Below are 57,671 nucleotides of genomic sequence, written 5' to 3'. Positions count from 1 at the left end.
CGCCGGTGCGCTGCCCATGAAGAAATATACCAGATTCATGCTGATCGGCACCGTCTAGCGTGCTGCCAGAAGACCATGCAGGATCTCTGCGGTGCGATGCGCGCCGTCGAGATCAAGATTGTGAGCTGGCAAACGAGGTGCGGCAAGTGCCTTGCCTATAGCATCGGTCATGCTATTCGCTGATAGCTCATCTTCCGTGAGAATCGACGCAAGACCGAGCTTCTCCAGATGTCGTGCGCGTGCCGTCTGCTCGGTTTCGCCACCCGCCGTAAAAGGAATGAGCAACGATCCGCAACCTGCACGCAGGATATCGCAAACCGTATTGTATCCGGCCTGAGAGACTGACAAGCGAGCCTTGAGCAGCAGGCTTGGAAAACCCTGCAGGAATCGGAAGATGCGGACATTGTTCGGTGCTTCCGCCGCGATATCGTCAAAATCCGATTGCTGCAGATTGGGCCCGGTCACGATGCACCAGGAAAGGTCAGGCGACAGGCGCTTTGCAGCCTCAAGTGCAGCGCGGATCAGGAGGGCGCCGACAGCACCGCCACCAGCCGAAACGACGATATCGAAGGTCTCCGCAGGCGGCGAGGGCGGTGGCGCGGCGACAAGGCCCGTATAGATAACCTTGTCGGCAATCTCTGCATGCAGCGGAAAACTATCCTCCAGACGGGCAAACTGCGGATCGCCATGAACCAGCACGTGATCGAAATAACGTTGCACCAGGGCTACACTTTCCTCGTCTCTACCGGGTTTGGCGCGTTCCTGCAGAATATCGCGCAGCGAGGCCAACACCAATGGTCTCGGCGTCATTGCGTTGATCTCATCAAGCAGCGGGATCAGCTCGAAGCGGACCTGCCGCCGTCCAAAAGGAAATGCCTCGATGATGACGATATCGGGCTGGACATCCCGAAATGTGACAAGCAGCTTGTCACGGCGCTCGGCTTTGAATTCATCGGTCAGCGGGTTGCCAAAGGCGTCGGCAAGACCGGAAAACCCTGCATCGCCCGAAGCAATCGCTGGTAATGCGACATGGCTTACTTCCGGCCCCGGAAATCCCGGGACAGGCATGCCGCCGGTGACCATGGTGACGTCGAAACCGTCTTGTGTCAGTGCACGGGCAATGCGACTGGCGCGCGCAAGATGACCGATGCCGAGCAGATGCTGGACATAGAACAACACGCGCGGTCTTGCCGTCGATTGTCTCATTTGCTCGGCTTCCATTCTGTTTCGAACAAGGATTTCAATTGACGGATGCTGTTGTGGAAGTTGAATTCTGTTCGCACCCGCTTTTCGGCGGCACGCCCCAGACGATGGCGGAAGTTCGCATCGCGGATCGCTGTTTCCATCGCTTTAGCCAAGGCTTGGGGATTCTCAGGCGCAACAAGCAGGCCATTCTCCCCGTCTATCAGTAATTCCGGTACGCCGGAAATGTTGGTGGAGACCGAGATCAGTCCCTGGCTTGACGCTTCTACCAGCACGTTCGGCAGGCCGTCCCTGTCTCCATCCGCGGTAACCCGGCAAGCGAGTACGAAAATATCGGCGGCTTGATAGCCAGCGAGGACTTCCTTCTGGTCAAGTGCGCCTTTCCATTGAATTTTTTCAGCGATCCCCAGCTCGCCTGCAAGTGCTTTCAAGCTGGCGATCCTGTCGCCATCACCGATGTGCTCGAACCGCCAGTGGAGATCATTAGGCAGCAGGCTGAGTGCTTTCAGCACAATGTCGTAGCCCTTTTTTTCGACAGCCCGACCGACACTCAGGATTCTGACAGGATCATCGGCCTCACTACCATTGCGGAGTGAGCGGCTTTCCTCGAATGGTCCAAACCGGGCAAGATCGAGGCCATGGTAGCTCAGATGCACATTGGACTTGGGGCCTCCAAGCTGGCGCAGATGGTTGAAGCCCGAATGCGTGCACGTTACCGTCCAGCGCGTGCTGGTGAGTTTGCCCTGCAATTCCCAATCCGGCGAAGTCCAGATGTCCTTGGCATGAGCGGAGCATGTCCATCCAATGCCGGTAATTTGGCTGGCATAGGCGGCAACGGATGCGGGTGTATGGATAAAATGTGCGTGAATCCATTCTGCTCCCTCGGGCCACTCCGCCGCAAGAACGGCGGCTTGTCCGAAGCGCCGGATACGATTGCGTGTCGGATCCTTTCGAAAATCCTTGAGAACAGCCGTCAAACCACGCCAGAAACCGGGTCTTGGCATACAGGCGATCAGTGCGGACAGAACACGGCGCGGTTCATCGCGTAGATATTCAGGCAGATAGTGTACTGGCGCACGAATTTCATCATGCACCGGATGGGTCTTTTTATCTGTTGGTCGCCGTAAAGCCACGAGAACCAGATCGAAACCCGACTGTTCCAACCCAAGCAATTCCTGGGCGATGAATGTTTCAGACAGGCGCGGATATCCCTTTAACACCACGACTGTTTTTCGGCGATATGACACGCGATTATCCCTTGACGAGTGACAGGTGGTTCGGCTGACGTCGATCCATCAGGTCCCCGACAATTTGAGAAATATGCGGCAAGCCCTCAAGCCTGAAACCCTTGAGTGCACTCTTGGAAGGTGCAGGTCTGCTGGGCAGGGCTTTGAGCGCGCCTGCCATGCGAACCGGGTCTTCGGATTCGCTTGGGAGCAGCATATCGATCAGTCCAAGCTCTGCGGCGCGCCGGGCGCGGATCAATTGTTCTTCACGTGGAAGGACGCGCGGAACGATCAGCGCTGGCTTGTCGAAGGACAGAATCTCGCAATAGGTATTGTAACCGCCCATGGCGACGACCGCCTTGGCGCCAGCCACCAGTTCTTCCATCCTGTTATCGAACTCGATAACCTCGATATGGGGGATCGCCCGGCTCTTGCTTATCATCTTGCGACGCTTTTTCGCGGGCATGTAAGGTCCCAGCACGATGAGTGACTTGTGCTGGAGCGTATGATCGTGCTGGTAGGCCCGTATGACATCGTTGACGAGATCGGCGCCGTCCCCACCCCCACCCGTGGTGACGAGAATGTAGTCACCCTTTGGACGATGGTCCGGGAGTTCATGGGTGGAGACGCTACGCTGCAGGAAGCCGACGAAGCTCATTTTATCGCGGACGCTCTTGGGTACGTCGAGCCCAACCAGCGGATCATAGAAATCCGGCGGACCATAGACCCATACCGCATCATAGAGCTTGTCGATCTTGTCCATCACATTCTTGCGCTTCCACTCGGCATCGAGCAGATGCGGCGCGTCCATGACTTCACGCAAGCCAAGGATCAGCATTGCTCCCCGTGTCTTGAGATAGGTGAGTGTTTCCTCGACTTCGCCCTTCATGCCCATCGGTTCTTTATCGACGATAAAAATGTCGGGCTGGAACGTTTCGGCCGTGTGACGGATGATCGATTGGCGCATCTTTAGTGTGTCATGAAGATCGGTGTGCCGCTCCATTGACTCGTATTCGCCATTGCGCAGCTTGATCACGCTTGGAATTTTGACGAAATCGACACGCGCGCGATAGTCAAACGCACCGGCGATGGTGGCGCCGGATATGATCATAATATTCAGACCGCGATAGTCCTCGACCAGCGAATGGGCGATCGTCCGGCAGCGCCGCAAATGGCCCAGTCCAAACGTGTCGTGGCTATACATCAGAATGCGGACATCCTCCAGGCGGCGCGTCATGATGCGAGCCTCGCGGTCATTTGGTGACGCAACCCGTGATATGGGAAATTTTTCAGCATATGAATATCCACCTCAACTATACGGATCAGCGACGTCGCGGAGACCGTCACCCAGAAAATTGAAGGCCAGAACCACCAGGATGACCGGAATGATCGGAAACAGCAGCCAGGGGTAGAAGACGATGACACTTACACTTCGGGCTTCGGTCAGAAGGATACCCCAGCTTGTGATTGGCGGCCGCAGACCCAGTCCGAGAAAGCTCAGCGCAGTTTCACCGAGGATCATGCCCGGAATAGACATGGTTGCAGTCGCGATCAAGTGCGACATGAAGCCGGGAATGAGATGCCGCCCTATGATGCGGCGACTATTTGCACCCATCAATTGAGCCGCAAGCACATAGTCTTCTTCACGCAGTGAAAGCAGTTTGGAACGCACGGCACGCGCCAACCCCGTCCAGTCGAGCAGTCCGAGGATGGCGGTGATACCGAGGTAAATCAGCATTGGGCTCCATGTAATAGGCATGATGGCGGCGAGGGCCATCCACAAAGGTATGCTTGGAATAGACTGAAGTACTTCGATGATTCGCTGAACGATGAGGTCGAAAACGCCACCATGGTAACCAGCTAGGCCGCCGATAACAATTCCCAGCGTAAAGCTGATGACGATGCCGATTACGCCGATTGTAAGCGAAATGCGAGCGCCATAGAGAATGCGCGACAGCACGTCGCGCCCGAGGCGGTCATTGCCGAGAAGAAACATCTGCCCACCTTTCGCGGGGCAGACAAGGTGGAAATCCGTCGCGACCACGCCCCAGAATTTATAGCGATCACCCGAACAGAAAAACCGCAGCGGCTCGACCTGGTCTTTCTGGTCCACGTAGACGCGTCGAAGCGTGTCCATATCGAGCGTCATCTTGCGCCCATAGACGAATGGTCCGATGAAATCACCGTTGTGAAAAAGGCGAACGGCCTGCGGGGGGCTATAGATGAAGTCAACGTTGCGTGTATGGAGATTGTAAGGTGCCAGAAACTCGACAAAAGCGATCATTACATAGAGCGCACCAAGAAAAATCGCAGAGGCGAGGGCCAGTTTGTGCTTTTTGAATTTCCACCACATTAATTGCAGCTGTGATGCCCGATAGAGCCGGTTTTGCTCCTCGGTCATGACGTCGACTGAATGTGGATCGAAAGGCTTCGTTGAGACAAAGTGAGGTAGCGGCGCGCCGGGTTCTGGAAGCGGTGATGTCATTTTGTGCTTCCGCCTTGCAGTCTGATGCGCGGATCGAGAAAGGCGAGCGCGATATCGGAGATCAACACGCCAATCACCGTCAATGTCGCAAGGAACATCAGGAACGAACCCGCAAGATACATGTCCTGACTTTGCAAGGCCTTGATGAGCATCGGCCCCGTCGTCTCCAGCGAAAGAACAATTGCGGTGATTTCTGCACCGGAAATGATCGCCGGCAAGATCGAGCCGATATCCGAGATGAAAAAGTTGAGCGCCATGCGCAGGGGATATTTCACCAATGCGCGGAAAGGGTGCAAACCCTTGGCACGCGCCGTCACCACATATTGTTTCTGCAGTTCGTCTAGAAGATTGGCGCGCAGACGCCGGATCATGCCTGCAGTGCCGGCGGTGCCGACGATCAATACCGGAATCCATAGATGGGAGAGGATGGAGGATGCCTTGGCCCAACTCATCGGTTCGGCCAGATATTTCTGATCCATGAGATGCCCAATGGAGGTGCCGAACCAGATATTGGCGAAATACATCAGGATCAGCGCGAACATGAAATTCGGGATCGCAATGCCAAGCAGGCCGATGAGTGTCAGCCCGTAATCCGCCCAGCTATATTGATGCGTCGCCGAATAGATGCCGATGGGGAAAGCGATCAGCCAGGTGAAGATGATCGTGAAAAACGACACCATCACCGTGAGCCACAGCCTGTCCCCGACCACCTCGCTGACGGGAAGCTGGTACTCGAACGAATAGCCGAAATCGCCTTGCAACATGCCGGCGACCCAGTGGAAGTAGCGCAGCACTGGCGGCTTATCAAAGCCATACTGGACGCGAAGCTCTTCGATTTCCTGCATGTCGACGGCTTCGCCCTGGGCACGAAGTTCCGACACATAGCTTTCAAAGTAGTCGCCGGGCGGCAATTCGATGATGGTGAAAACCAGAGCTGAAATGATCACCAGTGTGGGGATCATCGCTGCGATGCGCCAAAGGATGTATCGCAGCATGCTCAGGCATCCTTACCATACCAGAACGCATCCGGCATAAAAACTCCGAGAAAGCTAGTCGGGTCGAAGCCGTAAAGTCCTTTGTCTGGCACATTTCGGAGACTGTCTGCGCGCAAGATCGGTTGCGGCGTGCTGTTGACGATGCCGATGGAAAACACCTGCTGTGAATAGATATCCAGCATCTGCGTCCAGATGCCGGTTCGTTCTGTCATGTCACTGGTATTCCGCCATTGGGCAAGAAGCGCGATAAGCTGCTTCACCTCGGGAATTTCCGGAGGCTGACCCTTCATTCCGTTCGACATGTAATACATGCCCCAGACCGGCCATTGCAGTTGGTCGTCCGAGGTTGGGGCGAGTTCGCCCGGGTTCATGTCGGCAGTCGGGATACCGTTATCGAGCCCAGACCACATTGCCATCATGATTTCGCCCCCCATCGCCCGGCTGCGGAACACGTCACGCTGAGATGTCCGAATGAACAGCGCTATGCCCACATCCAGCCAGTGATCGGTGATCAGCTCAAGGATATCTGTCTCCAGCGTGCTTTCGCCAGCGGTTTCGACCACGATTTTTGCCGGCCGACCGTCGGGCAGCAGACGTATCCCGTTCTCGTCACGCATTTGCAGGCCTGCGGCGTCCAGCAAGGCGTTTGCTTGGGCCAGGTCGTGCCCACTCCACGCAGTCTTGTATCCAGGTTTGAACAGCGGACTTTCGGGCAGGATGGCGTTTGCGCTGTCAACGGCAAGCCCGTAGAACACCGCCTTGTTGATTTCGGTCCGGTCGATTGCGAGCGACAGTGCGCGACGTACCCGCACATCCCAGAACAGCTCCCGCCAGGTGGCATCACCGCAGTTGAGGTTGGGCAGCAGGCTCACCCGCGAGCCTTCCGAGCGTTTCCATAAATTGACCTTGACCGGAAATCGCTTCTCGGAATCCTTCAGGAAGGCGTAGTCGGCAAAATCGAGACCATGTGCTTGCAGGTCGCTTTCGCCAGCACCTGTCTTGGCGGCAATGATCGCCGGAGAGCTGATATTCAGAACCACTTTATCAACATAGGGCAGTTGCAGACCGTTTTCATCGACACGGTGGAAATACGGGTTGCGCTCAAAAACGAACTGCTCTGCTGGCGATGCAGTGGTGTTGCGCCACGGATCGAGCGTCGGCAGCTCCGGGTTCTCGGGACGATAGCTGCGCGCCATATTGAAGTGAAGATCAACCCATTTTTTGACGCGGTATTGCTTCATCAATGCCGAAAGCCGGAAATTGTCCTGATACTTCTTGTGAAACTGCTTCATGTATTTTGACGGCAGGACGATCATCAGCGCCTGTGGCGCGGCCAGTTGCGGCAGAAAGTCCGGATTGGGCGCGTCCCAGCTATATCGGACAGTCAATTCATCGATGACTTCAAAACGTGGTGGTCTTCCATTGACAAGCAGGACCCGCGGCGGGCCGCCGCGCTTCAGCTCCGTGTTGAGCATCACGTCTTCCCAACAATAGCGAAAATCCTCCGATGTCAGATAGGACCCGTCCGACCAGCGATGTCCGGGGCGGATTTTGAAGGTGAAGACCCTGTCCTCGATCACTTCGAAGCTTTCGAGAATATCCGCATGCATGTTGAGCTTTTCGTCGTAGCCGACCAGACGGGAATAGCCATAAAGCGTCATCAACCGGATATCTTTCTGGTTGCCGATCAAGGTCCGGATGACGCCGCCATTGACACCGGGCTTGCGACCAAGGGCGGCCATGTTGATGACTCTTGGTGTCTTGGGGAGGCGGTCGGCCGTGTCGAGCCGATCCCAAGCACCCGGCTGCGGAAATGAATAGTTCCAGTCAAACGATCTCGCCCGCGACACATCAGGCAGAACGCAGGAAGCAAGCATGCCCAGAGCAGTGCGGCGGTTGATCACGGTTTCAACTCCCGCACATCGGCTGTCTTGCGTGCAAGCACAAGGTGCCCATTGCCCAGATCGGTCGGTGTCAACATATCTTCCGGTCCGTCGTTGCGGAACTGGATGCCCCAGTTGCGCTTGTCGGACGCGCCGCTGGCCCTCAGCTTGCCGAAATCGAGTGGACGGTCGAGATCGGGAAATGGAATCGCCGCAAGCAACGACTTCGTATAGGGATGGACAGGCGATCGCATCAAAGTACTGCGGGGAGCGATTTCGACGATCCGTCCGGCACACATCACGGCGATCCGGTCTGCCATATAATCCACCACCGCCAGATTGTGCGAAATGAAGATGTAAGTGAGCCCAAGCTCCTTTTGCAAATCCTTGAGAAGGTTGAGAATCTGCGCTTGTACAGACACATCAAGCGCCGATACCGGTTCATCGCACAGGACGAGCTCCGGGCCGAGAGCCAGGGATCGCGCGATGCCGACGCGCTGGCGCTGACCGCCGGAGAGACCGTGTGGATAGCGTTTGAGATAGCGCCGGTTGAGGCCGACGACGTCCATCAGGTCGGACACCTTGTCCATCCGCGATTTGGCGTTTCCCCGCCCGTGGATTTCCAGCGGTTCGCTGAGAATATTCTGGATCGTCATGCGCGGCGATAGCGACGATACCGGATCCTGAAACACCATCTGGATCTTGGTACGCAACGCTTGCAGCTCGTTGCCGCTGGCGTCAAGGACATCAATCGGGCCTGTGTTACCGTTGAATGTCACTGAGCCGGAATCTGGTGTAATGGCGCGCATCAGAATCTTGCTCAGTGTGGTCTTGCCGCAACCACTCTCGCCGACCAGACCGAAGCATTCGCCGCGCAAGACATCGAAACTGACGTCATTGACTGCGCGTGTCGGCGGCCCGTCGTCTTTTGAAAAGAGGGTTTTTCGAGCGGCGAAGGTCTTGGAGACGTCGCGTACGGAAAGCAGCACATTGTTGTGCTCTGCATCGACGGTCTTGCTCTTCCCCATCAATTTGGTGACATCTACAGGCACATCGCGCAAAGATTTAAGTCTCTCGCCCGGCTTCATGTCAAAATGGGGCACGGCGGCCATCAGGCCTTTTAGATAGGGGTGAGACGGCTTGCGGAAAATCGTTTCGACGGGGCCGGATTCCATGATCTCACCGTGATAGATCACGACGACCTCGTCGGCGACATTGGCAACGACGCCCAGATCGTGCGTGATGAGCAACATCGCCATATTGAGCTTGGCGCGTAGTTCGCCCAGCAGCTCAAGAATCTGTGCCTGTATGGTTACATCCAGCGCAGTGGTTGGCTCATCGGCGATCAACAGGGATGGCTTGCATATGAGCGCCATGGCAATCATGGCGCGCTGGCGCATACCGCCGGATAGCTCAAACGGATATTTGTCATAGGCGCGAGCCGGGTTTTGAAAGCCAACAAGGCCAAGCATCTGTTCGGTCTGCTCGCGCCGCTCGGCCTTTGTATCTTTAGTATGGATCGACAGCACTTCGGAAATCTGGTTGCCGATCGTATGGAGCGGCGACAACGAGGTCAGCGGCTCCTGGAAAATCTTGCCAATTCGACTGCCGCGCAAAGCGCGTATCTCTGGACCATCAACCGGCAGGCTGAGAATGTCGACTGGCGGCTGGCCGGGCATAGCAGGATCCTGGAAAAGTATCTTGCCGCTTGCAGAGGCAGTGCGCGGCAGAATTCCCATAACCGACTGACTAATAACAGATTTTCCGGATCCGGATTCACCGACGAGGGCCGTGACTTTGCCCGGCAGGACACGGAGGTCCGCCTTTTTTACGGCCATGATTTCCCCGCCCATCAGGCTGAAGGAAATGCTCAGATTTTCGATCCTCAAGAGATCCGTACCAGAGATCATGCTTGCGGGCCTTCACGTTTTCATGTTTCCGGTGCGGGTACCCCGACATGAACGCTAGCGCACGAATGCCAACGTGTCCATGACTAGATTCCGCTGGTCCAGTAGTCGCCATACCTATTGGAAAGATAAGCGCCGGAAATGCTGCCTGCCGGGAAGGGGTTACTTGATGAGGCTACAGGCGTTGCTGTCGCGCAGGACGTCCTTGCAGTTGGCCGATCTGCGGAAATCATCATAGAACAGCGACCATTCGCCGGTTCCAGCCGCGCGATAAGGACCAAATTTGAAATACTGGTTTTTGCCCAATCCGGCATCGTTGTGGCCGATATAGCCTGTGACTGTTGCGATCCAGAGGTCGTTGGCGAAAATCTCGATATGGCCGGTTCCATCCGGTCCGGGTCTCGTCATGATCGCAAAGTCGATCCATCCGGAGTTTGGAGAGGGAAGGCTGTTGCCGCGCGGCTTGACAGTGATTTTGTCGGTGCACGCCGTGAAGAGGTTACCATCTTCGGCAACCCAGTTGTTGTCGGTCGCGACGAGCGCCCGCATCTGGTTGGTTTCCGGGCGCAACCAGACTGGGGTCGAGCCTTTTTCGCATGTTGCGGCTGTGCCCTTCGTTCCCGTGGAAATGGGCGCGTGATAATTCGTTTCCACCGTCATGAAAAGTTTGCCCTTATTGAGCCGCACCGCCAGAAAAGGGCTGAAGTCGCCTTTCGCTTCAGGGCCAATCTCACGCTTCCATTGGGCGATAACGTAGCGATGATCGTCCTGGGGGATGGGGTCAGCAAACTTGACGGCGAAGCCGTACCAGACAGCTTTGTCATAAGGGACGCGAAGTTCGGTTTTTTCCCAGATTTCCGCCCGTTCGCTGCAATTTTCTGTTGTCGCCTTGCAACCGGACCGTACGCTCAGTTTCAGCGCGCCAGTTCCTGTACGGGTGACCGCACTCTGGAACTCGACAGATCCGGCTTTCTGTTCACGATTGTCGCGATAATAAAGCCCGCCTGTGGGCGAGAAATCCTGACCATCGAAAGTGTCGAAAAGGGTCTGACTCAATGGATCGGCAACCGCTGGGATTCTGACAAAGAATGTGAATACAAATAACGCTATAGCACATGTCTTCATCATTGCACGAAGTTCCCCTCGAGTTTCCGGGGCTTCTTCTTATCGCGGGAATTGCGGTAAAGCAGCATCACCTGCTCAGCCTCTGAGCCTGCGTCGGACTTGCTTTTGCCGGTTGCCTCCACGCTACCCAACTTCATGTCTTCTGCGCTCGGCGCCAGTATTGTCACCTTTTCCTGAACACCGCGCAGTTTCTTCGCGCCGAGCATCACCCAGTTGCCACCAGAATAGGTGGTGAACGCCTCGCTGGCGATGATTGGATGGTCGGGATAAAGTCTGGTCAATCCCTGTAGCCGGGCCACTTCATTGACCGCGCTGCCAAAGGTGGAAAATGTCAGCCGGTCCTTGAGGCCCACATTTCCGAACATGACGTTGCCGACATGCAGCCCCATTCCGTAGCGAATTTCGTCGAGGCCGTTCCTCTTTCGCTCATTGTTCATGTCCGCCACGGCGGCGGCGGCTTTCCGCACGGCTTCCATTGCTGCGCGGGCTGCGATCTCGGACGGCTCCCGGTGACGTCCGCAGGGGTAGGCGGCGAGGAACCCGTCTCCGATAAAACTCAGAATTTCGCCGCCATTCTTGTTGAATGGCGCAGCGATTGCGTCGAAAAATTCGTTAAGAGTGTCGATATAGACCTGCCGGCCAGCCTGGTCGGCAAGGTTGGTCGATTGACGCATATCGCCCATCACGAGCACTGCGCGAATGGTCTCCCCATCTCCTCGCCGTATCTGGCCAGACAATACGCGCTTGCCAGCATTGCTACCGAGATAAGTGGTGACCACGTTGTCCGCGAGCTTGCCCAGCACTGCCATCTTCGCCGCGATAGCAAGGCTGTCCTGAATTTTCAGCAGCGTTTCAACCACGTCGTCGCCGAAGCCGCCCGGGATATCCGTGGTCCAGGAGCCGACCATGCCTTGACTGTCGCCCTCGCCGAAGGAGTGTACAAAGGCGAGATAGTCGGTGGCGCCAATTTCCTTCAATTCATCGAAAACCTCGAACTCCGATGGTATAGAAGGATCGATTTCACGACGCAGATGCGGCAGGTTGTTGCTGAGAAGATAGAAATAGGGGCTGTTGAGAAAGCGCTCTGTATCCTTTTCGCTGGCCGAAGCGCGAAACCCTTCGATTTCCATGCCCTTGCCGCGGATCCAGGTGAAACCGAGCGCGTCATAAAGCGGGTGCAACATCGAAAAACTTAAGTGAACGCGCATCAGTGGCACACCGGCCGCTGCGAGCTGGTCGCAAAACCCTTCGGCCAGAGTTTCAAGGCTTGCGCCGTTCAGCGCGGACTGTTGTAGCCAGTATAAAACTGGACTGAGCAATGTTTCGGAAACCGTAATCCGGGGGACATCCATCGCTTTTTGTTCTTTCCAGCCATCAGCCGTTTCATGGCGTGTCGTCAGCAAATCACGCCGACTAATATAGCGTGTAATAGCCGCAAAGCCAGTTTCACCAAAGTAAATTAGGAAGGATTTTCGCTGAACGTGCAGCTGCCGTCAGGCAGCATGCTTGACATGGAGCCCGCAAATCCGCCACTGAAAGACATTAGAGCGTGTTTCGATCTGATTGAATCAGACCGGCGCTCTAAAGCTTTGTTTTAACGCGCATCTTGTCTGAAAACCGTTTCACACTTTTCAGGATGCGCTTTAGTTGCCGGAGAGCCACGATCTTGACCGATTCTGCCCCGCTTCACGGAAACCTGTTTACCGCTATTGCTGACCGCTCGGCGTGCGTGGGCATCATCGGCCTCGGCTATGTCGGCCTGCCTCTGGCGATGACTGTTGCCAATAGCGGTTTTCGTGTCATTGGCTTCGATATAGACCCCGGCAAGATCGTCATGATTGACGATACTAAATCCTATATAGAATCCGTATCCGATGCGCTGCTGGGGCGCCATGTTGGCGAGGGCCGTTTCCGCGCAACGACTGATTTTGCGAGCCTTGGCGATTGCGATATCATCATCATCTGCGTTCCGACGCCGCTGACCAAACAGCGAGACCCTGACCTGTCCTTCGTCGTCAAGACCTGCGATGCGATTGCCCGAACGTTGAAGCCCGGCCAACTGATCGTGCTGGAATCCACGACCTATCCTGGCACCACGAATGATGTGGTGCGACCGATCCTGGAAAAGACGGGGCTGCGTTCGGGCCTGGATTTCTTCCTTGGCTTCTCGCCAGAACGCGAAGACCCTGGCAACCGTGATTTCGAAACTTCGGGCATTCCGAAGATCGTGGCTGGTGATGGCCCGGAGGCGTCGCAGCTCATGACGGCCTTTTACGGCGCAGCGGTCAAGACAGTCGTTCCGGTCTCGTCAAACGCAACCGCTGAGGCTGTGAAGCTGACGGAAAACATCTTCAGAGCCGTCAATATCGCTCTCGTCAATGAATTGAAGGTCGTTTACGAGGCCATGGGCATCGATATCTGGGAAGTGATCGAGGCTGCCAAGACCAAACCGTTCGGCTATATGCCGTTCTATCCGGGACCGGGACTTGGCGGTCACTGCATTCCTATCGATCCGTTTTACCTGACCTGGAAGTCGCGCGAATACGAACTGCCGACGCGCTTTATCGAGCTTGCCGGAGAGATTAATTCTGCCATGCCGCGCCATGTTGTCGACCGACTGGCGGAGGCGCTCGACCGCCGCCACGGCAAGGCTGTCAGTCGCTCGCGTGTCCTGATCATCGGACTTGCCTATAAGAAGAATGTGCCTGACATTCGCGAAAGCCCATCGCTGAAACTTATCGAGCTGATTGAGGCTCGCGGAGGGTCGACGGCCTATCATGATCCGTTCGTCGCGACGATTCCGCCAACACGCGAATATATCGAGCTGCGCGGCCGTAGCTCGGTCGAACTGATCGAAAAAGCTGTCAGAGAGTTCGACGCTGTGTTGATTGCGACTGATCACGATCAGATCGATTATCAGGCCCTGGTCACTTGGGCGCCCTTGATCATCGACACACGCAATGCGTTCGGACGCCGTGGCATCAGCGGCGACAATATCGTCAAGGCATAGCACGGCGAATTGTTGAAGAACGCGGTCGCCGTTATTATGCAGGAAGAATAAATCATGAGTCGTCTTGACAGTTTCATCCGCCGTCTTTGTGCCCAGCGTGATATTCTGAACAGCATTGCGGACGATGTGCGCGCGATCCCGGGCAACATCATGGAACTTGGTCTCGGCAATGGTCGCACATACGACCATATCAGGGAGCTGTTTCCTGATCGCCGTATCATCGCTTTTGATCGCGTGATGCAATCTTACGAAAGCTCGACGCCTGACAGCAATAATCTTGTGGTGGGTGAAATCAAGGACACGGTCCGTGATTATTTCGGCATCGAGGCAGCACTTGTGCATGCCGATATCGGCACGGGCCATAACGACCTTGACGCCATGACGCTGACATGGTTACCCGATGCCGTGGCACACTTGTTGAAACAAGGTGGAATAGCGGCCAGCGGGCTGCCGCTTGATCATCCGGAATTAACGCCAATGCCGGTGCCGCACAGTGTCCCGGTAAAGCGCTATTTTCTATATCGCCGTCGTTAACGTCACTGGCGTCGGGCAGCCTGCAACGTGTAGCTGCGTGAAATCTTTTTATCCCGCCTTTATGTGAGGCGAGATACTTCCATTTTGCTGCAAACGCACTAGAAATATACTGGCAAGAGCGGAGGAGGCTTCGCAAAATGCACAGGTATATATAGAGCGATTGACGGCGTTGGCACCATAGCAGTACGGCCCGGCGGGCCATCGATTTCAAAACGGGACTTCATGGAAAAAAACCTAGCCCGCTATATCTGGTCCACGACGCGCGCCCAGCAAGCCTGGATTCTTTTTGTCGTCGCCGTCTCGATGATCCCTTATTTCCTGTCATTCGATCTGCCCAAGCAGATCATCAACGGCCCCATTCAGGGAATAGGTTTCGAGAAGCCGGGCGCGACGCAGACTTTCATGCGGATCACCTATGATTTCCCGATTGTGGGCGAGGTGGTCTTCTTCGGTGGCTTGCAGCTCACCCGTGTCCAGATGCTGATCGGCCTCAGTATGGTGTTCCTGCTGCTGGTTGTGATCAACGGGCTCTTCAAGCTCTACATCAATACCTATAAGGGCAGGCTCGGTGAGCGAATGCTGCGCCGCATCCGCTTCGATCTGGTGGACCGGGTGCTGCGGTTTCCGCCACTCCATTTCAAGCGGGTGCGTTCTGCAGAAATCGCCACCATGATCAAGGATGAGGTGGAGCCGCTCGGAGGCTTTACCGGCGATGCCTTTGTACAGCCGGCCCTTCTTGGGGGGCAGGCTGTTACGGCGCTCGTTTTCATCCTGATGCAGAATTTCTGGCTTGGCATGATCGCCGCGATCATTGTTGCCGCGCAGGGCATCATCATTCCCCGGATGCGCAAGCGACTTCTCGAGCTGGGGCGTCAGCGCCAGCTGTCCGCGCGCGAGCTTTCGGGCCGCGTGGGCGAGATCGTCGACGGCATCAATGCCATCCACAGCAACGACACGTCGAATTTCGAGCGCGCCGATATTGCCCACCGACTGGGCCACATCTTCACAATCCGTTATGATCTCTACCAGTGGAAATTTCTGGTCAAGTTCATCAATAATTTCCTGGCGCAGGTCACGCCGTTTCTGTTCTACATGATCGGCGGCCTGTTGGCGCTTCAGGGTCGGCTCGACATTGGCCAGCTCGTTGCCGTCATCAACGCTTATAAGGACCTGCCTGGTCCGCTCAAGGAACTCATCGACTGGGACCAGAACCGGCAAGATGTGCAGGTCAAGTATGCGCAGGTCGTTGAGCAGTTCAGCGTCGATAACCTCATTGATCCGAAGGTACAGTCCGTCCATTACGATACAGTTTCCCCGCTCGACCAGCCGCTCGTCGTCACCAATGTCACGGTGCCAGACGACAGCGGCGCGACGCTTTTGGAACATATCAGCATCGAGTTGAAACCGACCGAGACCGTGGCGTTGATCGGGCCTGCGGGCAGTGGCAGCGATGTGTTTGCCGAACTGCTCGGTCGGCTCGTCTGGCCTTCGGCCGGGCGGGTCTCAATCGACAGTCGCGATCTTCTTGAATTACCCGAATCCGTCACCGGGCGGCGCATTGCCTATGCATCGGGTGACGGCTATTTCTTCAGTGGTTCCCTGCGCGACAATCTGCTCTACGGGCTGAAACACGCCCCGCTGACCAAGGTCGCCTATGAGGGCGACGAAGCGGTAAAACGGCGCTGGGAAATCGCGGAGGCGCGCCGTGCAAGAAACCCCGATTTCGATCTCAATAGCGACTGGGTCGATTACGCTGCGATGGGCATCAAGGGGCGGGACGAGCTTTATGCCATTGTGCGACCCGTTCTTGATGCGGTGATGGTGACCCATGACATTTTCGATATAGCGCTTTTGTCGAAGGTCGATACGGTTGCTCATCCTGAATTCATCGGGCGTATCGTGGAACTCAGGCAGGCGCTGCGCCAGCGGCTTGACGGCAGCGATATGGCCGAACTCGTCATTCCTTTCGAGCCAGATGTCTATAATACGCAGGCGACAGTGGGTGAAAATCTGTTGTTCGGCGTACTCGACCGCTCCTCCATGACCATCCGGCAACTGGCGGCACATCCTTTTTTCCGTGAGGTTATCGGCGAGAACGATCTACTTGCGGATCTATACGCTATGAGCCTCGAAATCGCGCAAAATGCTATCGAGCTTTTCCGCGATCTGCCTCCGGATCACCCTTTCTTCCAGCAACTGACCTTCATGCGGCCGGAAGACATTCCCGATTACGAGACGCTTTTGCAGCGGGTGAAGGGGCTCAGCGTTGATGCGGTATCGGACGATGATCGCGTCAACATCGTGCGTCTTAGCTTCTCTTATATCGAGCCGCGGCATCGTTTCGGCCTTTTGAGCGAAACGCTGAAAGCCAAAATTGTCAAAGCCCGGACCCGCTTCCTGCGAGATACGCCGAAAGATCTGCGCGCGGTAATCGAGCCTTATGAGCCGGATCGCTTCATCAAGCACGCGACGCTTCTCGACAACCTGCTGTTCGGCAAGATCAGCTATGGGCAGATGAATGCGTCAGATAAAATCCGGACGATTCTCATCGATCTATTTGAGGATTCGGGCCAGCAGCGCACCATCTTGATTATCGGCCTCGATTTTGATGTCGGCTCGGGCGGCAAGCGACTGACCAGCGTGCAGCGTCAGAAAATCAATATGGCGCGGGCTTTGCTCAAGCATTCGGATTACGTGGTGTTCAATCGGCCGTTGCCGTCGCTGGACCAGCGCATCCAGATTCAGATCGCGGGAAATATTATGCACTCTCTGCATAAAGAAGGTCATAAACCCGCGATAATATGGGCGTTGAGTAATTTTTCTCTCGCCAGAGACTTTGACCGCGTTATTGTGTTTGATCACGGGCGGGTGGTTCAGGATGGTACCTACGAGGTGCTGATGGAGGAAGATGGACCGCTCAAGGAATTGCTGTCGTAAAGCGTGGTGAAGGGGAAGATCGATGCTGTTGAAGGATGAGGTTGAAATGCTGCGGCGCATGCCGTTCTTTGCCGGTATAGAGCCGGCGAAGCTGAAGCTGCTCGCCTTTACCTCTGACCGCATGACCTTCAAGCCTGGAGAGACACTGTTCCATCAGGGCGACATCTCCGACGCAGCTTACGTGATCCTTTTGGGTGGCGCGGATATTCTTGTCGATTCACCTGGTGGTCCGATCAAGGTTGCCGAAGCCCAGCCCAACTCAATCGTCGGTGAAATTGGCATTCTGTGCGATATGGGGCGCACCGCCACGGTGAGGGCGGCGACGCCGCTGGAAACCTTGCGCATCAGCAAGGAGCACTTCACGAAAATCCTTAGCGATTACCCGGAAATGGCGGTCACGATCATGCGGGAATTGGCGAAACGGCTTGGCCAGACCACTGCTGAACTGACGCTCGAGCGCAGCCACAATCAGAATGTGCATTCTGTTTGAACGATAAGTCCAACGTGGTCCGGGCCTGACCGTGCTATTTTTTGAGACCTTTCTGCCGTAATTTGTAAAATCCACAGCCGAAATCCCACTCTGGCTCAAATTTCTTGTTCTGAGCGTTGTGGTGAATCTGATTTTCTCATTAGCCCATGTTGGGGCATCATTCCGATGGGATTGGGCGCAACGCCTTTTAGCCATCACTTTTATCGCAAACACCTTGCTGATACCGCAAAGGAAGTCACGAGCGTTTATCGAACTCGGATTGGCGCTGCTGGATTGTATCCATGTGCTCTACTGTCCAGTGATAAAGGCTCGCGAAGGGTGCCTGCAGCGAGCGCCCCAAAGGGGTCAGGGCATACTCAACACCCAATGGCGGTCCAGGTAATATCCGTCGCGTGAGCATCCCATTGCGTTCAAGTTTGCGCAAAGTCTGGGTCAAAACGCGCTGAGTGATGCCCTCCAGCCGTCGCTTGATCGCGTTGAAACGCCGGGGTTCGTTGTTGAGCACCTGCAACACCAGCATCGACCATTTGTCGGCAATCTGGTCGAGAATTTCCCGGCTCGGACAGTCGGCGCGGTAAGTCGGGTCGCTCTCATTCGTCATCGGTATCCTCTTGGATATCTGGGATGCTTTTAGTGCGTAATTGACACTAGATATCCGTTGGATACCTTCTCGGCAACTGATTTCCATGAAAGGAACCATTATGAACGGCGATTTTTCTGTGATCCGAATTGTTGTTGCCGATGGCGTCGCGCATGTGACGCTCGACAATCCTCCGGTTAATATACTCAATGTGCAGCTTATGACCGAGTTGCGGCGCTTTCTCACGGCAATGCGGGCCGAGGAAACGGTCAAAGTCATCGTATTTGATAGCGCTAATCCGGATTTTTTCATTGCCCATGTGGACATGACTTTGATTGACGAACCAAAGGCCTTCGATGAACTTGCGAAAGATGCACCGGAGGGCCTGAATGTCTTTCAGGCCTTTTCTGAGATGTTACGCCATCAGCCGCAAGTGACAATCATCAAGCTAAAGGGGCTGGCGCGGGGCGGCGGGGCGGAGTTTGTTGCGGCGGCGGATATGTGCTTTGCCGAAATTGGCAGGGCGGGACTCGCGCAATGCGAGGCGCTGATGGGCATCATCCCCGGGGGCGCGGCGACCCAGCATCTCGCGCATCGGTTAGGCCGCAATCGTGCGCTTGAAGCCGTTCTGGGGGCTGATCTTTTCGATGCTGAAACAGCCGAACGTTATGGCTGGATCAACCGCGCCCTGCCTGCGGACCAGATCGACACATTCGTGGAAACGCTTGCAAAGAATATCGCAACGTTGCCCGAAGGGGTTATCGAAGCCGCGAAGAAGGTGCTGCCTCCGGCAGATTTGCGTCCCGGCTTGGCAATCGAAAATCGCGCATGGGCCGATTTGTTCATCCGCCCTGCGGCGGAGCAGTTGATCCGTGGCGGTCTGCGCGACGGTGCGCAAACGCGAGAAGGTGAAAAGCGCCTCGAAGCATTGCTGCGTGAGACTAATGCCAATCGTTTGCGGTAGCGGCGTTGCGATGAACTATCTGCCACGGAAGCGTCCGCTGGAGGACATTCTCCCTGCACTTCTAGAGCTTCTGCACGGAGTCGATACTAATATGGTAGGCTTTGAGAGACTGCCATGTTAGTGCGTTTAAATCCGGACCAGAACTTTACCGACGGTCGTGTCCGTCTCCTATGCTTCATGTGCAGCAGCGATTTGTTCCACTGGTACCTGCACGGCGATTTTGGGGTTGCATATCCCGGATGCGAGACAGGCATTTATTGTTTCCTAAAGAGGCATTCCAAACAAGGCCTTTGCATCTTGCGGCTTTTAGCTCTCCGATGGACGAGATCGGCTGCGTAACAGCGCAATAGGAAATGCCGAGTGCTGCCCGCGGTGTTGCCGACCGTGTCGTGTTCATGCGTGACCGCGTGATCGTCGAGCCGGGGCCAGCGCGTGACGTGATCGACAATCGAAACAGCCCGCGACGCAGGCATTCCTGTCGCATTTTCACAATCGCGGTTGAGCGGGTCCTGCATTTCTAGGTCGCACAATTGGGCAGAAGCCGGTCCCAACGAGAGGCTGTTCAACACTACTCCTGCAAAAGAGCCGCAATTCTTTCGAGAATAAGCTCGCTGGCATCCAGAATATCTTTGGCAAGCGCCGCTTCCGCAGCCTCTGGATCACGCGCTTCGATTGCTTTCACGACAATATAGTGGTCTTCAATCATGTGACGGCCGCCATACTCATATATGCCTGCAATCAACGGACCCATCTGAAGCCAAAGGGTTCCAAGGATTGTAATCAGCGATGGCATCCGCGCAATTTCTGCAAAAGCCGAGTGGAAAATCTGGTTGCACTCGAGAGCATCTTCCCAGCGCTGCTCCTTAATCGCGGTCTCATTGTCATTAATAATGGACCAGAGCCGGGCAATATCTTCCGGTGTCGCTGCAACGGCGGCGCGGCTGACCGCCAGCCCTTCCAGCCGCACCCGAATATCGCGTATCTCGCAATAGCGTTCCGGCGTCAGGATGGGCACGCGCACGTCGCGCGGTGTTTTCTGGATGAGGGCGTTGTCCTGAATGAGCCGAAGCAGTGCATCGCGAACCGGCGTGACCGATGTGCCCAGCGAAGCCGCCAGCTCGCGAATGGTCAACCGCGTGCCGGGGGCAAACTTGCCACGCATCAAGGCTTCCGAGAGTTTGCGATAAACGACATCGCCTAGGTTCTCGTGCACCAGAGTCTGCAATTCAGCAATTTTGTGCATGCGTGCGCTCTCCACTAACATCCAATAAGGCCTTTTATCATATTTGTAGTTTGATGCATCAAATATGTTGCACGAAGGTAAAGTTATCTATAGCTTCTTTTAAAAGAACGATCAGCCTCCACGATTTCGTGTGTCGACAGCATAAGCTTTGCTGTCTCGGGCTGCATCTGGAAATAAGAGGCCGTAATAGCCGGTCCACCGGCTTTGAAAGGGGAATTACATGACGAGACAGCCCAATTCCGTTGAAGCTCGCGACATCGCCTATCATTTCCATTCCAACACCAATGCGCGCCGTCACGAGGAAATCGGCCCGGTGGTGATCGAAAAGGGTGATGGTATCTACGTCGAAGACAATAACGGCAAGCGTTATATTGAAGCGATGGCGGGCCTTTGGAGCGTCGGCGTCGGCTTTTCTGAAAAGCGTCTTGCCGATGCTGCGCACAAGCAGATGTTGAAGCTGCCTTATTCGCACACTTTCACGCACCGGTCGCATCCCCCTGTCATCGAATTGGCCGAAAAGCTGATCAGCATCGCGCCGGTTCCGATGAGCAAGGTCTATTTCACCAATTCCGGCTCGGAAGCCAATGACACCATCATCAAGATGTTGTGGTTCCGCGCCAATGCCATGGGTCAGCCGCAGCGCACCAAGATCATCGGTCGCAAGCGCGGCTATCATGGCGTGACGATTGCATCGGCAAGCGCCACCGGCCTGCCGGTCAATCACAACTCGTTTAATCTGCCGCTGCCGGGCTTCCTGCATACGACCTGCCCGCATTACTACCGTGATGCACTGCCGGGCGAAACGGTCGATGAATTCACCACACGTCTTGCCAAGGATCTGGAGGACATGATCCTCGCCGAGGGTCCGGAAACGGTTGCAGCCTTCATTGGCGAACCGGTGATGGGGGCAGGCGGCGTCGTTGTTCCGCCGGAAGGTTACTGGGAAAAGATCCAGGCCGTGCTGCTTAAATACGATATTCTGCTGATCGCCGACGAAGTGATCTGCGGCTTTGGTCGTACCGGCAATATGTTCGGCTCGCAGACCTTCAATATGAAGCCCGATATCATGACGCTGTCGAAGCAGATTTCGTCGTCCTATCTGCCGATCTCGGCTTTCATGTTCAATGACCGCGTCTATCAGCCGGTGGCGGATGAAAGTGCACGCCTTGGTGTATTCGGTCACGGCTATACGGGCTCGGGTCATCCGGTTGCGGCTGCGGTTGCGGTCGAAAACCTCAAGATCATCGAAGAGCGCGATCTGGTGACCAATGCGCGTGAAACCGGCGCCTATATGCAAAAGCGCCTGCGTGAACTGGCCGACCATCCGCTGGTTGGTGAAGTGCGCGGCGTTGGCCTGATTGCCGCGCTTGAACTGGTTGGTGACAAGGCAACCAAGGCGCCACACGAGAAAGTCGGCACACTGGGTGGTCTCGCCAATGCGGCGATGTTCGGCAATGGCGTCATCACGCGCAACATGGCCGATGCGATTGCGTTTTGCCCGCCCATGATCATCACGCCTTCGCAGGTCGATGATGTTGTCGCGGCAACGAAGAAGTCGCTGGATGAAACGCTGGCCGCAATCGGTCGGGCTTAAAGGCAAAAATCTAAACGAGTGCACCGGGCTTTAATAGCCCGGTGGCAACATGCATCAAAATGTGATTGGATACATTTGAGGCTTATAAGTAGATTATGCAGCGTCAAATGAGAAAAAATAAAACATAATGTATCCAATTTCATTGACAGGGTGGTCATTCTATATAAGCGTTAACGAATAAAAGAAGGCAAAATCGCCTCACAAAATCAACCGCAGAGGGCAAAATGGGAGCTCGTCTCGATATGAATCTGAAATATGCTATTGGCTCGTCCATACTGGCGCTGGCTGTCTCGTTTTCGGCAACCGCACTTGCTGCAGATGGATCCGGAAAATGGTGGCCCTTCAAGATCCAGTCCGCGAAGGACGGTGATCTGAAGTCGGTCTCTGAAATTGAATACACGCCGCTGGAGAAGGCAGAAAAGCCCTGGAACCTCTGCGTTCTCTATCCTCATATTCAGGATGGCTACTGGGTGTCGGTCAACTACGGCATGGTAGAGGAAGCCAAGCGTCTGGGTGTCAATCTGACGATCTATCAGGCTGGCGGCTACACATCACTTCCCAAGCAGATCTCGCAATATGACGATTGCGTCGCGGCCGGCGCGGATGCCATACTGATTTCGCCAATCTCGGAAGCGGGTGTCGCTGCGAAGATCACTGAAGGCATGAACAAGGGCATCGTCAATATCGCTGTGGCGAACCCCATTCTCGAAACGCCGATCACTGCCCGCGTCACACCGGACTTCTATCAGAAGGGCTATCAGACCGGCGAGTATGCCAAGAAACTTCTTGGCGACAAGGAAGGGAAAGCAGTTGGTTTCCCCGGACCTCAGGGTTCCGGATGGGCGGAAACCTATATGAGTGGCTTCCGCGACTCCGTCAAAGAAGGCAATATCAAATTGTTGGCCGAGCAATTTGGTGAAGCCAGCGTTCCAGCACAGTTGCGTCTGGTAGAAGATGCACTGCAGACCTATCCCGATATGAATGTGATCTGGGGTGGGGCCCCAACTGCCGAAGCTGCGATTGGCGCGGTGGAAGATGCCGGGCGTGACGATGTGATGATCGTTTCGTCCTATGAAAACCAGACGATGCTGGATGCGGTCAAAAGCGGAAAAGTTGTTGCTTTTGCAACTGAATATCCGGTCATGATGGGTCGTATTGGCGTTGATCTTGCTGTTCGTGCCCTTGAAAAGAAACCGCACGAGAAGGTGCTGCTCGTTTCTCCTGGTATTGTCACGAAGGACAATATCGACAGTTTTGATACGACGCAGATCTTCGCCCCAGCCAATACGCGTCCGGTATTTTCGGTCAACGCCAAGTAGGCTGCGTTTTCAGGCAGTTTCGCCTTTCAACAATGCAACGTCGTCTGGCCTCGAAAGAGGCCGGGCGGGGATCATTGATCGGGAATGAACATGCTTCACATCAAAGGGCTGACAAAGAATTTCCGCAACATTGCCGCGTTGAGCAACGTTGAGCTACACCTGAAGCCTGGCGAGGTCCATGCGCTTCTCGGTGAGAATGGTGCGGGGAAGTCGACGCTCATCAATTTGATCGTTGGAACTTTCGAGCCGTCGGCGGGAGAGCTGACGGTGAATGGAAAGACCTATAACAAAATGAACCCGGCACTTGCACGTGAGCTTGGCATCGCGTCGGTGTTTCAGGAGTTCAGTCTTGTTCCGGATTTAACGGTACTGGAAAATCTGTTTTTGGCGCGCGAAAAGAGTGGCAGGCTTTTCCTCAAGAAAGCGGCTATGCGCGCCGAAGCCCAGCAGTTGCTGGATGAGCTGGAGTTTCATGTCCCACTGGATGCGATGGTTGGGCATCTGTCGCGTGCTCAGCGGCAAATGATCGAGATTGCCAAAGCGCTTCGGCTTGACCCAAAAATTCTCATCCTTGATGAGCCGACGGCATCGTTGACTGATGGCGAGGCGGAAAAGCTGTTCCGCACTATCCGGCGATTGAAGGAAAAGGGCGTCGGCATCATTTACGTATCCCACCGCATGGCGGAACTACGCAATCTCTCTGATCGCGTGACAGTTCTGCGTGGCGGTAAATATATCGGAACGGTGAATACCGGTGAGATCAGTGACGAAGGTCTGATCGAGATGATGATCGGACGCCCGGTCTCGGAACTGTTTCCAAAGATCACAACCAGTCCGACCGAAGTTGCTCTGAAGATCGACAGGCTTTCGGTTGAAAACGGTACTGTCGTCGATGCCAGCATTTATGCGCGAGCGGGTGAGGTTGTTGGTCTTGCCGGTTTAGTTGGTTGTGGGCGCTCGGAATTGTGCCGCGCCATCTTTGGTCTCGAAACGATATCGTCCGGACGCGTTGAGCTCCATGGCAAAGTGGTAGAGCGTCCGACGCCTCCGGTCATGCTGGACAACCATCTTTGCTATTTTCCTGCAGACCGTGGCGAGGAAGGATTGGCCTTGATCCGCCCCGCCCGCGAGAATGTAACCATGGCTGGCTTAAACCTGCCAAGTCTTTCCATTGGTCCATTCTTCAAGCACAGGAAAGAAGCGTCAGTGGTCGCTAGTCCGCTGAAGGAACTGGCGCTTAGCCCCTTCGATCCCGAAAGGCGTGCGCGAGCATTTTCGGGTGGAAACCAGCAGAAAATCATGCTGGCGCGCGGTTTGATGAAGGATTTCGACGTCTATATTTTTGATGAGCCCACAGTGGGGATCGATGTGGGCGCCAAGGCCGATGTCTACCGATACATCAAGCGTCTCGTAGAGGGCGGAGCCTGTGTCATTGTCTCCACTTCGGAATTGCCCGAGCTGATCAATCTGTCGACACGCATTTACGTCATGCATGAAGGTCGGATCATGGCGGAAATCCAGGAAAATGAAAAATCCGAAGCGAGCGTATTGTCTCACTATTTTGGGGAAAGCGCCGGGAAGGAACTGATAGCATGACGGACACCGTCGCCCGACAAGCTGCCCCTCATAGCGGGCCGCATTTTCTCCAGCGGTTTATCGCCAGTGGCGGTATCGTGTTTACGTTCCTGGCATTGTCCCTGATCATTACCTCGCTGATAGCGCCGAGCTTTTTGAACCGGCTCAATCTGATCAATGTGATGAGAAATTTCTCATTTCTGGCACTGCCTGCTCTCGCGCAGATGCTGGTTATGACAATCGGCGGCTTCGATCTCTCGGTTGGTGCTGTCGTTGCCGGAGGAACATTGGTTACAGCCACGATCATGCTTGTCGTGGGACCCATGTTTCCGGGAATGGAACTCTATGTAACATTGCTCGCATTATTGGCTGTCCTCGCACTTGGTGGACTGGTGGGGCTTATTAATGGTGCGTTAGTTGCGACCTTTAACATTTCGCCCTTCATGGTGACGCTGGCGGTAACTTCCATCATCATGGGTGTTGCTCTCTATTTCACACAAGGTATTCCTGTTTACGGTGTGTTTGACGGCTTTATCAAAGGCGTCGGTCGAAATCAGATCATGAACATACCAGTGATCATGATCATCGTTCTTGCCGTCGCGGTACTGTGTGTCGTGATGCAGCGTCACACTGCTTTCGGACGTCATATCTATGCGGTGGGCAGCGATCCTCGTTCAGCACTTCTTTCCGGCATCAAGGTCAAGCGTGTGATTGTATCCACTTATGTGCTCGCAAGTGTTCTCGCGGCTCTGACCGGTTTTCTGATGACGGCTCGGCTTGGGTCCGGGCAGGCTACCATCGGCAGCACGCTGGCTATGGAAACAATCGCCGCTGCTGTTATTGGGGGCGTGTCACTGCGTGGCGGGGTAGGGCGAGCGGAACTTGTTGTTCTAGCAGCATTGTTCCTGACGGTGATCGGCAATGCGATGAACCTGCTTCAGATAGACAGTAAATTTCAGACGTTGATGCTTGGCGCGGTGTTGATCGGCGCGTTGGGGATAGAACGTTTGCTTCAGGTGAGGAAATGACCATGTCCGACACCACAACTTCCCGGCCTGTCATCAAAAGATCCATGTCGATTTCACATCGCCTCACCAGCTTGGTTTTGCCGCTTGCAATCCTTGCCACTCTCCTGTTGTTCGGCTTGGTGGAACCGCGCGTCTGGTCGCTCGGCAATATCCAGAACATCGTCGTACAGGCGAGTTTTCTTGCAATCTTTGCGATGGCGCAAACCTTCGTCATTCTGACACGCGGTTTCGACCTTTCGCTTGGCTTCAATATTTCCTTGATCAGCGTGGTTTCGGCCATGGTGATGGTCAATGGCGGTGACGGCACGTCCGTATTGCTTGGAATGGGCGCAGCGCTTGTTATCGGAGCGGCAATCGGCATGACGAATGGCGTGCTCATCGCCGGGTTCCAGCTCAACGCTTTGGTGGTGACGCTGGGTATGGCCAATATCATCCTTGCTCTGGCTTCGACTGTAAGCGGTGGCTTCCCGATTACTGGCTTGCCTCCAGTCTTCAACGCTATGCTCTCGCAAGGAAAATTCCTTGGTCTGTCCGCGCCCATATGGGTGCTTGCATTGGTCTTCATTGTGCTCGGTTTTATCCTGACCGCCACCAAATTCGGTCGTAGTCTCTATATCATCGGCGCGAACCCCAAGGCTGCGCGGGCGGCCGGTATTCGGGCGGCGCCTGCTGTTATTTTGGCCTACACCATTTGTGGGCTGCTGACGGCCATTGGAGCGATCATGCTGACAGCACGCACAGGCTCTGGCGAACCCAATCTTGGTGGAAATCTCACACTGGAATCCATCGCGGCTGCAGTTGTTGGTGGTGTGCGCCTTACCGGTGGTGAGGGCGGCGTGACCGCAGCCCTGATTGGAGCACTTTTCATCACGGTTCTTTCCAACGGTATGAACCTCATTCAGGTTGATGGCTATCTTCAGCAGATATTCCTTGGCCTCATCATCATCGTTTCTCTGGTCGTCGTACAGCTGCAGACGCAGCGTTAGTCCAGGGTTTTGTATTCGCATTGCGAGCGGCTTCGCCGTTCATTTATCGACCCCAAAAGAGATATCTTGAGGATCAAATGACATATCAGGTTTGCATCGATATTGGTGGTACTTTCACGGACTGCCTTGTTTCGAACGAAAAAGGTGAAATCTCGATCTTTAAATCGCCGACGACACCGGGCGAGTTTGAGAAGGGATTTATCAATGTCCTCCATGTCGCCGCCGAAGGCTATGATCTAACCCCTGATGCCTTCTTCCAGCAGGTCGACCTTATTGTGCATGGTTCCACCGTTTCGACCAACGCATTGGTTGAGCGTAAAACCGTCAAGGTTGGACTGATTGTTACCGAAGGCCACCAGGATGTGCTTGTTCTGCGCGAAGGTCCACGCAAGGGCGCGTTTCAGTGGCGGCTGGATTATCCCGAAGCTTATGTGCCGCGTCACCTGACACGCACCGTCAGTGAACGCATTGATGCGCGTGGACGCGTAGTCACGGCGCTCAATCGCGATGACGTTGTGAAAGCAGCGGAAGACTTCAAGAAGCTCGGAGTCGAAGCCATTGCCGTAGGTCTGCTGTGGTCCGTGGTTAATCCGGAACATGAGTTGGAAATACGCCAGATATTGGAAGAGAAGCTGCCGGGCGTCGCCATCACGCTCAGCCATGAAATCAATCCGATGCCGCGCGAATACAAGCGTATCATCGCTGCTGCAATTGATGCCTCGATCAACCCCATCGTCAAGCGCTATATCGAAAAGCTGCGCCTTGCACTCGACGAGACCAATTTCGGCGGTGAGTTGCTGCTGGCTAATTGTGTTGGCGGCATGATGCCGGTTGCAGAAATGATCCGGAAGCCGATTTACTCGGTCATGTCGGGTCCAACCCTTGCTCCAATGGCCGCGCTTGCCCTTTCCGACGAGCCAGACATTATTGTTGGTGACATGGGTGGAACGACATTTGATGTTTCCGCTTTGCGCAACCATCAGATCATTGTGACGCCTGACAGCATGATCCATCATGACAGTCTCGGCATTCCCAAGGTTGACGTGCGCTCGGTGGGTGCCGGTGGGGGGTCAATCGCGTCGGTAGATGCTGGCGGTCTCTTGCATGTTGGGCCCCATAGTGCAGGCGCGCGTCCGGGGCCTGCCTGCTACAACAAGGGTGGCGAGTTGCCGACAGTCACTGACGCCAATGTCGTTCTGGGGATTGTCGATCCAGACTATTTTCTGGGCGGCAAAATGCAGTTGCGGAAGGATTTGGCCGAACAGGCCTTGTCGAAGGTTGCAGGCGAGCTTGGGGTTTCCAATGAGGAAGCTGCCTATGCCATCTACACGACCTCGAACCACAACATGGTGGCCGCAATTGAAGAAATCACCGTGCGCGAGGGAATTAACCCGCGTGACAGCTTCTTCGTTTGCGGTGGCGGTGCAACCGCTATCCATATAGCGGAGATGGCCGATATTCTCGGTCTGAAACGTTATATGATCCCCCGCTTCATGGCCGGTCTTTCGGCTTTTGGCGGTCTGATCTCGGATATCCGTCGCGAGGATACCGGCGTGCTTTTGACCTCGAGCGAACGCTTCGATCCGGAAGGTGTCAACGCAATCCTGTCACGGCTGATGGAGTCCGGCGACGGGTTCCTTGATGAGGCCGGTGTTACGCGTGAGAACCGGCGCTTCGAATTCAGTTTCATGGGACGGTACGAGTATCAATCCTTCGAGATTGAAGTTCCGTTCACGCCTGAAAATGGCCAAGTCACGCAGGCCCAATTGGCAGAATTCGTTGAAGCATTCCACAAGATGCATGAACGCATCTATTCCATTCGTGCGGATGGTGACGTGGTCGAGTTCACAGCCTGGAAATTGCGTGCGATTGGCAAACGTACCGGACAGGACGTTTGGCTCAGCCATACGCTGCATAGTCAGGACGGTGCGGTCCAGCCCAAGGGTTTCCGCAATGTGTACAGCCACGAAATCAAGGCGAAAGAGGAATTGCCGGTCTACGAACTGGCGGGACTTGGCGCTGGCGCGCAACTTGCAGGGCCGTGCATCGTCGATGCCGAAACCTTTACCGCCTACCTGAAGAAGGGGCACGACGCCACCGTGGATACATATGGCAACCTCGTTGTCCAGGTAGCCTGATCAGAAAGGTTCAGTGATGAATATGAGCACAAAAATATCTGATACGGGTGCAGCCCGTCGCGTAGATCCTTTTCTTATGTCCGTTCTCAAAAGCCGCTTCGAGGCTGTGGTGCGCGAGATGACGCTTGTTGTCATGCGTGCCAGCCGGTCGGCTGTTATCAAGAACGCGCGCGACTTTTCCTGCGCGATCCTGACCTATGATCATCGTCTGGTATCGGTCGAAGATGCCCTGCCTATCCACGTCATGTCGATGGATCTGGCGACCCGCCCGATCACTAAACTCTTCGACGATATCAAGCCGGGTGACATCTTCTTCAACAATTGTCCTTTTACGGGCGGCACGCACCATGCCGACTTGATCGTGGCGATGCCGGTTTTCTATCAGGGCAAACCGCTATTCTGGATGATGGCGCTGTCGCACCATGCTGATACCGGTGCGCCGACGCCATCGACTTATCTCCCATTCGCGAAGAACATCTTTGAAGAAGGGATGCACTGGCCCTGCGTGCGCATTGCAGAAAACTACAAGGAAAAGGCGGATATTCTGCGCATTGGCTCCATGCGCAATCGCGTGCCGGAAATGTGGCTTGGCGATGTGCGTGCACAGATTGGAGCCTGCCGCACTGGTGAGCGTCGAATTCACGAATTGCTGGAACGCTATTCACCGGAAACGGTACTGGACTTCGTGGAAGACTGGTTCGATTATGGTGCGCGATGCGCAAAGGCCGCCATTGCGAAGCTTCCTGCTGGTCAGTACAGCTACGAAATTCGTCACGACCCGGTGCCCGGCGTTGCCGACGAAGGAATTCCCGTCAAATTGACCATCAATGTCGATCCTGATAAAGGCGAGATTGTCGTTGATGCGCGGGACAATATCGATTGCGTTCCAGGCGGCCTGAATCTGTCAGAGAACACAGCGACAGGGTCATGCCGCATTGGTGTGTTCAACAATCTTGATGAAAGTGTCCCGCATAATGAGGGCGCGAAATCCCAGATCAAGGTATTGTTGCGAGATGGTTCCGCAATCGGCAAGCCCAAATACCCTGTTGGAACTTCCGTTGCCACGACCAACGTCAATGACCGGTTGATGATTGCTGGCAACGCGGTGTTCTCCCAGATGGGCGCGCCATATGGTCAAGCTGAAAGCGGCTCGCATCTGCCGGCGGGTGTTGGGGTCATTTCAGGCCAAGACCCGTACAAGGATGGCAAGGGCTATGTGAACCAGGTCTTTGTCGGATATGCCGGTGGAGGCGCTTTGCACGGCCATGATGGCTGGCTAACCTATTGCGGCCCGGCAAATGCTGGTTTGATCCAGCTGGACTCTGTCGAGGTCGATGAATCGATGTATCCCATCATCATCGAGCGGCGTGGCGTTGTTCAGGATTCGCAGGGTTATGGTGAGTTTGAAGGGTCGCCGACAGTTGGCGGCGTTTTCTATCCGCTCGACCATGATATGACGATTGTCTACGCTGCTGATGGCACAACCTTCCCGCCACGCGGCGTTTTGGGCGGCGGTACGGGCAAGGCTTCGGAAACGGTCAAGATTGTGGGCGAAGGCAAGGAAGAAACTCTGCCCGCCTTTGCGGAAGTCGTCATTGAAGACGGAGCGAAGATTGCTTTTACAGCCTCGGGCGGCGGCGGTTACGGCGACCCGCTGAAACGCGATCCAAAGCGCGTGCTTGCAACCGCAAACCGTGGCTGGTTGTCCCCGGAAGCTGCCGAAAAGGTCTATCGCGTTGCTTTGGTTTCGAATGATGAGGAACCGGGCACCTTCAAGATCGATCTCGAAAGAACGGCGAGCCTCCGCGCTTAGAGCATCAGCATACCATAGCGAAGATAGCCCCCCGCATTGCTGACTGCGATGCGGGGGTTATTGTTTGAGCTGATGACCGCGCAAAAAAGAAACGGCACTCCAACGGAGTGCCGTTTTATAATGTCTGTTTGATCAGTGCAGATTACACCGCGTGTCGTTCCGTGACGAATTTGGTTGTGAGATAAGGTTCGATGGCTTCGCTACCGCCTTCGGAACCATAGCCACTGTCCTTGACGCCACCGAACGGCACTTCCGGGAGAGCCAGACCAAGATGGTTGATGGTCAGCATGCCTACCTCGACACGGCGTTCGAGTTCGGCAATCCGTGCTGCCGATTGCGTGAACGCATAAGAAGCAAGGCCGAATGGCAGACGATTGGCTTCGCTGAATGCTTCTTCCGCATCGGAGAACGGAATGATCAGTGCCACTGGGCCAAACGGCTCATCATTCATGATGTTCATATCGCGCGTGATATTCGTCAGAACCGTCGGTTCATAGAAATTGCCGGAATTGCCGATGCGCTTGCCACCGGCAGCAACATTGGCACCCTTGTCTCGGGCATCGGCCACGAGCGCTTCAATTGCTTCCACGCGACGTTGCGAAACGAGCGGCCCCATGGTGCTGTCGGCTTCGAGACCGGAGCCAACCTTGACACGACCGATTTCCTGAAGAAACACATCGACAAACTGATCGACGGCCTTGTCCTCAATCAGGAAGCGGGTCGGAGAGACGCAGACCTGACCGGCATTGCGGAATTTCGAGCGACCCATCGTGGTTGCTGCTGCCACGATGTCGGCGTCGCCAAAGACCAGAACCGGTGCATGGCCGCCTAGTTCCATCGTGGCGGGCTTCATGTGCGCACCTGCCAGCGAGGCAAGGTGCTTGCCGACCGGCACCGATCCGGTAAACGAGACTTTGCGGATGGCCGGATGCGCGATCAAATAGCTCGATATGTCGGCTGGTACGCCATAGACGAAGTTGACGACGCCCGCCGGAAGACCAGCGTCATGCAGCACTTCGGCCAGAACAGTGGGCGAAGCGGGGGTGTCTTCCGAAGGCTTGACGACGAGCGAGCAACCGGCGGCAAGTGCCGCACCCAGTTTACGGGCCGTCTGCGAAACCGGGAAGTTCCACGGCGTGAAGGCAGCCACTGGGCCGATCGGCGTCTTGAACACTGTCTGACGAACGAAACGGTCGCGCGCAGGAATGATGCGACCGTAAGCGCGCCGGGCTTCCTCGGCGAACCAGTCGAAAATATCGGCGGAGACGTTGATTTCCGCGAGTGCTTCGGCAAGCGGCTTGCCTTGTTCGAGCGTCAGTAGACGCGCGGCGGCTTCAGCGCGCTCGCGCAGCAGCGTGGCGGCCTTGCGCAGAATATTCGAGCGTTCGAAGACGCTCATATCGCGCCAGATGTGGAAGCCGCGTTCGGCAGCTAGTGCTGCCGCTTCAAGCTGGGCTTTCGAGGCAACGCCAACCGTTCCGATGGTTTCATTATTGACCGGATTGAGCACGGCGATGGGCGTGCCGCCTTCGCCTTCTACCCATTTGCCATCGATGAACAGTTTGGTGTCGCGGTAGTGAGGATTGGTCATGACGTACTCAATTGCCTGTTTGCAAGCGTTGAAAGATCAGATTTCCGATAGGTATGGCTGACGTGGCTGCGGGGGACGGCGCATTGCACACATGCAGCACACGTTTTGTCTGGTGGAACTTGAAGTCGTGAATAAGCTTGCCGTCTCTCGAAACGGCTTGGGCCCTTATGCCCGCCCGATAGGGCCGAAGGTCGCTTTCCTGCAGGGATGGGCAATATTTCCGACACTTTTCCAGATAGCTCTTCTTGAACAGACTATCCTTCATTTCTTCCAGGCCGGACGACAGATGGGCGGTGATTACCTTCCAGAAACCGGGAAAGGCCGCATAGGTCGCAATATCGCGCAAGTTGGCCGAGAATTTTGGATAGCCCTCGCGCGAAAGGCCCAGAACGGCATTGGGGCCGACAGTCAGGCTGCCGTCAATCATCGGTGTCAGATGAATGCCGAGAAACGGCATTGAAGGATCCGGCACCGGATAAATCATGCGTTCGACGAGTTTGTTCAGTTCAGGCCGCAAGGCGTAATATTCGCCACGAAATGGCACTATCTGGAAGTCCACATCAACACCGGAGCGTCGGGCAAGGCGGTCAGCCTGCAGACCGGCGCAGGCGATGACCTGCCTGCTTTCCCAGACTTTGCTGCTCGCATGGACCCGCACACTGTCACTGCGTTCTTCAATGCGGTCGACACTGACATTGAACTCGATATCACCACCAGCAGCGCGAATGAGATCGGCCATGGCGCGGCAGACCGCACGATAATCAACAATACCGCTCTGTTCGACCAGCAATGCGCCGAGTCCCGTCACGGCGGGTTCGAATTCGTGTAGTTCACCGCCGCTGAGGCGGCGGCAGGTAATGCCGTTCGCCGCCGCATTTGTTTCGAGCGCGGCGAGGCGTTGCACTTCGACATCGTTGGTCGCAACGACAAGCTTGCCGGGAACACGATAAGGAATGTTGTTCTCGTCGCAGAATTGCTTCGTCATGCGCTCGCCAGCGCGGCAAAGCTCTGCCTTAAAGCTTCCGGGCTGGTAATAGATGCCAGCGTGAATCACACCGCTATTATGGCCGGTCTGATGCATCGCGACAGCTTCTTCCTTCTCCAGCACAAGAATGCGGGCTGAAGGCTCCTGCCGGACAATGGTGAGGGCCGTGGCAAGGCCGACTATGCCGCCGCCAACCAGACAATAATCATACATGAGAAGAACCGATGTTTGTTGTATGATGCATCATGAATTAATTGCACGAAGCGTCATTGGCGTCAATTGGTTTACTGAGAGGACGCTCGTTATGTCTCAGCTACCAATGGGATGGCTCTGTGAAGCCGGTTCGTGGCAGGGATATCTAGAAAGCAATGTCAGTAAAGGCCGTGCGGTTCCGTTCCAGTTCCATGCGGGTGCGGCGAATGTGGCTGTAAAGGGCTCTTTCTGAGTCCTCGACATCTCTTCGCTTGATGGCTTCCATCAGAAGCCCGTGCTCGCATTGTATGATCCAGAACCGTTCACGGCCCAGCAGCATTGTGTAAGCGCGCCGATAATGCTGTGTCGTATTCCAGATGCGCTCGATCATTGGAATGAGCGTAGGCATGGCCGTCGCACGATAGCTCGCGAGGTGAAATTGACGATCAAGCCGCAGGAATTCCTCCACATCCGTCGTGGCGTCTATGGCGCGACAGATCTCTTCTAGGCCGAAAATATCCTCATCGGTCAAGTGCGGGAGGCTTTCGCCAAGCGCAAGCGGTTCAATCCGCTCGCGGATTTTCCACATCTCCACACACTCATTGATGTCGACACGCGCAATCCAGACACCACTATTGGGAACGATGACGACGAGGCCTTCGCTTTCGAGCTGCTTGAGAGCTTCCCGAACGGGCACGCGGCTCGTGCCGAATTGTGCGGCAAGTTCCTCTTGCCGGATGCGCAGTCCGGGCGCGAACTCGCCGCTCAGAATCTTCTGGCGAATTTCACTCGTTACTCGAAGACCCAACGTGGTTTCATTCATAAAATGGCCCCTTCTATGCTCTGACAGTGCATCAGAGACGCCAGATATAGCAGACAATGTTCGGCGCTCGTCTACTACTTTTACCGTCGGACGAAGAGGCGATCACGACGTTGTTCCAACCGGACTCCAAAGGCGACGCGTCAGACCTTTTTCATAGGCCTTGCCATTCGGGAAGGATACGAGCTCGAGCTGCATTCCCCAGGGTGTCAGGAAATAGACCCAGGTTTGCCCTGCACTCGGACCATCTTTCCGCACGACAGGCTCACCGAGAATGCGGACTTCATGCATGCGCAAATACTGCACAGCCGAATCAATATCGTCGACATAGAAGGCAAGGTGATGTCCCCCGACGTCGCTATTGCGTGGCTGGACCGGGTTTTGGTCCGGTGACGAATACTCAAATATCTCGAAGTTGGAGCCATTGCCGCAGCGCAAGAACTGTAGCTTCTTCATGATCGCGCGCGGATGCACATTGAGAGCTGTCTGCATCCATTCCCCGTCAGACGAGAAAGGGCCAAGCTCATAAAATGGCTCGCAGCCAATGACGTTTACGAAGAAATCCACCGCCTCCGCCAGATTAGGGACGGTGAAACCGATATGCTCGGTGCCTCGCAGGCCGGGTAAGCCAATGTCATGCGCAGACGCTTTGTCCTGATGGCTGTAGTTACTCTTCGACATTCGCTCACCTTCATACCAATGTATCCAATCAAATCATAGTTCATTGTGAAAATGCCTTTGTCGAGGCAAATTTTGCGGAAAATCCTTTATTTCAAGATTCAATGGATACAATTGATTGACACTGGGCAAAGAAAGTGAAAGCCTAGCACTAATAAAACGAGAATAAATGTGGGAACCGCTCTGGCTTGTTCAGAGCATCAAAACCGCCGGTATCGCGCGTAATGTCCGACCACTGTCTGCCGCTTGCGAGTCTCTCGCAGGTGATGGCCGAGCTTTGTCTGTAGAGGAAGAAATGCCGCAAACGAAGACCGTATCGAGTTCCACCCGCTGGCTAGAGTTTGGCACGACCAAGAAGGATTGGGATGCGGAAGGCGCTGCCGGGTTGGAAACGATGCTCTCATCGCTCCATCTCATCCGCGCATTCGAAGAAGCCGTCCTTGAACTTGCAAATGAGGGGCTGGTTCACGGCCCGGCACATTCATCTATTGGTCAGGAGGGCGGCGCGGTTGGCTCGATCCTGCCGCTCCGGGCAGATGATCAGATCAACGGCTCTCACCGTGGGCATCATCAATTTCTCGCGAAGGCTTTGAACTTTGTCGCGCCTGATGGTCTGCCGTTCGGCATGGCATTTGACGGTTCAATCCGTTCTCTTCTTCGCCGCTCTCTGGCCGAAATCATGGGGCTTGCCGAAGGGTTCTGTGGCGGTCGCGGTGGGTCTATGCACCTGCGATGGCAGGCTGCGGGTGCACTGGGCACCAATGCCATTGTCGGCGGTGGCGTGCCGCTGGCGGCAGGTGCAGCATTCGCACACAAGCAGTCGGGTTCGGACGCGGTTGCGGTAAGTTACTTTGGCGACGGCGCGGTGAATATCGGCTCGGTATTGGAGACGATGAACCTCGCTGCAGCTTGGCGTCTGCCTCTATGCTTCTTCATCGAGAACAACCGCTATGCGGTCGCGACCAGTCTGGAAGAATCAACGGCAGAAACACGTTTGGCTGCGCGCGGACAGGCCTTCGCTATTCCATCCTGGCACGTAGACGGGATGGATCCGCTTGCGGTCAATCTCGCAATGAAAGAGGCGCTTGCACATATGCGCGCCGGAAACGGTCCGACCATCATTGAGGCCGAGGTTTACCGCTACTTCCACCAGAACGGTTCGTTCCCGGGCTCTGCCTTTGGCTATCGCACGAAAGAGGAAGAGGAAAGCTGGCGGGCGAAAGATCCGCTGGATCGGGTAGCACGAGAAATGATGGCACGTGGCCTTGTCGACCAGACCGGTATCGATGCGTTGAGAGCGCGTTGCAAACAGATCATGCAAGATGTGGCGGAAGAGTTGACGGATCGCGTGGATAATCGCCGTGTTATCAAGGCAGGGCTGTGGCCGAAGCCGGACTTCTGCGATGTCGGTATTCGTAGCGATGGATCCGAATTATCGGGCCTGCAATATGTCGAGAAATCGAACTTCACCGGCGGCATCGAACAACGCAAATTTGTCGACGTCATTGCTGATGTGCTGGACCGGCGTATGGAGAAGGACGACGGTATCGTCATCCTTGGCGAGGATATCCATCGTTTGAAAGGTGGAACCAACGGCGCCACGCGTGGCCTCAAGGCGAAGTATCCTGATCGCATTCTTGGAACGCCGATCAGCGAGAATGCGTTCTTGGGCTTGGGCGGTGGACTTGCGATGGATGGGCGGTATCGTCCGATTGTCGAGTTCATGTATCCGGACTTCATGTGGGTCGCAGCCGATCAGGTGTTCAATCAGGTCGGCAAGGCGCGTCATATGTTTGGTGGTGACATGGCCGTCCCTCTTGTCCTGCGCACGAAGATTGCGATTGGCACAGGCTATGGTTCCCAGCATTCCATGGACCCTGCTGGCATTTTCGCCACCTCGCCGGGCTGGAGAATTATCGCGCCATCCACGCCATTCGACTATGTCGGGCTGATGAACACAGCGCTGGCGTCGAATGATCCAGTTCTGATGATAGAGCATGTTGATCTTTATCAGACGATGGGGCCAGCTCCGGTCGGAGATCTTGATTACTTCATTCCATTTGGCAAAGCGTCGGTACGCCGAAGCGGGTCTGCCGCGACGATACTGACCTACTCCGCTATGGTGCAGGCAACGCTTGATGCCGTAGAGGAGGCAGGTCTGGATGCCGAGGTTATCGATCTGCGATGCCTCGACCGTGCCAGCATCGATTGGGAAACCATCACTGAAAGCGTGAAGAAAACCAACATGGTCATGATCGTCGAGCAGGGGCCGCGCGGTTCTTCTTACGGCGCATGGCTTTCCGATGAAATCCAGCGTCGGTTGTTCGACTGGCTTGATCATCCCGTCGAGCGGGTCAGCGGACGCGAAGCTTCTCCGTCGATCTCCAAAGTTCTCGAACGCGCTGCCTATGCAGGGCGAGAAGAGATTGCGGCTGCATTGGCAACCCTGCCGGAGCGACACCATGCCTGAGTTTTTGGTCATGCCATCCGTCGTGGCCAATGCGCGTGACGGCACCATTGCCCGGTGGTTGAAAGTCGAGGGAGATGCTGTTGTCTCAGGCGAGGCCTTTGCCGAGATCGAGACGGACAAGGCCGTCATCGAAATTCCTAGCCCCAAGTCAGGACGTGTGGCCCGCATATTGCATGGCGATGGAGCGACAGTAACAGTTGAGACACCGATCGGCATTCTCGCGGATGAAGGGGAGACTGAAGCCGATGTGGCACAGTTGCTTTCAGCCTCTATTCCTACGGTACTTGTTCAACGGGAAGCAGTAGGCTCTGATGCAATAGCAGTATCGACGGCTGAAATGCCGGGCAGGGATTTGAACCGGCGCATATTCGCCAGCCCGCTTGCACGCAGGCTTGCAGGCGAAAAGGGTATCTCGCTCTCTGACATCAATGGGACAGGACCGCGCGGGCGTATTCTTCGCGGCGATGTTGAGGCTTTCGGTACAACGATACGCTCGGCCTCTTCTACTCCCAATCCCGTTGCCCAGCAGACGGGGATCGTTAATGACGATGTATCTGTTCTCCGATCGCACGATGTGGAGATCCCGTATGTTGCCATCCCGCATTCCGCCATGCGGCGGACGATTGCACAGCGTTTGAGCGCGTCCAAACAAACGATTCCACATTTTTACCTGAATGCCGAAATCGTTGTCGATGCGCTGCTTGAACTTCGAAAGCAGATCAATGCTGCGCGTCCGGCAGAAGCGCGACTTTCGGTTACGGATTTTCTGGTCAAGGCAGCCGCCGCTGCATTCGCCCGCGTTCCTGCCTGCAATGTTATCTGGACGGAGGACGCTCTCCTCAGCCTGCAACGAACGGATATTTGCGTTGCGGTGGCGACAGATGGCGGATTGATCACGCCGGTGGTCAAGGATGCAGGCAAGAAATCGCTGTCCATAATCTCGGATGAGATTTCCGATCTGGCACTCAGAGCCCGCAATGGCGGTCTGAAGCCGGATGAGTATCGTGGCGGTTCGTTCACCATCAGCAATCTCGGCATGTACGGCGTGAGCGACTTCACCGCCATTATCAATCCACCGCAAGCCGCAATTCTTGCAGTCGGCGCGATTGAAGAACGGATTGTGTCTCGGGAGCGCATAGCCGTTGACGCCCGCGTCATGCGCGTGACGCTTTCGCTCGATCATCGGGCAATAGATGGCGCTTTGGGAGCGCAATGGTTGTCCAGTTTCAAGGAGCTGCTTCAGAACCCGATGCAAATTCTCGTCTGAAGCCTAATACCTCGTCACAAGAAAAACAGAGGGCGAGCAATGATCATAAAAGAGAGAGGAACAGGAACATGCATAAATATGGGAAGATGCTTCTGGCAACCGGTATCGCGACTGCGGCATGCCTTTCTAGCGCCTATGCTCGCGATCTGACTGTTGTTGGCTTTGGTGGGGCAATTCAAGACGCGTTTCGGGAAGCCTATTTCACGCCTTATGCCAAGGAAAAGGGCATCAAGGTGCTCGAAGACACGACCAATGGCGGTCTAGCCAAGCAGAAGGCAATGGTCGACGCGGGAAATGTCACCTGGGATGTCATGCAGATGGAGGACGACGAAGTCACCATGGCGTGCGAGCAGGGGCTTCTCGAAAATATCGATTGGTCGAAAAAGCCACATGCGGATGAGATTGATCCCAGCCAGTTCAAGGAATGCGCTGTTGGTGCTCTGAGCTGGGCCAACATTTTGACCTATGACAAGGCCAAGCTGACAGATGGGCCGAAGAACTGGGCCGATTTCTGGAACGTGGAAAAGTGGCCGGGCAAGCGCGGTTTGCGTAAGACTGCGAAGCTGACCATGGAAGTAGCCTTGATGGCAGACGGCGTGCCGCCATCGGAAGTCTATAGCGTGATTGCCACGAAGGAAGGTCAGGACAGAGCCTTCGCCAAGCTCGATCAACTGAAGCCACATATCCAGTGGTGGGAGAGTGGAGCCCAGCCGCAGGAATGGCTCTCTTCAGGCGATGTCGTCATGACAACAGCCTATAACGGTCGCGTCGACAATGCTCAGAAGGAAGGGAAAGATTTTGCTATCGTCTGGGACGGTCAGATCAACTCAACCGAATTCTGGGCCATCATGAAGGGAACTCCAAACCTGGATGAAGCAACGGCTTTCGTCGAATTCATGATGTCAAAAGAACCGCAGACAACCTTTGCCAACAATATCGCTTACGGTGTTAGCAACGTCAAAGCCATGGAAGCCCTTCCTGCGGACCGGTTGGCAAAACTCCCATCTGCTCCGGACAATCTTAAAAACGCGGTGCGTTTCAACTCGGAATTCTGGATTGATCACGGTGAGGAACTGGCAGAACGCTTTGCCAGCTGGGTTGCTCAGTAAGCCGACTGGATAGTGTTAAAGGCCATGCCGGCAGATTTCCCGCCGGCATGGTTTAAGGAGGCATGGTTCCGATGACCTTGATCGATGAAGACACAGCCGCGACCAAGGCAACGCGCCGGGAATGGGGGCGAGCTGGCAGACGTCGGCGTGTTGTGTCCTTAATGCTTGTGGCACCGCTTCTATTCTATGTGCTGCTGACATTCATGCTACCGATCGGCATGATGCTCTACAAGGCAATTGATAATGCCGAACTGACGCAGGCTCTACCAGAAACGGTGGCTGAATTGTCCCGCTGGACGACGAACGATTCAGCGGAGTTGCCGCCGGATGTTGTTTTCACGACTTTCGTACAGGAAATTGCCAGCGCTCCACGCAACCTTGTTGCTGAGGCTGCCCGGCGCTTGAACTATGAGGAGAGTGGCTATCGCACGCTTCTCACCAGCACCGTTCGCAAGTTGCGTACACTACCAGACGATATCACTGCGGATGGTGCGGCACGCCGTTTTCTGGCTGGAATCGACAAGAGGTGGGAAGAGCCAGCCTACTGGCACGCGATGAAACGTGCCTCGCCGGCCTACACGCCTTACTACATGCTTGCCGCAGTCGATCTTGCCATTGATGACGGTGGTAAGGTGGTACAGGCACCTGAAGAGCAACGAACCTATGTCGATATCCTCTTTCGTACGCTCAAGACCGCAGCTATCGTCACTCTTGTTTGCGCTCTGCTTGGCTATCCGCTTGCCAATCTGATGGTGAGCGCACCGCGATTTCTGTCGATCGCGCTTATCATCGCTGTGATGCTGCCGTTCTGGACATCGTTATTGGCGCGTACCTCTGCCTGGATCGTTCTTCTTCAACGCGAGGGGCTTGTTAATTCGCTGTTTGGTTGGCTTGGTCTGATCCGACAGCCGCTGGAGCTGATCTTCAACACCACAGGGCTTTATATCGTCATGATCCATATGATGCTGCCCTTCATGGTCCTGCCTCTCTATTCCACGATGAAGGGTATTCCTCCCCATTTCATGCGGGCGTCGGCCTCGCTTGGCGCTCATCCGGTCCGCGGCTTCCTCAATGTCTACTTGCCGATGACGCTGCCGGGTGTCGGAGCGGGTGTGTTGCTCACCTTCATCGTGACGGCTGGATATTATATCACGCCATCGCTGGTCGCCAGCGCGCGCGACCAGATGCTCGGCTATTTCATAGCCTTCTTCGCCAATACCACCATCAATTGGGGCATGGCCTCTGCGCTTGGGATCGTGCTGCTGCTTTGCACCGTTGCAGTCTATGCGCTCGCCGCGCGCACAGTGGGTGTGCGTCAGCTTGCGGGGCTAAAGTGAGGTCGCCAATGCCATATCATCGTCAAGCAATGATTATACGGACGCTCTACTACGGCTTTGGCGTGGCTATGATACTCTTTCTGGTCGTTCCACTCATCGCTATCGTCCCCCTGTCCTTCAGTTCGGGCAGCTTTCTTTCCTATCCGCTACCGGGCTTTTCCTTGCAGTGGTATGAGCGTGTGTTTGCGAATGGTCCATGGCTTTCATCACTCAAGAACAGTCTGATCATCGGTTCGGTGTCGACGATTGCCGCAACCATTCTCGGCACACTTGCAGCTTATGCGTTTGCCCGTCGCGACTTGCCTATGCCAACCGCGATCCTCGGTTTCCTCATCGCGCCGATGATTGTTCCGCCTGTCATCAGCGGCCTGGGAATGTACTTTCTGATGGCGAAGTTCGGTCTGACCGCCAGCATGCCTGGAGTTATCATCGCCCATACAGTCCTGTCCGCGCCTTTCGTGCTGATCACCGTAACGGCCACGCTGCAAGGCTTCGACATGGGGCTGCTCCGCGCTGCGGCAAGTCTTGGCGCGTCTCCTTTCAAAGGCTTCATGACTGTTCTTGTTCCGGTCATTGCGCCGGGTATCATCTCTGGAGCGCTCTTCGCTTTTATGACTTCGTTCGATGAAGTCGTCGTAACCCTTTTCCTTGCCGGCCCCGGCCAACGAACCCTTCCCTTGAAAATGTTCGAGGGGCTTCGCGATAATATCGAACCGTCCATTCTTGCCATGGCAACGTTCCTCATGGTCGTCGCCACCCTCAGCCTCATCACCGCGCTGTTCCTCGTGAACCGCAATGCACGAAATCTCGGAAAGGCATAACATGACCAAAAAAGCCGATGTCCACATTCCTAACCCGCAGGCAGGTGTTGCATTCATTGACGGGCGCTATATGCCAGTCGCCGAGGCCAGCATTCCAATTCTTGATCGGGGCTTCGTGCGTTCCGACGCGACCTATGATGTTGCTCATGTGTGGAAGGGACGCTTCTTTCGTCTTGACGACCATATCGAACGGTTTTTTGCGTCCATGCGTGGGCTTCGCATGTCGCTGCCTTATACGCACGAGCAAATAGCCGAAATCCTCATCGAATGCGTCAGCTTGAGTGGTTTGCGCGACTCCTATGTGCAGATGACATGCACACGTGGAATGCCACCGGCTGGCAGCCGTGATCCGCGCCTTTGCACCCAGCGCTTTTATGCTTTCGCAACGCCTTTTGTCTGGATTGCGAATGACGATCAGCGCCGACAGGGCGTTCCCATGGTTGTCAGCTCGGTTCATCGTATTGCACCACAGGCGGTGGACCCACGCATCAAGAACTTCCATTGGCTCGACCTCACCATGGGAATCTTTGAGGCCTATGACAGAGACGCTTTCGTGGCCGTTCTGCGTGATGGGGATGGCAATATTACCGAAGGTGCAGGCTTTAACGTATTTGCTGTCAAAGATAATGTTCTCTGCACACCTGAGAGTGGCGTTTTCGAAGGCATGACCCGACGTACGGTTCTGGAGCTCTGCGAGCAATTGCAACTGCGTTGCGAGGTCCGTCCAGTTGCCATCGGAGAGCTTCTCGGTGCCGACGAAATCTTTATGACCAGTACGGCTGGTGGCATCATGCCTGTGACCACAATCGACGGCAAGACAGTCGGCGATGGCACGCCCGGCCCGTTAACGCGTCGATTGCACGATGTTTACTGGCAGAAACAGGAAGACGGCTGGCTCGCGACCGAAGTGCCGTACAGGGATTGATCCCGGCAGAAAGTGCTTCCCGGTAACACGGGAAATCAGGAAATGCGCACTAGCCGCACGAAAGGTTATTCATGGAAACCGGACACATCGTTGAATTCGTCGGCGTGCAGAAAACCTATGATGGACGCACCGTAGTCATCGAAAACCTGAACCTGTCGGTAAGGCAGGGCGAGTTTCTAACCCTTCTCGGCGGTTCAGGTTCTGGTAAAACCACAACGCTGATGATGCTTGCCGGTTTCGAAACGCCTACCCGTGGTCATATTCTCGTCAAGGGAAAGCCGATTGAACACTTGCCGCCCCACCGCCGGGGCATTGGTGTTGTCTTTCAGAATTATGCTTTGTTTCCCAACATGACCGTAGCGCAGAATCTGGCTTATCCATTGCGTATGCGAAAGATCAGCAAACGGGAAATACAGGTCAAGGTCGACAAGGCCATCGAGATGGTTCGCCTGGAGGGAATGCAAAACCGTCGGCCGAGTGAGCTTTCCGGCGGGCAGCAGCAGCGTGTTGCGCTTGCTCGCGCGCTCGTCTTTGAGCCGAGCCTGGTTCTGATGGACGAACCGCTGGGCGCACTCGACAAGACGCTGCGCGAACATATGCAATATGAGATCAAGCAAATCCATCGGGATTTGGGTGTCACGATGGTCTATGTCACCCACGATCAGACTGAAGCACTTGCCATGTCCGACCGCATTGCCATTTTCGAGCGCGGTTCGGTCACTCAGATCGCTAGCCCGCAGGAGCTTTATGAGCAGCCCGCAAATGTTTTCGTGGCGGGCTTTATTGGTGAGAACAATATCATCTCCGGACATTCGGAAGGTGTCGATGAACGAGGCTATGGAACCATTCGCCTCGACTGCGGCCAAACAGTGCGGGCGGACCTGTCCTCCACTTTTGCCTATACAGGCAAGCCAGTGAAACTAACTATCAGGCCCGAACATCTCGTGATCGGCACAGCGGCGCAGAGCCGCTCCAATCAGTGCAAGGGAACAATCTTGGACACGACTTACCTCGGCGACCATTTGCGCGCGCTGGTGGACATTGGCGGCGGGCAGACAATGGTGCTTCGCAAGCCACTTCTGGATTTCACCACCAGACCGGTGGCGGGTGACGCAATTCTTATCGGTTGGAACGATAGCGACGCACGCGCTTTCTCATAGGCGTCTGCTTAACTTCCATCATTCAAATCAGGAGTTTAAAATGGTTTCGACGACTGGCACGGTCGGAGTGCCCCAACCGAACAGTTTCGAACCGTCGGATGAAACCGTTGCAATGCTCAAGGAGCGTGCACGGTTTATTCGTCTCGAAACTGTTCGTCTCATCGAGATCGCGAAAACGGGTCATTATACGTCGGTATTCTCCGCGGCGGAGATATTCGCCGCACTCTATTACGATGTGATGCGTATTCGACGTGGCGAACCGAACTGGACGTCGCGTGACCGGTTCACAATTGGCAAGGGTCATGCAGCAGTTGGACTGTTTCCGATCTATGCGGATCTCGACTTTTTCCCCACTGACTGGCTCGACAACTATACCCGTCTTGGCAGCCCGCTTGGTGATCATCCCGATATGCGCAAGGTTCCTGGCGTGGACTTTTCGTCCGGCTCAATCGGTCATGCGCTTTCCAATGGGCTTGGTGTGGTCTTGGCGCAACGCTGGACTGGGGAAGACTACAAGGTCTTCTGCATGATGGGTGATGGGGAAATGCAGGAAGGTCAGGTATGGGAAGCTGCTATGAGCGCAGCCCAGCACAAGGCTCGTAACCTGATCGCCATCATCGACCGGAACGGTTATCAGCTCGACGGCAAGGTCGATGACGTCATGAACATCGAACCGCTGGACGAGAAATGGCGCGCTTTCGGTTGGGAGGTTCATGTGGTTGATGGACATGACATGGCAGCAACGACCGAGCTACTACGGCGCGTGCGTGCCGACGACCTGCGTCAGGTTCCTTGCTGCATCATAGCCAAGACCATGAAGGGCAAGGGCGTTTCCTACATGGAAACCGAGCCGGGCTGGCATCTGGGTTATCTCGATCCATCGGATGCCGAAGCCGCCATTGCTGAAATCAAGTCGCGGGAGATCTAACCATGAACCACACCCTTTCTCCCAATTCCTGGCAATATCGTGGCTTGAACGCAGCAAATCCCGGCCTTGATCATCTCTCGAACGGTCTGATTGATCTTGTGAAGGCTGGACACAATGTTGTGGCGGGTTCTGCCGATCTTCAATATTCGAACGGTCTCAATCGGTTTGCGTCGGTTTACCCTGACCGATACATTTCCTTCGGCATATCCGAACAGAATATGGTGAGTGCGGCAGCTGGCATTGCGACCTGTGGTGTCACGCCTTTCATTGCGACGTTTGCTTCGTTTATCGCGTTGCTTGCCTGCGAGCAGATCCGCATGGACGTTGCTTACTCTGCCCAACCGGTGCGAATGATTGGCCATCACACCGGCATTTCACTTGGCTTTTACGGGACGTCACACCACGCGACCGAAGATATAGCAACGACACGCTCGATTGCCGATCTGTCCGTCGTCTCGCCAGCAGATGGTGCTCAGCTGGAAGCAGCCATTCGTGCCTCGGCCAATCATGATCGCCCGATCTATTTCCGTATCGGCCGGGGTCGAGATCCAGTTGTTTACGACAAGGATACGCCCTTCGTTTTCGGTAAGGCTTATGAGCACATCCAAGGGGAAGAGCTGACGATCATTGCTTGTGGTATGGCGGTTCACGGTGCGCTCGAAGCTGCCCGCGCGATGAATGCCAATGGCCGCTCTGTCGGGGTGATCGACATGGCTTCGATCAAACCCCTCGACCGGGAGGCTATTCTTTCTGCTGCCTTGCGCACAAAGAAAATGATGACCGTGGAGGAACACAACGTTCTGGGTGGGCTTGGCGCGGCTGTGGCCGAGGTTTTGGCTGACGAAGGCGCTGGTGTAAAACTCAAACGTCACGGAATCTACGACGAGTACAGTCTCATTGCACCGCCAACGCATCTTTATGCGCATTACAAGTTGGACGGAGCAGGCATTCGTTCAGTTGCGGAAGAATTCATGAATTCTTGAGTCTGATATCGTTACGCTACAAATGCTTTTCTATTGAGAGAGCATGTTGTCGCGAACTGTGTGATGATTAACGACATCAAAAGCATTTTGCCGTAACGAAGCTTAATGACTTGGAGTAGATTTCAAAAAAGACTTGTGGCTGCCCTCCTGCTCCTGTTGATGCTGGCACAATTTAGTGCCGCATCGGCCAGCACAGTGGATTCTTCAGACATCCGCAGTTCTTGTTGGGCTTCCGGCTCCCTGTCTGAGGACGTTGTCGCGATAGTACGTCAGGAGGAGCGATGGTCCTGCGATAATCGGAAATTCTCTATCGAGGCTGAGCGTGTCCTGCTTCGCTTCGACATCTCTTCCTCCGACAATCTTCCGCGATATCTACTCTCAAGGCGGAGCGCACTTGAGGCTGTGCATTTGCTTGCAATCGATCGGGATGGGGCGTTTCGACAAACTTCTGTTCCCGCCGCTGCATTGGCCAGTTCAATGGACGGGGGCTATTTCAAGGCTTCTCTGCCGGACGTGACCCGTGAAACTCGACAGGTCGTCGTCGCGATCGATATGCCGAGCCACCGAATGACCCTGGAGAGGGCTTATCTTGCGCCGACGGACGAAGCCGGTGGGATCGATGGCATGCGATTTCTACTTGTTCTGGCAGCGCTTGCCGGCATGCTCATCATGCCTCTGATCTTTAATGCGGCGTTTTACCGGGCGCTGCGTGAACCCTTTGTTCTCTGGCACTCGGCTCTCACATTTTCATTGCTGATGACTATCTTTGTATCATCCGGCTTGTCGGTTGCACTCTTTGATCCCCCTGCAATGACATTGAGCTGGATGACGACTGCGATCTTCGGGATGACAGTCGCCTCAGGTGCGATGTTTACCCATAGTTTTGTCGAACCCGGCTTAATGCATCCACTTCTGCGACGCTTGCTTCCCTATTGCGCTGTGTGGGCAATATTCCTGAGTACGTTTCACGCGGCGCTTCCATTTGTAGCGCGTCCTATACAGTCGAGCGTATACACGGCCGCGTTTGCGCCGGTTCTTGCAATCTTCATACTGTCAATGATCGATGCACTGCGTCGTGGAAGCCGCGCGGCGCGATTCCAGGCCATTGGTTACACACCCATAGTGTTGGTCGGGTTAATCCGGTTGGTGAGCGGCGTAATTCCGGGGTTGCAAAGCACCGACGCCATGCTCCTGTTCTATATCGGCTGCGTGTGTGAAGTCCTTTTCACGACGCTTGGCGTGGCGGAGCGTTTTGTGACAATGAAACGCGAGCGGGACCGCGCGCGCGACGAAGCTGAACTACTCGAACGGCTGTCTGAAACGGACCCGTTGACGGGCCTGCTCAATCGACGGGCGATAGAACGGCAGTTCGTACAACTTCGCGCGGAAGGCTTTACCGCACTGGCCGTTATCGACATTGATCATTTCAAGGCAGTCAACGATGTAAATGGTCATGGTGTCGGAGACGAGGTGCTTAAGGCTGTGGCTAGCGCGCTTCAAGCAGGGCCGACCGTTCGCGCGTACCGCCTTGGCGGTGAAGAATTCGTGCTTCTTTTACGTGGTGCGGACGCCGACATCCAAGCGGAATTACGGCGTCAGGCAATTCCAGCGATTGTCGCTCGTACAGTTACAGGTCTAGAACGACCAGTGACAGCCAGTATGGGGCTGACTGATCTGATGGGCAATGAGGGCTTTGCAACCCTCTATGAACGTGCAGACAAATTACTTTACGAAGCAAAGAGCGCTGGACGAAATCGAACAAGAAGCACAATGAAGACGATGCCAGAGCTAAAGGCTGTACCGCGCGAACAATCCGCAATCGCGTAAACGAAAACTTGTGGCGGACCGCTTCCAGTTCTTGAACGGCAACTAGGTTTTTCGCTTCACTCACTTCAAATAGTGAATATGAGGCCGACCGCTATAGGGAGAAGGTTCCACACGCGCGTCAATCGAGAAAACTTGCTTGAGAATATTCTCGTTGATTACTTCTTCCGGTGTTCCCGAAGCGACAATCTTTCCAGAAAGCATGATAATCAATTCATCGCAGAACATGGCTGCATGATTAAGATCGTGCAAAGCAATGATGCTCGTTATCGGTAGTCCGGAAACCAGCTTCAACAAGCTCATCTGGTGCTGAACATCCAAATGATTGGTCGGCTCATCAAGGATGAGCTCCTTTGGCGTTTGCGCTAAGGCTCTTGCTATATGTGCACGTTGCTTCTCACCACCTGACAGGCTCTGCCACGGGTCATTTTTCTTGGCCGTCATGCCAGTGCGTTCAATGGCGTCCTGTACAGCTCTCTCGTCCGCTCCTGTCCAGCCGGAGAACATCGATCGGTGCGGAAAACGCCCAAGTCTTACAACATCCATCACCTTGAGATTGGCGTTGGTCGTCGCGTGTTGCTCAACAAAGGCAACACGCTGCGCAAGACTGCGCCGGGCAACCGAATTGATATCCTTTTCATCAAGCAGGACACGTCCGGAATAGGGGCGTTTCAATCCGGCGATCAGGCGCAGCAATGATGTTTTTCCAGAACCGTTTGGTCCCAAAAGTCCCAGCATCTTTCCGGGCTTCGCTTCGAAAGACACATCGTCGATGACGGCTTTTTTGCCAATTTTCCAGATAAGATTCTCGGTTTTGATCGTCATGATGGGCGCTGAAACCGGTAAAGAATGATCGAGAAGAACGGCACGCCGACAAGTGCAGTCACCACACCGATGGGCAGGACCTGTTGGGGTATCAGTGCGCGCGAAGCGATATCGGCCAGCACCATGAAGATCGCACCGACAATGGCACATGCAGGCAACAATCTTATGTGCAGGGGGCCGACGATGAAGCGCGCGGCATGAGGGACGACGAGCCCGACGAAGCCTATTAATCCGACCATGCTGACAATGGTGGCCGTCATCATTGCCGTCAGCGCAAAGAGAATAATGCGCGCACGGCCGACATTCACGCCAAGCGAGGAGGCGGCCTCATCCCCGAAAGCAAATGCATCCAGAACATGGGCATAGAGAAGGCAGGCGATAAGACCAAGGGTGATGACGACGGATACCAGCGTGAATTCTGGCCAACGAACGCCACCGAAGCTCCCAAGCAGCCAGAACATCACGTCGCGAGCCTGCTGCGCATTGCCGGATGTGGTGACGATGTAGGAGGTTGCTGCGTTGAAAAGCTGCGATGCAGCGACGCCCGCCAGAATGGTGCGGTCGGCGCCGCCCCGTGTTCCATTTGAGAGGAGGGCAACGAAGAAAAACGCCGCGAACGCGCCAACGAATGCGCCTGCCGACAATGAAACAGCGCCAGCGCCGATGCCGAGAATGACAACTGTGACAGCGCCGGTCGATGCCCCCGCGGAAATGCCCAGAACATAAGGTTCTGCCAGCGGATTGCGCAAAAGCGACTGCATGATCGCGCCGGAAAGAGCGAGGCCTGCACCGCAAAATGCTGCCACCAATGCGCGGCTCAGACGATAATCCCAGATCACCGTCTCATGAATGCGATTAAGTTCAACAGAACTCCATCCCAGGCGATTGGTTATCGCTGCAAAGGTTGTCGATAAAGGGATCGGCAAGTCGCCAATACCGACGCTAATACCCACCACGAATCCGATTGCGGCAAGCGACGCCAGCAGCATTATGCTGAAAGCGCCCCAATGCCTTAAAGACTGGCTGGAAACAGTCACTTGAGAATACCGAGTGCTTTCAACTGTTCCGCGACCTGCTCTGCACCGTAAATCGTACGGATGGTCGGGTTCATGGCTTGACCATCCATGACGGCAATGGCCTTGTTCTTGACCGCTGGCATCTGGCTGACCGCAGGGTCTGTATTAAGAAACTGAATCTTGGCTTCAGGCTTGTCGAGCTCCCAACGATTACGGTCGAGATTTGCGACAACAATCACATCAGGGTTCGCGGCGATAATGCTTTCCCAACCAAGGGTTGGCCATTCAGCTTCCGCCTTGATGGCATTCTCGCCGCCCAGAACATCAGCGATGAAGCTTGAGGCGCCATTTCCGCCGCCCAAATAGGCGTCTGCGGATGGCGATGGGCTGGAGAACCAGAATAGGTAAGAAAGTTTCTTGCCGCTTGCAGGAACGCTTGCGCGCAAAGCCGTCTCGCGCGCCTTGAAATCGGCGATTAGTGCCTGGCCGCGATCTGAAACATCGAAAATCTGCGAAAGCTCGTCGATCTCCTTATACAGAAGATCCATGTTCCACAGCTTGTCGCGGCTGCCATATTCATCCTTGACTTGCTCTGTGCTCAGGCATGTGCTCGGCGAAAGATAGGTTGGAACGCCAACCTTGTCGAAATCGTCGCGCTTTGCGACCTTGCTATTTGGCCCGATGAGGCTTGGAAGAGCTGCCGCTACGAAATCTGGATTTTCGGCAAGGATCGATTCAAAAGTCGGGAACTCAACGGTTAGAAGCTTCACTTTGGAATTGGCAGGCTCAAGTTGCGGCAGAACCTTGCTTGGCCAGAACGCCGTTCCCGCCATTCTGTCCTCAAGGCCCAGAAGCAGCATTATTTCGGCGCTGTTTTGCCCAAGGCCGATAGCGCGTTCTGGCGCTTTTGCAAATGTAACTTTTGTTCCGCAGTTGTCGAGTGTCAGTGGATATTGCGTGGCCGCTTCCGCTGGATTGTTCTGGAAAGCGAACAGGGCGACAAGGCTCGTAGCGGCCAGAAGTGTTTTCATTGCGGTCACTGATAATATCCTGAATTGCGGGTCGCGGTTTGTCGTTAGCCGTGTGAAACCGGCTTCTCTATAAGCTGAATGTTGTTTTTAAAACAAGAGTTAAATGGTCTTATTTTAAGCGCGCCGTTGTCGCGATCGCCAGCTGTTCGGCTTTCGTTGGAACCGAATGCTCTGTGAAGATTGAGAATTTCAACTGTGATGCCCTTGCTATATGGGAGCAATTCTGCGGATGCGGGTTTCTACGTTTATGTCGGGCAGGTGAGCGGCAAACTCGCGAGTTGGCTCAAAGCGCGAAGACCGCGCTGATTTTGTATTTATGGCCTAAGAAAAACCATGATTTAAGCGAGAACATCTGAAAATAATAACGATGCAAACGGTTAGTAGGGACACTCTGTTTGCATTTTTCAGATCGAAGACGGTCAATGAAAAAGCAGCTTACTGTTGTGGGCAATGGCCCACTGTCCCGCAATCTATCGAATGATATCGACAGTTCCGATTATGTGCTGCGATTCAATGTGCCCCATTCCTTGGACGGTATGGCTGGCTCCAGAACTGATCTTCTTATGTTGGCGACATCTGCCAAGCAAATGCAAGATTGGTTGCATGATCCGACGTTCCTGAATTCCATTTTCATGCGCAATACGTCTGAAATTCTCTTTGCCGTTCATCCGAGCATCATCAGGCGTTTTCATCATCAACCAAACTTCCTATCGCGCCTCAAAGGACGACGGGCGGACTGGACGCTTCCGGCTTTCGAAATCTTGAGTGCGACGGGCAAACCCATACGAATACTTCCGCCTCAAGCCTATTTTGACGTCTGTGCTGAACTGGGGATCGCGGAGGCACAGATGAAGCAGCAATTTCCGAGCACGGGTTTTTTTGGCGTCTGGCACATGCTGCGAACTTTTCCATCAAGTGATTGGGATATTCGGATCTGTGGTTTCAGTTGGGAGGGCTGGAAACACCACAGCTGGTCCGCCGAACGGCACTGGATTGAAGACAGGATCAACTTGGGACAGATCCGGCTTTTATCGTGAAGCTGATTTTGCGTCGGGCAGTGCATGTGCCCTTTCTCCGTGTTGCAAATTGTTCATTATCAGTGAGTTCGATATGTTCTTCAGGCTTTTTGACAAGTTCCGGGCATGGAGCCGCGCACATCGTTCGATGGCGATAGCGTTTCCAACATTGGCGGAACTCGCGGCAAGCAAGCGGACCAGTAATGGTCCGACGGGAACGATTGTTGCATTTTACACGACCAATAGTTTTTACGAACACGAGAAGGACCGCCTTCTTGCAAGCGCTCGATGTCTCGGGATCGAGATCATCTCCGTTGCCGTTGAAAATACGGGAAGCTGGGTGCGCAATGCGGGGCTAAAGCCCAGTGTGCTGGTGCAACAGCGCAAGATGGTGAGAGGTCCGTTGCTCTATGTCGATGTGGATGCGGTGTTGCATCGCGATCCTTGGCCGGCATTGTTGTCCATCCAGAGCGACATAGCCGCGTACTATGAAAAAAGCGGCCATCTTCTGAGCGGAACCGTGCTCATTAATGACACCCCATCTGCCTTGGCTCTTCTGGAAGCGTGGCAAAAGGGATGTACGGACGAACCGGATCTCTGGGATCAGCTGGTGCTGGAGCACATCGTCACGCAGGATTCCGCTGAAGCGTCGCCGCATTATTCGATAACCCGGCTTCCCGTGTCCTTTTGCTGGATATTCGATAATCTCGATAACGAGCCGGTTGAACACATCTATATTGAACATCTTCAGGCCAGTCGCGAGGCGAAGAAACGTCGACGTTTCCTAGGTCGCACTGGAAAGCGGCTGCAACGCCGACGGGACCGGATCGCGGAGATCGAGCGCATTCTATTGAGCCGGACCGATGCAGATCGTCGTATTGACCCGTCGATGAGGGATCACTGAATGTCGGTGCCTATTCTTCTATATCACCAGATCGCACCGCTACCACAAAAGGACATGCCGTTTCATGGCTTGTTGGTTCATCCGGTTCGATTTCGCAGTCAGATGAAATGGTTGAAAAGAGCGGGTTATCGCGGGCTCTCCCTTCGCGGCGCCTTACCTTACATCAAAGGTGAAAAAGCAGGCAAAGTGGCTGCCATTACTTTCGACGATGGCTTTCTCAATGTGCTGGAAAATGCCGCGCCGATACTAGCCGAATTTGGTTTCACAGCGACCAACTATCTCGTCGCCAATCAGGTTGGTGGAAGCAATGTCTGGGATCAGCCGCTTGGAGTTCCGAAGACACCTTTGATGTCCGCCGCGCAATTGCGGGAATGGGCAGCTCTCGGACATGAGGTGGGCGCGCATACGCTTGATCATGTCCATTTGACCGAAACGCCGGACAATGAGGCGAGAAGGCAGATTTCCCTATCAAAGACCGTTCTGGAGAATATGCTCGGTGAAGAAGTCTCCAGTTTCTGTTTCCCCTATGGTGAAAACAATCCGATTCATCGCGAAATGGCCGAAGAAGCCGGGTTCAAAACAGCCACAACCACTGTGCGAGGACGAGCAGGCCCGGCGAACAATTTGTTTGAACTGCCTCGGATCAGCATCCGACGCCGGGATATATGGCCAAAGTTCCTCATGCGAGTATGCAACAGCTAGTTAGGCGTTGCTCTGTTATCAGTAGTGCAGATCGGGATTGAGCGGCTGCCTCTGGGAGTTACATTTGGCGCTAAAAATGCTTGGAACTTCCAATTTTTGTGATTTTGCCGATAGGCTCTTGACTTAGAGTGCACTCTAACAATTAGCTTCTTCTGCGTCGTGACGAAAGAAGGGCTCCGATGAAGATTGGCGAGTTGGCAAAGCGATCAGGACTGTCGGCCTATACCATCCGTTATTATGAACGGATTGGCCTGCTTCCTTTTGCTGACAGAGATCAATCAGGCCAGCGTGATTACGACGCATCGATCCTGACCTGGATAGAATTTCTGGACCGTCTCAAGATGACGGGAATGCCTATTCGGGAAATGCTGCACTATGCAGCTTTGCGGGAGCGCGGCGTCGGCACAGAAGCTGAACGTGGCGCGTTGCTTGAACAGCACCGCGAACGTGTCCGTGCACATGTGGCCAAACTGCAAGCCTGCCTTGTCGTCCTCGATACAAAGATTGCCGGATATGTCGGCAACGAACAGAGGATGAAAGACTATGACGCATCAATTCCCGAACCCCGACGAAAGCCGTCTGGACCGCGGCAAGCGCGCGCTCGCTGAAATCGATGGCCAAGCTGGTCACAATGTCATTGCCGCATTGGCTGATATTGCCCCTGATTTTGCAAACTACCTGTTTGAGTTTCCGTTTGGTGACATTTACAGCCGTCCGGGTCTTGATTTGCGTGCCCGCGAGATCGCAACCATTGCAGCGCTGACCGCGATGGGAACGGCCACCCCGCAACTAAAAGTTCATATCGAAGCGGGGCTGAATGTTGGTCTGACAAAGGCTGAGATCGTCGAAGTCATCATACAGATGGCGATCTACGCCGGTTTCCCGGCCGCGCTCAACGGGCTTTTTGCGGCCAAGGAAGTCTTTGCCACCAGACAGGAGGGCACGGCATAAGCGAACTGAGCCTTGCCCGTAGGTGCGGTGATGCACCGTCGCAGAGGTCTTTCTGATGGTTGACTCCTGTCTGAATTGCTTCGAGACACCTCGTGCCAGCGAACTGGCACGAGGTATTCTTGAGATTAGAGTTGCGCGCGAAGCGCCTTGGCTGCGGCCACCATATTGATGAGGGCAGGGCGCACCTCCTCCCACTTGCGGGTCTTCAGGCCGCAATCGGGGTTCACCCAGAGCTGACCATCGGAAAGTCTCTGTCGGGCAAGGGAGAGCAGATCGGTCATTTCAGACACGTCAGGCACACGCGGCGAGTGGATGTCATAGACACCCGGTCCAATCTCATTTGGATATTTGAACGACTTGAACGCATCGAGAAGTTCCATATGCGAGCGGGAGGTCTCGATCGAAATCACATCGGCATCCATATCGGCAATCGCGTCGATAATGTCGTTAAACTCCGAATAGCACATATGCGTGTGGATTTGCGTGTTATCCAAAACCCCACTCGAACAGATGCGGAAGCATTCGACTGCCCAGTTCAGATAGGTTTTCCAGTCCGAACGGCGCAGGGGGAGACCTTCGCGCAGTGCGGCCTCGTCGATCTGGATCATCGTCGCTCCAGCCTTTTCAAGATCGACCACCTCGTCGCGGATAGCGAATGCAATCTGCCGGCAGGTTTCCATGCGCGGAATATCGTTGCGCACGAACGACCAGTTCAGAATGGTCACAGGTCCGGTCAGCATGCCTTTGACCGGACGCGATGTCAGCGACTGTGCATATTTCCACCAGACGACGGTCATCGGCTTGGGACGGGAAACATCGCCAAAGATGATCGGGGGGCGAACATAGCGCGAGCCGTAGCTTTGAACCCAGGCATGTTTCGTGAAGGCAAAGCCCGAAAGCTGTTCACCGAAATACTGCACCATGTCATTGCGTTCGAATTCGCCATGGACGAGAACATCCAGATCGATTTCCTCTTGCCAGCGAATGGCAGCTTCGGCTTCCTTGCGGATAAAGGCATCGTAATCGCTGTTGCTGATTTCGCCCTTATTGTGCAAAGCGCGCGCTTTCCGCACCTCTGGCGTCTGCGGAAACGACCCAATTGTTGTGGTCGGAAAGCGGGGCAATCCCAGTCTGTCACTCTGCAATTTCTGGCGTTCGCCAAAGGCGCTTGCGCGCTTTTTCATGCTGTCTTCCAGGGCGGCAACACGCTTCTCGACGGCCTTGTTGTGAACTTTGGCCGATGCCTGTCGTGCCGCAATGGCTTCGCTGGCGGCTTTGAGTTCCGGCAGGACCGTGCTTTTACCGGAAGCAAGTGCACGACCAAGCGTGGCAAGTTCCTTAAACTTTTGGGTCGCGAAGGCGAGCCAGCTTTTCAGATCAGTGTCGAGATCGGTTTCGAGTTCGAGGTCGATAGGTACATGGAGAAGAGAACAAGATGGTGCGATTTCAACAAGCTGTGGGTCGCGCTGTTCGATCACTGGCTGTATCAGATCAATGATCGAAACCAGATCTGCACGCCAGATATTGCGACCGTCGATCACGCCCAGAGACAATGTCTTTTCGGGTGCGAGCTTGGATACAACTTCGGAAAGCTGGTCCGGTGCCCGTACAAGATCGATATGCAATCCTGCGACCGGCAGAGATACGGCGGTGTCGAGATTACCGCCTAGATCTCCAAAGTAGGTCGCTAGCATTATTCTCGGTCCGGCGATAGCTGCCAGACGCTTATAGGCCAGTTCAAATGCCGCCAGCTCGTTGGGGATGAGATCTAGAACAAGCGCAGGTTCGTCAATTTGCACCCAGTCTGCGCCAGCTGTGGCGAGCTTCTGCAATAGCTCTTCATAAACTGGCAGAAGTTTTGGCAAAAGCGCTACGGGATTGAAGCCATCCGATGTGGACTTTGCGAGCTTCAGAAATGTAACGGGGCCGAGAATGACCGGGCGCGTATGGACGCCGAGCGCTTTGGCTTCAAGGAAATGATCAACGACCTTGCTGCTGGAAAGCTTGAATTCCTGATCGTCGGCAAGTTCGGGGACCATATAGTGATAATTGGTATCGAACCACTTGGTCATCTCCATGGCTGTCATGCCATGACCGTGATGAGCATGCCCGCAAGACGCTGCTTCGCCCTGGCTGCCGCGCGCCATCGCAAAATATGTATCAAGCGAAACTTCGCCGCCTTGCCAGCCATAGCGGGCCGGAATGGCGCCAACCATCACGGTCGTATCCAGTACGTGATCGTAAAGGGAAAAGTCGTTCGAAGGGATCTTCGTGATCCCCATATCCCATTGCTGTTCCCAATTGGCTGCACGCAGAGCGCTCGCCAATGTCAGCAGTTCCGTCTCGGTTGATTTCCCGGACCAGTAAGATTCAAGCGCGAATTTCAGTTCGCGGCGTCGACCTATGCGTGGCACTCCCAAGGTGGCGGTTGCGATGGTGACTTTAGACATGACTACTTAACCCCGATACAAGTTGGGGCGAGGTCATTTGAATGTGCGTGACAAAACCCGCTTCGAAAAGCTGGTCAGAACCGCGACATCAGGGACACCCCGCCCATGGACGATATATAGCCGGGGCAGGTCTCCTGGCTCACGGGTCACAGCCTCCATTCGCCTTCCCGGATTCGCATCCAGTGACATGAATGAACTTCGGCTCGCCGCTTACAGTTGCGGGGGCAGCACCGGCCTTGCCTCTCGACGCACCGGCTTCCCTCTTAGCCTCAACCGAATGATCGGATGAGGAACCACGACGCGTATAGTCTGTCTGAATTGAAACAAGGTGTCAATATCATATAAAGAGATGTTTATATCTTTACGTCATTAATGGCGTCTACTTCATTCCGAACGTTTGCATCGGGCAACCAGATGCACATGAGGTCTTCGTTCAGGTATTTGATAAGGGCTGGATGGAGGATGGTGAATGACGGCGGATGGATTTCCGCTGCACTTTCTGCACTTGGTTGGATTCTGGCGGGCGCAGGGTCGATGCCATTTTGACCAACACGTTGCTAGGCCGTGCACTCATAAATAGGCTAGCTATTTGAATGGATTAGTTATTGAAAGGCCTCGGATTTGGAGGTCTTTGATGTCACGTCGCCGCTA

Annotated in this window: 47 protein-coding genes, 1 pseudogene and 1 riboswitch (1 of these 49 running past the window's edge); of the genes and pseudogenes, 29 read left to right on the top strand and 19 right to left on the bottom strand. The window is 54.9% G+C overall.

Annotation, left to right across the window (positions count from 1 at the left end; all coding sequences use genetic code 11):
• Positions 1–58: the 3' end of an SAM-dependent methyltransferase gene (locus FHW00_RS20775; protein ID WP_078340097.1), read on the top strand. 617 nt of this gene lie to the left of the window's left edge; 58 of the gene's 675 nt are visible here — the last part of the coding sequence; the start codon falls outside the window, past its left edge; the stop codon is at positions 56–58.
• Here the strand turns inward: FHW00_RS20775 and FHW00_RS20770 are convergent.
• From FHW00_RS20770 to FHW00_RS20730, 9 genes are all read right to left on the bottom strand, one after another.
• Positions 55–1,206 carry a glycosyltransferase family protein gene (locus FHW00_RS20770; protein WP_078340136.1) on the bottom strand — a complete coding sequence of 384 codons (1,152 nt, stop codon included), beginning with the start codon at positions 1,204–1,206 and terminating at the stop codon, positions 55–57. The two genes, FHW00_RS20775 and FHW00_RS20770, sit on opposite strands and share 4 nt — an antisense overlap.
• A complete protein-coding gene (locus FHW00_RS20765) occupies positions 1,203–2,450 on the bottom strand; it encodes a glycosyltransferase (protein WP_078340098.1) in 1,248 nt (415 codons plus the stop codon). Before FHW00_RS20765 ends, FHW00_RS20770 begins: the two co-directional genes overlap by 4 nt.
• 4 nt (positions 2,451–2,454) lie before the next feature.
• Entirely contained in the window at positions 2,455–3,666 is a 1,212-nt protein-coding gene (locus FHW00_RS20760; RefSeq protein ID WP_078340099.1) for a glycosyltransferase family protein, read from the bottom strand.
• A 72-nt stretch (positions 3,667–3,738) separates the two neighbouring features.
• Complete coding sequence (locus tag FHW00_RS20755) at positions 3,739–4,914, bottom strand: ABC transporter permease (RefSeq protein ID WP_078340100.1); 1,176 nt, start codon at positions 4,912–4,914, stop codon at positions 3,739–3,741.
• Entirely contained in the window at positions 4,911–5,909 is a 999-nt protein-coding gene (locus FHW00_RS20750; RefSeq protein ID WP_078340101.1) for an ABC transporter permease, read from the bottom strand. Before FHW00_RS20750 ends, FHW00_RS20755 begins: the two co-directional genes overlap by 4 nt.
• 2 nt (positions 5,910–5,911) lie before the next feature.
• Positions 5,912–7,813 (bottom strand): ABC transporter substrate-binding protein, encoded by a 1,902-nt coding sequence (locus tag FHW00_RS20745; RefSeq protein ID WP_078340102.1) that lies wholly within the window; start codon positions 7,811–7,813, stop codon positions 5,912–5,914.
• Entirely contained in the window at positions 7,810–9,702 is a 1,893-nt protein-coding gene (locus tag FHW00_RS20740) for an ABC transporter ATP-binding protein (protein ID WP_182514692.1), read from the bottom strand. The genes FHW00_RS20745 and FHW00_RS20740 overlap by 4 nt, the downstream gene beginning before the upstream one ends.
• A gap of 159 nt (positions 9,703–9,861) precedes the next feature.
• Complete coding sequence (locus tag FHW00_RS20735; protein WP_078340103.1) at positions 9,862–10,827, bottom strand: polysaccharide lyase; 966 nt, start codon at positions 10,825–10,827, stop codon at positions 9,862–9,864.
• Positions 10,824–12,176: an adenylate/guanylate cyclase domain-containing protein gene (locus tag FHW00_RS20730; protein ID WP_078340104.1), complete on the bottom strand. Its 1,353-nt coding sequence runs from the start codon at positions 12,174–12,176 to the stop codon at positions 10,824–10,826. Before FHW00_RS20730 ends, FHW00_RS20735 begins: the two co-directional genes overlap by 4 nt.
• A gap of 284 nt (positions 12,177–12,460) precedes the next feature.
• Between FHW00_RS20730 and FHW00_RS20725 the strand changes: the two genes are divergently transcribed.
• From FHW00_RS20725 to FHW00_RS20710, 4 genes are all read left to right on the top strand, one after another.
• A complete protein-coding gene (locus FHW00_RS20725; protein ID WP_078340105.1) occupies positions 12,461–13,834 on the top strand; it encodes a nucleotide sugar dehydrogenase in 1,374 nt (457 codons plus the stop codon).
• Between the two features lie 54 nt (positions 13,835–13,888).
• On the top strand, positions 13,889–14,368 hold the full coding sequence (locus FHW00_RS20720) for a class I SAM-dependent methyltransferase (protein WP_078340106.1): 480 nt from the start codon (positions 13,889–13,891) through the stop codon (positions 14,366–14,368).
• Positions 14,369–14,590: 222 nt separating this feature from the next.
• A complete protein-coding gene (locus FHW00_RS20715; protein ID WP_078340107.1) occupies positions 14,591–17,305 on the top strand; it encodes an ABC transporter ATP-binding protein in 2,715 nt (904 codons plus the stop codon).
• Between the two features lie 22 nt (positions 17,306–17,327).
• A complete protein-coding gene (locus tag FHW00_RS20710; RefSeq protein WP_078340108.1) occupies positions 17,328–17,795 on the top strand; it encodes a cyclic nucleotide-binding domain-containing protein in 468 nt (155 codons plus the stop codon).
• Between the two features lie 235 nt (positions 17,796–18,030).
• Here FHW00_RS20710 and FHW00_RS20705 read toward each other — a convergent pair whose 3' ends face one another.
• Positions 18,031–18,396, bottom strand: a complete 366-nt coding sequence (locus FHW00_RS20705) for a winged helix-turn-helix transcriptional regulator (RefSeq protein ID WP_078340137.1) — start codon at positions 18,394–18,396, stop codon at positions 18,031–18,033.
• A gap of 100 nt (positions 18,397–18,496) precedes the next feature.
• On the opposite strand from FHW00_RS20705, the gene FHW00_RS20700 reads away from it, so the two are divergent.
• Entirely contained in the window at positions 18,497–19,339 is an 843-nt protein-coding gene (locus FHW00_RS20700; RefSeq protein ID WP_445557970.1) for an enoyl-CoA hydratase/isomerase family protein, read from the top strand.
• Positions 19,340–19,704: 365 nt separating this feature from the next.
• Positions 19,705–19,841: pseudogene (locus FHW00_RS20695) on the top strand (amino acid ABC transporter ATP-binding protein); the annotation flags it as partial.
• A 66-nt stretch (positions 19,842–19,907) separates the two neighbouring features.
• On the opposite strand, the gene FHW00_RS20690 reads toward FHW00_RS20695, so the two are convergent.
• Positions 19,908–20,582, bottom strand: coding sequence for a GntR family transcriptional regulator (locus FHW00_RS20690; RefSeq protein ID WP_078340110.1), 675 nt, complete (start codon positions 20,580–20,582; stop codon positions 19,908–19,910).
• A 220-nt stretch (positions 20,583–20,802) separates the two neighbouring features.
• Between FHW00_RS20690 and FHW00_RS20685 the strand changes: the two genes are divergently transcribed.
• The 7 genes from FHW00_RS20685 to FHW00_RS20655 all read left to right on the top strand — a co-directional run bounded on the left by FHW00_RS20685 (position 20,803) and on the right by FHW00_RS20655 (position 31,035).
• Positions 20,803–22,176, top strand: a complete 1,374-nt coding sequence (locus tag FHW00_RS20685) for an aspartate aminotransferase family protein (RefSeq protein ID WP_078340111.1) — start codon at positions 20,803–20,805, stop codon at positions 22,174–22,176.
• Between the two features lie 224 nt (positions 22,177–22,400).
• Positions 22,401–23,495, top strand: coding sequence for a TMAO reductase system periplasmic protein TorT (torT, locus tag FHW00_RS20680; protein ID WP_244597018.1), 1,095 nt, complete (start codon positions 22,401–22,403; stop codon positions 23,493–23,495).
• Between the two features lie 90 nt (positions 23,496–23,585).
• Complete coding sequence (locus FHW00_RS20675) at positions 23,586–25,091, top strand: sugar ABC transporter ATP-binding protein (protein ID WP_078340138.1); 1,506 nt, start codon at positions 23,586–23,588, stop codon at positions 25,089–25,091.
• Positions 25,088–26,098 (top strand): ABC transporter permease, encoded by a 1,011-nt coding sequence (locus FHW00_RS20670; protein ID WP_078340112.1) that lies wholly within the window; start codon positions 25,088–25,090, stop codon positions 26,096–26,098. Before FHW00_RS20675 ends, FHW00_RS20670 begins: the two co-directional genes overlap by 4 nt.
• Before the next feature lie 2 nt (positions 26,099–26,100).
• On the top strand, positions 26,101–27,084 hold the full coding sequence (locus FHW00_RS20665; protein WP_078340113.1) for an ABC transporter permease: 984 nt from the start codon (positions 26,101–26,103) through the stop codon (positions 27,082–27,084).
• Between the two features lie 77 nt (positions 27,085–27,161).
• Positions 27,162–29,222, top strand: a complete 2,061-nt coding sequence (locus FHW00_RS20660) for a hydantoinase/oxoprolinase family protein (RefSeq protein ID WP_078340114.1) — start codon at positions 27,162–27,164, stop codon at positions 29,220–29,222.
• Between the two features lie 76 nt (positions 29,223–29,298).
• The gene (locus FHW00_RS20655) at positions 29,299–31,035 is read left to right on the top strand and encodes a hydantoinase B/oxoprolinase family protein (RefSeq protein ID WP_440631614.1); all 1,737 of its coding nucleotides are present in this window, start codon (positions 29,299–29,301) and stop codon (positions 31,033–31,035) included.
• Between the two features lie 142 nt (positions 31,036–31,177).
• On the opposite strand, the gene FHW00_RS20650 is transcribed toward FHW00_RS20655, so the two are convergent.
• The 4 genes from FHW00_RS20650 to FHW00_RS20635 form a co-directional block, all read right to left on the bottom strand.
• Positions 31,178–32,626 carry an NAD-dependent succinate-semialdehyde dehydrogenase gene (locus FHW00_RS20650; protein WP_078340116.1) on the bottom strand — a complete coding sequence of 483 codons (1,449 nt, stop codon included), beginning with the start codon at positions 32,624–32,626 and terminating at the stop codon, positions 31,178–31,180.
• A gap of 7 nt (positions 32,627–32,633) precedes the next feature.
• A complete protein-coding gene (gene lhgO / locus FHW00_RS20645; RefSeq protein WP_078340117.1) occupies positions 32,634–33,824 on the bottom strand; it encodes an L-2-hydroxyglutarate oxidase in 1,191 nt (396 codons plus the stop codon).
• Positions 33,825–33,969: 145 nt separating this feature from the next.
• Positions 33,970–34,626, bottom strand: coding sequence for a GntR family transcriptional regulator (locus tag FHW00_RS20640; protein WP_078340118.1), 657 nt, complete (start codon positions 34,624–34,626; stop codon positions 33,970–33,972).
• A gap of 102 nt (positions 34,627–34,728) precedes the next feature.
• Positions 34,729–35,304, bottom strand: a complete 576-nt coding sequence (locus tag FHW00_RS20635; protein WP_078340119.1) for a VOC family protein — start codon at positions 35,302–35,304, stop codon at positions 34,729–34,731.
• 292 nt (positions 35,305–35,596) lie between these two features.
• Between FHW00_RS20635 and FHW00_RS20630 the strand changes: the two genes are divergently transcribed.
• The 10 genes from FHW00_RS20630 to FHW00_RS20585 all read left to right on the top strand — a co-directional run bounded on the left by FHW00_RS20630 (position 35,597) and on the right by FHW00_RS20585 (position 48,128).
• Positions 35,597–37,771, top strand: a complete 2,175-nt coding sequence (locus FHW00_RS20630; RefSeq protein ID WP_078340139.1) for an alpha-ketoacid dehydrogenase subunit alpha/beta — start codon at positions 35,597–35,599, stop codon at positions 37,769–37,771.
• The gene (locus FHW00_RS20625; RefSeq protein ID WP_078340120.1) at positions 37,764–39,038 is read left to right on the top strand and encodes a 2-oxo acid dehydrogenase subunit E2; all 1,275 of its coding nucleotides are present in this window, start codon (positions 37,764–37,766) and stop codon (positions 39,036–39,038) included. The genes FHW00_RS20630 and FHW00_RS20625 overlap by 8 nt, the downstream gene beginning before the upstream one ends.
• Before the next feature lie 68 nt (positions 39,039–39,106).
• On the top strand, positions 39,107–40,147 hold the full coding sequence (locus FHW00_RS20620) for an ABC transporter substrate-binding protein (protein WP_078340121.1): 1,041 nt from the start codon (positions 39,107–39,109) through the stop codon (positions 40,145–40,147).
• Between the two features lie 71 nt (positions 40,148–40,218).
• A complete protein-coding gene (locus FHW00_RS20615; RefSeq protein ID WP_078340140.1) occupies positions 40,219–41,484 on the top strand; it encodes an ABC transporter permease in 1,266 nt (421 codons plus the stop codon).
• A gap of 68 nt (positions 41,485–41,552) precedes the next feature.
• Positions 41,553–42,305, top strand: a complete 753-nt coding sequence (locus FHW00_RS20610) for an ABC transporter permease (protein WP_445558215.1) — start codon at positions 41,553–41,555, stop codon at positions 42,303–42,305.
• A 1-nt stretch (position 42,306) separates the two neighbouring features.
• Entirely contained in the window at positions 42,307–43,230 is a 924-nt protein-coding gene (locus tag FHW00_RS20605) for an aminotransferase class IV (protein WP_078340123.1), read from the top strand.
• 71 nt (positions 43,231–43,301) lie between these two features.
• Positions 43,302–44,390 (top strand): ABC transporter ATP-binding protein, encoded by a 1,089-nt coding sequence (locus tag FHW00_RS20600; RefSeq protein ID WP_078340124.1) that lies wholly within the window; start codon positions 43,302–43,304, stop codon positions 44,388–44,390.
• A 40-nt stretch (positions 44,391–44,430) separates the two neighbouring features.
• A complete protein-coding gene (locus tag FHW00_RS20595) occupies positions 44,431–45,318 on the top strand; it encodes a transketolase (RefSeq protein WP_078340125.1) in 888 nt (295 codons plus the stop codon).
• A gap of 2 nt (positions 45,319–45,320) precedes the next feature.
• Positions 45,321–46,301 carry a transketolase family protein gene (locus FHW00_RS20590; RefSeq protein WP_078340126.1) on the top strand — a complete coding sequence of 327 codons (981 nt, stop codon included), beginning with the start codon at positions 45,321–45,323 and terminating at the stop codon, positions 46,299–46,301.
• A 402-nt stretch (positions 46,302–46,703) separates the two neighbouring features.
• Positions 46,704–48,128 carry a sensor domain-containing diguanylate cyclase gene (locus FHW00_RS20585; protein ID WP_440631640.1) on the top strand — a complete coding sequence of 475 codons (1,425 nt, stop codon included), beginning with the start codon at positions 46,704–46,706 and terminating at the stop codon, positions 48,126–48,128.
• A 60-nt stretch (positions 48,129–48,188) separates the two neighbouring features.
• Here the strand turns inward: FHW00_RS20585 and FHW00_RS20580 are convergent, their stop codons facing one another.
• Genes FHW00_RS20580 through FHW00_RS20570 form a run of 3 tightly spaced genes read right to left on the bottom strand, consistent with a single transcriptional unit; the run spans position 48,189 to position 51,006 of the window.
• Positions 48,189–48,950, bottom strand: a complete 762-nt coding sequence (locus tag FHW00_RS20580) for an ABC transporter ATP-binding protein (RefSeq protein ID WP_078340127.1) — start codon at positions 48,948–48,950, stop codon at positions 48,189–48,191.
• Complete coding sequence (locus tag FHW00_RS20575; RefSeq protein WP_176168357.1) at positions 48,947–49,939, bottom strand: iron chelate uptake ABC transporter family permease subunit; 993 nt, start codon at positions 49,937–49,939, stop codon at positions 48,947–48,949. Before FHW00_RS20575 ends, FHW00_RS20580 begins: the two co-directional genes overlap by 4 nt.
• A 44-nt stretch (positions 49,940–49,983) precedes the next feature.
• Positions 49,984–51,006 carry an ABC transporter substrate-binding protein gene (locus FHW00_RS20570; RefSeq protein WP_078340129.1) on the bottom strand — a complete coding sequence of 341 codons (1,023 nt, stop codon included), beginning with the start codon at positions 51,004–51,006 and terminating at the stop codon, positions 49,984–49,986.
• A 413-nt stretch (positions 51,007–51,419) separates the two neighbouring features.
• On the opposite strand from FHW00_RS20570, the gene FHW00_RS20565 reads away from it, so the two are divergent.
• The 5 genes from FHW00_RS20565 to FHW00_RS20545 all read left to right on the top strand — a co-directional run bounded on the left by FHW00_RS20565 (position 51,420) and on the right by FHW00_RS20545 (position 54,570).
• On the top strand, positions 51,420–52,034 hold the full coding sequence (locus tag FHW00_RS20565; protein ID WP_078340130.1) for a glycosyltransferase family 29 protein: 615 nt from the start codon (positions 51,420–51,422) through the stop codon (positions 52,032–52,034).
• Positions 51,991–52,917 (top strand): putative nucleotide-diphospho-sugar transferase, encoded by a 927-nt coding sequence (locus FHW00_RS20560; protein ID WP_445557973.1) that lies wholly within the window; start codon positions 51,991–51,993, stop codon positions 52,915–52,917. The genes FHW00_RS20565 and FHW00_RS20560 overlap by 44 nt, the downstream gene beginning before the upstream one ends.
• Complete coding sequence (locus tag FHW00_RS20555; protein ID WP_078340131.1) at positions 52,918–53,619, top strand: polysaccharide deacetylase family protein; 702 nt, start codon at positions 52,918–52,920, stop codon at positions 53,617–53,619.
• A 179-nt stretch (positions 53,620–53,798) separates the two neighbouring features.
• Positions 53,799–54,227, top strand: coding sequence for a MerR family transcriptional regulator (locus FHW00_RS20550; RefSeq protein WP_078340132.1), 429 nt, complete (start codon positions 53,799–53,801; stop codon positions 54,225–54,227).
• Positions 54,163–54,570: a carboxymuconolactone decarboxylase family protein gene (locus FHW00_RS20545; protein ID WP_078340133.1), complete on the top strand. Its 408-nt coding sequence runs from the start codon at positions 54,163–54,165 to the stop codon at positions 54,568–54,570. The genes FHW00_RS20550 and FHW00_RS20545 overlap by 65 nt, the downstream gene beginning before the upstream one ends.
• Positions 54,571–54,695: 125 nt before the next feature.
• Here the strand turns inward: FHW00_RS20545 and metE are convergent, their stop codons facing one another.
• Positions 54,696–57,020, bottom strand: coding sequence for a 5-methyltetrahydropteroyltriglutamate--homocysteine S-methyltransferase (gene metE, locus FHW00_RS20540; RefSeq protein ID WP_078340134.1), 2,325 nt, complete (start codon positions 57,018–57,020; stop codon positions 54,696–54,698).
• Positions 57,021–57,127: 107 nt separating this feature from the next.
• A riboswitch (cobalamin riboswitch) is annotated at positions 57,128–57,333 on the bottom strand.
• Between the last annotated feature and the right edge of the window lie 338 nt (positions 57,334–57,671).

This window comes from Ochrobactrum sp. P6BSIII, from assembly GCF_014138065.1.
Lineage (GTDB): Bacteria > Pseudomonadota > Alphaproteobacteria > Rhizobiales > Rhizobiaceae > Brucella.
The sequence above is the reverse complement of the archived record's forward strand: the minus strand, read 5'-3'. Positions and strand labels throughout refer to the sequence as shown.

Coding starts and splice junctions, on each gene's coding strand:
- FHW00_RS20730 (WP_078340104.1), bottom strand. CDS start 12,176: ATGGATGTCCCCCGGATTACGGTTTCCGAAACATTGCTCAGTCCAGTT.
- FHW00_RS20665 (WP_078340113.1), top strand. CDS start 26,101: ATGTCCGACACCACAACTTCCCGGCCTGTCATCAAAAGATCCATGTCG.
- FHW00_RS20550 (WP_078340132.1), top strand. CDS start 53,799: ATGAAGATTGGCGAGTTGGCAAAGCGATCAGGACTGTCGGCCTATACC.
- FHW00_RS20670 (WP_078340112.1), top strand. CDS start 25,088: ATGACGGACACCGTCGCCCGACAAGCTGCCCCTCATAGCGGGCCGCAT.
- FHW00_RS20580 (WP_078340127.1), bottom strand. CDS start 48,950: ATGACGATCAAAACCGAGAATCTTATCTGGAAAATTGGCAAAAAAGCC.
- FHW00_RS20715 (WP_078340107.1), top strand. CDS start 14,591: ATGGAAAAAAACCTAGCCCGCTATATCTGGTCCACGACGCGCGCCCAG.
- FHW00_RS20600 (WP_078340124.1), top strand. CDS start 43,302: ATGGAAACCGGACACATCGTTGAATTCGTCGGCGTGCAGAAAACCTAT.
- FHW00_RS20650 (WP_078340116.1), bottom strand. CDS start 32,626: ATGACCAATCCTCACTACCGCGACACCAAACTGTTCATCGATGGCAAA.
- FHW00_RS20605 (WP_078340123.1), top strand. CDS start 42,307: ATGACCAAAAAAGCCGATGTCCACATTCCTAACCCGCAGGCAGGTGTT.
- FHW00_RS20725 (WP_078340105.1), top strand. CDS start 12,461: ATGCGCTTTAGTTGCCGGAGAGCCACGATCTTGACCGATTCTGCCCCG.
- FHW00_RS20620 (WP_078340121.1), top strand. CDS start 39,107: ATGCATAAATATGGGAAGATGCTTCTGGCAACCGGTATCGCGACTGCG.
- FHW00_RS20545 (WP_078340133.1), top strand. CDS start 54,163: ATGACGCATCAATTCCCGAACCCCGACGAAAGCCGTCTGGACCGCGGC.
- FHW00_RS20625 (WP_078340120.1), top strand. CDS start 37,764: ATGCCTGAGTTTTTGGTCATGCCATCCGTCGTGGCCAATGCGCGTGAC.
- metE (WP_078340134.1), bottom strand. CDS start 57,020: ATGTCTAAAGTCACCATCGCAACCGCCACCTTGGGAGTGCCACGCATA.
- FHW00_RS20565 (WP_078340130.1), top strand. CDS start 51,420: ATGAAAAAGCAGCTTACTGTTGTGGGCAATGGCCCACTGTCCCGCAAT.
- FHW00_RS20760 (WP_078340099.1), bottom strand. CDS start 3,666: ATGACGCGCCGCCTGGAGGATGTCCGCATTCTGATGTATAGCCACGAC.
- FHW00_RS20700 (WP_445557970.1), top strand. CDS start 18,497: ATGAACGGCGATTTTTCTGTGATCCGAATTGTTGTTGCCGATGGCGTC.
- FHW00_RS20635 (WP_078340119.1), bottom strand. CDS start 35,304: ATGTCGAAGAGTAACTACAGCCATCAGGACAAAGCGTCTGCGCATGAC.
- FHW00_RS20610 (WP_445558215.1), top strand. CDS start 41,553: ATGATACTCTTTCTGGTCGTTCCACTCATCGCTATCGTCCCCCTGTCC.
- FHW00_RS20660 (WP_078340114.1), top strand. CDS start 27,162: ATGACATATCAGGTTTGCATCGATATTGGTGGTACTTTCACGGACTGC.
- FHW00_RS20720 (WP_078340106.1), top strand. CDS start 13,889: ATGAGTCGTCTTGACAGTTTCATCCGCCGTCTTTGTGCCCAGCGTGAT.
- FHW00_RS20615 (WP_078340140.1), top strand. CDS start 40,219: ATGACCTTGATCGATGAAGACACAGCCGCGACCAAGGCAACGCGCCGG.
- FHW00_RS20755 (WP_078340100.1), bottom strand. CDS start 4,914: ATGACATCACCGCTTCCAGAACCCGGCGCGCCGCTACCTCACTTTGTC.
- FHW00_RS20590 (WP_078340126.1), top strand. CDS start 45,321: ATGAACCACACCCTTTCTCCCAATTCCTGGCAATATCGTGGCTTGAAC.
- FHW00_RS20770 (WP_078340136.1), bottom strand. CDS start 1,206: ATGAGACAATCGACGGCAAGACCGCGCGTGTTGTTCTATGTCCAGCAT.
- FHW00_RS20740 (WP_182514692.1), bottom strand. CDS start 9,702: ATGATCTCTGGTACGGATCTCTTGAGGATCGAAAATCTGAGCATTTCC.
- FHW00_RS20575 (WP_176168357.1), bottom strand. CDS start 49,939: ATGCTGCTGGCGTCGCTTGCCGCAATCGGATTCGTGGTGGGTATTAGC.
- FHW00_RS20655 (WP_440631614.1), top strand. CDS start 29,299: ATGTCCGTTCTCAAAAGCCGCTTCGAGGCTGTGGTGCGCGAGATGACG.
- FHW00_RS20685 (WP_078340111.1), top strand. CDS start 20,803: ATGACGAGACAGCCCAATTCCGTTGAAGCTCGCGACATCGCCTATCAT.
- FHW00_RS20675 (WP_078340138.1), top strand. CDS start 23,586: ATGCTTCACATCAAAGGGCTGACAAAGAATTTCCGCAACATTGCCGCG.
- FHW00_RS20640 (WP_078340118.1), bottom strand. CDS start 34,626: ATGAATGAAACCACGTTGGGTCTTCGAGTAACGAGTGAAATTCGCCAG.
- FHW00_RS20710 (WP_078340108.1), top strand. CDS start 17,328: ATGCTGTTGAAGGATGAGGTTGAAATGCTGCGGCGCATGCCGTTCTTT.
- lhgO (WP_078340117.1), bottom strand. CDS start 33,824: ATGTATGATTATTGTCTGGTTGGCGGCGGCATAGTCGGCCTTGCCACG.
- FHW00_RS20735 (WP_078340103.1), bottom strand. CDS start 10,827: ATGATGAAGACATGTGCTATAGCGTTATTTGTATTCACATTCTTTGTC.
- FHW00_RS20630 (WP_078340139.1), top strand. CDS start 35,597: ATGCCGCAAACGAAGACCGTATCGAGTTCCACCCGCTGGCTAGAGTTT.
- FHW00_RS20555 (WP_078340131.1), top strand. CDS start 52,918: ATGTCGGTGCCTATTCTTCTATATCACCAGATCGCACCGCTACCACAA.
- torT (WP_244597018.1), top strand. CDS start 22,401: ATGGGAGCTCGTCTCGATATGAATCTGAAATATGCTATTGGCTCGTCC.
- FHW00_RS20750 (WP_078340101.1), bottom strand. CDS start 5,909: ATGCTGCGATACATCCTTTGGCGCATCGCAGCGATGATCCCCACACTG.
- FHW00_RS20705 (WP_078340137.1), bottom strand. CDS start 18,396: ATGACGAATGAGAGCGACCCGACTTACCGCGCCGACTGTCCGAGCCGG.
- FHW00_RS20595 (WP_078340125.1), top strand. CDS start 44,431: ATGGTTTCGACGACTGGCACGGTCGGAGTGCCCCAACCGAACAGTTTC.
- FHW00_RS20690 (WP_078340110.1), bottom strand. CDS start 20,582: ATGCACAAAATTGCTGAATTGCAGACTCTGGTGCACGAGAACCTAGGC.